Genomic DNA, 57,207 nt, shown 5'->3' with positions numbered 1-57,207 from the left:
TCAGCACCGGCCCGGAGCGGGCGGCGGCGTCCAGGGCGGCACGGTAGCTCGCGACCACGCCGCGCGCATCCGGGTCGACCGCGTGCAACGGCAGATCGAATGCGGCACAGGCGGTTTCGAAGGCGCGCCGGGCGAAGTGGGCGTCGGATCCGGTTCCGGGCAGAGCGACGGCGATCGCCGGACGGGGTAGATCGGGCACCCGGATGAGGCTACTCACGTCGGGCGCGCGTGGCGGGGGCAGGCCCACACCTCTACAGTGGCGGTGTACGGCCGAAGCCGGTCGTGTGGGAAACCCGACGACGTGAGACCCACGCCGTCTTGCTCTACAGGGAAGTGCGAGATGCCATCCTCGGGTGGGAAGGACACACCCTCCGGTTATTTCCGGCGGTTGAGCCGCCGGCTGACCGAGGACCTGGATCGATTGGACGCCGAGGAACTCGCCGAGACGTCGGAGGCGTCGGGGGCCTGTCGGGCGTCGGAGTGTCGACGGGGTGAAGAGGTCACCATGCTGGGTCGGCTGCGCAGTGTCGAAGCCTGTCCCAAGGCGGCCGGTGCGGAGGTCGAGGCGGAGTTCTTCGACGGCACCGACAGCATCGCCCTGGTGTGGATCGGGCGCCGCCGCATCCCCGGCATCGAACCGGGACGTAGGATTCTGGTCCGCGGCCGGATCGGTGAACGCGCCGGCGGCAAGGTGATCTACAACCCCTACTACGAACTCCACGAGAAATCCTGAGGCATGCCGATACCGAGCAGCGACGACAAGGGTACGAACTTCCGCACCGCCGGGCAGCCGGGCAGCGTCGACGACGCGGCGCTCGCCGCCGCCGAGCGGTCCATTTTCGATGGCGCGGACCAGGCCCTGCTCGCCGCTGCCGGCCGCGAGGCCGCCGCGGAGGAGGCCCGCGAGGAGCGGGTCGAACAGTCGCTGCTCGAGCAGATGGGCGGTTTCAGTGGCCTGATCTACTCGTCACTGCCCGTTGTGGTGTTCGTGCCGGTGAATACCTGGCGCGGCCTCACCACCGCCATCTGGGCGGCCCTGGGGGTCGCTACGGCCATTCTGATCTGGCGGATCGTGCGTCGCGATCCGGTCCAGCCCGCCATCTCCGGATTCCTCGGGGTGGGCGTGTGCGCCTTCATCGCCTACCGCATGGGTGAGGCCAAGGGCTTCTTCCTGTTCGGCATCTACGCCAGCCTGGTGTACGCGGGCGCGTTCGTGCTGTCGCTGCTGGTGCGCTGGCCGCTGGCCGGTGTCATCTGGGGTTTCCTGAACGGCCACGGCAGCGACTGGCGGTCCGACCGCCGGGCCATGCGCCTCTACGACCTGGCCACCGCGGTGTGGGCGGTGGTGTTCAGTGCCCGCTACGTGGTGCAGAACCACTTCTACGACGCCGACTCCACGGGGCTGCTGGCCGCGGCCCGCATCGCCATGGGCTGGCCGTTGACGGCGGTCGCCCTGCTGGTGACCGTCTGGGCGGTGCGCCGCGCCGGGCACCTGCCCGCGCGCAAGCCCTGATGCGCGAGCCCTGGTTTCCGGGGGCACTTATCGCGCGAAGCGCGCCGGACGCAACACCTTTGGGGGCATCGGTGGCATAAAGGTGGATCCCAACCCACCCCTGGGGTACCTATTTCGGCGCTTCGGTTCGCAGCAACATCGTTTGTGACAGGAAACGATGAAAGGACCGGAGTTGGTTACCGAGGGCAAGGCAGCGGCGACGTCGGACATCCGCGACGAGGGGCGCGGTTCGGCGGCGCAGGGCGCCTCGCGCCGGCATCTGGCGGGGCGGGGTTCCAAGAACAGTGCGGCGACGTCGGAGAGTCGCCGGGCGGCAGCCGAATTGGAGAAGCTGATCGGACCGGCCGCCAGCGGTGACAAGCACGCGGTATCGGACATGCTGCGGATCGTGTATCCGCTGGTGCGCCGCTACTGTGCGGCCCGCATGAGCGGCGCGGCCCATCTGCACGTCACCACCGACGATGTGGCGCAGGAGATCTGCCTGGCGACCGTGCAGGCGATTCCGCGCTACCGCGACCAGGGCAAGTCGTTCCTGGCCTTCGTCTACGGCATCTCGGCCAACAAGGTGGCCGACGCCTACCGCCGGGCGCAGGTGCACCCGGCCTATCCGGTGGCGGAGTTCCCGGACGAGCCGAATACCGAGGCGGGGCCGGAGGAGCGGGCGCTGGCGTCGGAGGCCAGAGCCGCCACCCGGGAACTCATGAAGGTGCTGGCACCCACCCATCGTGAGGTGCTGGTCATGCGCATCGTGCTGGGGTGGACGGCCGCGGAGACGGCGGAGGCGATCGGCACCAGTCCGGGCGTGGTGCGGGTCATGCAGCATCGCGCGCTGAACAAGCTGCGCGCCGAGTTGCGGGCCGCGTCCTGAGCGCCGGGCCGGACCGGACGCCCGCGGCGCATCCGGTCCGGGGCCTGTCAGGAGGCGAAATCGGCTCCGGTGGAGAACTCCGCCGGGGTCGCGGCCGTGCCGGGGCCGAAACCGTTGACGCCGAGGGCCTTCCGTAGCTCGTCCTCGGCTTCCACGGAGGTGACGAACAGCAGTTCGTCTTCCCCTTCGAGCGGGTCGTCGCCCTGCGGCACGATCACCCGTCCGCCGCGCAGAATGGTCACCAGCGCGACGTCGCGGGGGATGGCGAGGGTGCGAACGGCCTTGCCCGCCAGCGGTGTATCGGTCGGCAGTGTGATCTCCACCAGATTGGCCTGACCCTGGCGCAGGGTCATCAGCCGCACCAGATCGCCCACCGACACCGCCTCCTCCACCAGGGAGGCCAGCAGGCGCGGTGTCGAGACGGCCACGTCCACGCCCCAGGACGTGTCGAACAGCCACTCGTTGCGCGGGTCGTTGACGCGCGCCACCACCCGCCGCACCCCGAACTCGGTCTTGGCGAGCAGGCTGAACACCAGGTTCACCTTGTCGTCGCCGGTGGCGGCGATGACCACCTCGTAGGTCTCCAGATCCGCTTCCTCGAGCAGTTCCAGTTCGCACGCGTCGGCGTGCACCCAGACGGCGGTGGGGGCGACGGTGGGGTCGATATGGTCGAGGCGGCGTTCGAGCAGCATCACCTCGTGGCCGCCGCGCAGTAGTTCCTGGGCGATGCTGCGGCCGACGGCTCCGGCCCCGGCAATGGCTACCTTCATGATCAGTCCTCGTGGGCGGGTGCGGTGGTGGCCAGGGCGACGGCCTCGCCGACGGTGCCCGAGGTCGCGGCGATGTAGACGGCGTCGTCCGCCTGCAGCACGGTTTTTCCGGTGGGCAGGACGCCCTGTCCGAAGCGGATGATGAACGCGACGCGCGCGCCGATCGTGCCCTCCAGGTCGGTGACGGTGCGGCCGTACCAGTCCTCGTGCAGGGTGAGTTCGGTGACCGCGACGGTGCCGGTGGGGTCGCGCCACGAGGTGGTGGCCTGGTCGGAGACGAGGGTGCGCAGGAAGCGGTCGGTGGTCCAGGGCACGGTGGCGATGGTCGGGATGCCCAGCCGCTCGTAGACGGCGGCGCGCTTGGCGTCGTAGATGCGGGCGACCACGCGTTCCACGCCGAAGGTTTCGCGCGCGACCCGCGCCGAGATGATGTTGGAGTTGTCGCCGGAGGATACGGCGGCGAATGCGCCCGCCCGTTCGATTCCCGCGCGAGTCAGGACATCTCGGTCAAATCCGACACCGGTGACGCACATTCCGGGAAAATCGCGGCCCAGGCGCAGGAAGGCGCTCGAGTTCTGGTCGATCACCGCGACCTCGTGACCGATGCGGACCAGGGCCCGCGCGAGGGCGGAGCCCACTCGCCCACACCCCATGATCACTACGTACACCGTTCGAACCCCATTCCCGAAAACGTGGTGTGCGGTCTGGTTGCTTGTCCGGGGGGCAACCGTACCGCCCATGTTCCTCCGAGGCCACGTTCCCCCTCCTGAATGCTTTCAAACCGGAACGAGAATTTCTCACATCGAAGAGGTGCATATCGGCCGCCCGGCCGCGCCGCGAATAACGCATGCCCCGGGCTGCCTTATGCTGCCTCGAGTGTCGAAGTTGACGACGGCCGCCAAACGCATGGTGGTGGGCCGCCCCTTCCGTAGCGATTCGCTGGGGCACACGCTGCTACCCAAACGGATCGCCCTGCCGGTGTTCGCCTCCGATGCGCTGTCGTCGGTGGCGTACGCGCCGGAGGAGATCTTCCTGGTGCTGTCGGTGGCCGGGCTGTCGGCGTACGTGTACGCGCCCTGGATCGGCATCGCGGTGGCGGTGGTGATGGCCGTCGTGGTGGCCAGCTACCGGCAGAACGTGCACGCCTACCCCTCCGGCGGCGGCGACTACGAGGTGGCGACCAAGAATCTCGGTCCCACGGCGGGCCTCACCGTCGGCAGTGCGCTGCTGGTGGACTACGTGCTCACGGTGGCGGTGTCGATCTCCTCGGCGGCCTCCAACATCGGTTCGGCGGTGCCGTTCGTGGCCACGCACAAGGTGCTGTTCGCGGTGGTGGCCATCGCGCTGCTGACCGCCATGAACCTGCGTGGCGTGCGCGAATCCGGCACCATGTTCGCCATCCCCACCTACGCCTTCATGTTCGGCATGTTCGCCATGCTGATCTGGGGATTCTTCCGCACCGACGTGCTGGGTGAGACGGTGCACGCCGAGTCCTACGGCTTCGAACTGCAATCCGACGAGGACCATCTGCTCGGCATCGCGCTGGTCTTCCTCATCGCGCGCGCCTTCTCCTCCGGCTGTGCGGCGCTGACCGGTGTGGAGGCCATCAGCAACGGGGTGCCCGCCTTCCGGAAACCCAAGTCCCGCAATGCCGCCACCACCCTGCTGTTGCTCGGCGTCATCGCGATCACACTCTTCATGAGCATGATCGTGCTCGCCCAGCGGGTCGGCATCGTGTACGCGGAGAATGTGAAGGACCTGGTCGGCGCGCCCGCGGGTTATGAACAGAAGACCCTGATCGCGCAGCTGGCGCACGCGGTGTTCTCCGAATTCCCGATCGGGTTCTTCTTCATCACCATCGTCACCGCGCTGATCCTGGTGCTGGCGGCCAATACCGCCTTCAACGGATTCCCGGTGCTGGCGTCGGTGCTGGCGCAGGACCGGTTCCTGCCCCGGCAGCTGCACACCCGCGGCGACCGGCTGGCCTTCAGTAACGGCATCATCTTCCTGGCGGGCGGGGCCATCGCCTTCGTGGTGCTGTTCGGCGCGGAGGTGACGCACCTCATTCAGCTCTACATCGTCGGCGTGTTCGTCTCGTTCGTGCTGAGCCAGACGGGCATGCTGCGGCACTGGACGCGGCTGCTGCGCACCGAGACCGATCCGGAGCAGCGGGCGCGGATGAAGCGGTCGCGGGTGATCAACGCCATCGGCCTCACGATGACCGCCGCCGTGCTCATCATCGTGCTGGTCACCAAGTTCCTGGCGGGGGCGTGGATCGCCATCGTCACCATGGCGTCCATCTTCGGGCTCATGAAACTCATTCGCCGCCACTACGACACGGTCGCGCGCGAACTCGACGAGACCGAATGGGACGGTGTGCTGCCCAGCCGCACCCACTCCATCGTGCTGGTGTCCAAACTGCATCTGCCGACCAAGCGCGCCATCGCCTACGCTCGCGCCACTCGGCCCGACACGCTCGAGGCCATCACCGTGAACGTCGACGAACCCGACACCCGCGCGCTGGTGCGGGAATGGGAGCGCAGCGATATCGCGGTGCCGCTCAAGGTGATCGAATCGCCGTATCGGGAGATCACCAAGCCGGTGGTGGACTACGTGAAGCGGCTGCGCAAGGATTCCCCGCGCGACGTGGTCACCGTGTTCATCCCCGAATACGTGGTGGGCCGCTGGTGGGAACAGTTGCTGCACAACCAGAGCGCGCTGCGGCTCAAGGGGCGCCTGCTGTTCGAACCCGGCGTCATGGTGACCAGCGTGCCCTGGCAGCTCAGCTCCTCGACCAAGGCCCGCCGCGACGGCGAGGTCAGCGCACCGGGCGCGATCCGGCGTGGATTCGGTGACGGGCGTGGGTGACTGGCGCGGAGCCGAACTGGAGGTACGCCTCGGCCCACCCGGGCACGGCGGCTTCTGCGTGGCCCGGCACGAGGGTCGGGTCTTGTTCGTCCGGCACGGCCTGCCCGGCGAGCTGGTCCGCGCCCGCGTGACCGAGGACCGCGGCGGATCCTTCTGCCGCGCCGAAGCATTCGAGATCCTGGAGCCGTCTCCGGACCGAGTGCCCGCCCTGTGCCCGGTCTCGGGTGTCGGCGGCGCGGGCTGCTGTGATTTCTCCTACGCCACCCCCGAGGCGCAGCGCGGGCTGAAGGCGATGGTGGTCACCGAGCAGCTGCGACGGCTGGCCGGATGGGAGACCGAGATCGTCGTCGAACCGATCCCGGTGGACCTCGGCCTGCTGCGCCGGACGGCGACCTCGAACCCGCTGGGTCCGAACAGCGTGCCGACTCCGGATGATGATGCGCTCACCGGCGGTGGGCGATCCGGTGGGACGGCACCGGGGGAGTCGGTATCCGGCGACTCCGGGACAGCGGCCGGGCGGCGACCCGGCGGCCGTGCGCCCGGGAACACGGAACCGATCCGAGGCTGGCGCAGCCGGGTACGGCTGGCCGTGGACTCCGAGGGGCGGGCCGGGGTGCATCGCTATCGCGGGGCGGAGGTGATTCCCGACCTGCGGTGTCCGCAGCCGGTGGCCGGTGCGATGGCGGGTATCGCCGAGCGCATCTGGACGCCCGGGGCGGATCTCGTGGTCGCGGTGGACGGGGACGGGCAGCGTCATATCGTCGAACTGGGTCCTCCGGACAGCGGTGCGGCGGGGAGCCGTCGGGCCGAGCACGCCGATCGACGGACCGGCTATGGACCGCCGGGTGGTCGCGGGGGCGCGGATCGTGGCGTACGGGGTGGCAGCCGTGGCCGACACGGCGATGTGGGCGGCCGTCACGGTGGCGCGGTCGGTGACCGCCGCAACAGGCCGGACGGTCGCGGCAGGAGCGGCTCGGAGAACGGCCGAGGTGGCCCGTACAGCGACCGCCGGGGTCGGTCGAACGATGATCGCCGGGGCGCGACCGCGCGCCGGGCGGCGGCACATGCGCCACGTACCGAAACCGTGGTCGAGGGCACCGGCCGGGCGGTCCAGTATGTGGCGGGTCGGCGTTGGGAGCTGTCGGCCACCGGGTTCTGGCAGCCGCATATCGGTGCGGCGCAGTGCTATTCGGATGTGGTGGCCGAATGGGCGTACGCCTCGCCCGGCGCATTGGCCTGGGATCTGTACTGCGGGGTCGGCGTTTTCGCCGCGCGGGTGGCCGAACAGGTCGGCGCCACCGGTGCGGTATCGGGTGTCGAGCTCGCGCGGACGGCCGTCGCCGACGGCACCGCGGCACTGGGCGACCTGCCGTGGGTGCGGCTGCGCGCCGAGCGGGTCGAGCGCTGGATTGCCGAACAGCCCTCGGCCACACCGGAAGTCGTGGTGCTCGATCCGCCCCGGGCGGGCGCGGGCAAGGAAGTGGTGGCGGCGCTCGCCGCACGCTCGCCGCGCCGCATCGTGCACATCGGCTGCGATCCGGCCGCCTTCGCCCGCGACATCGGCCTCTACCGGGATGCGGGCTACCTGGTCACCGAGTTGCGTGCCTTCGACGCTTTTCCCGGTACCCACCACGTGGAATGCCTCGCGCTGCTGGAACTGTGAGACGTGACCGGTCACGGGCGGGGCGTGATTCGCGGACCGGGCCGGTTCGGGTCCGCGGGGCGCCGCATCCTCGGATCGTGGGCCGGATCGGGGTACATGGGGACACAACCACCGTGGATCGCCTCGGGGCGCAGTTCGTAATGCCACGGCTCGTTGGCGTAGATCTGGCACAGGCCGTAGCGGGTACCGTGCGCGGCAAGCCACCGCGCGGCCTCCGCGGCGAGGTCGACGGCGTCGCCCGTCACATGCGCCGACGTTTCCGGGGTCGCGACCCACCGGGTGGCGGCCTGTAGCGAACCGTACTTCGTGACCGCCTCACGCAGCAGACGATTCTGGTGATCCGGGGAGCGCCAGCCGCTGTTGACGACGAACGTGACCCCGTCGGCGGCGGCGTCGGACGCCGCCTGCCGCAGTGCTCGGAGTAATTCGGGGGTCAGGTTCGCGACGCCGGGGTACCGGTCGTCGAACACCGTCGCATCGCGGGGCAGTCCACCGTCGGCCTCCGCGAATTCTCCGCAGGCCACGGGGATCGAAGTGAGGGCGGCGAACAGTGCCAGGGCGAGCCTGCGGGTAATGGGTCTGGTTCTCATGCCGCCAGTCAAGGCAGCGGGGTGTTGCCGCCTCGTAAGCCGTTTTGCATACGTCGGCGAAATACGACGGCACCTAGCATCGAGACCATGCGCGTATTGGTGGTGGAGGACGAGCCCTACCTGGCAGAGGCCGTTCGCGACGGGCTGCGCCTGGCCGCGATCGCCGCCGACATCGCCGGTGACGGTGACACCGCGATGGAACTGTTGAGCATCAATACCTATGACATCGCCGTCCTCGACCGCGATATCCCCGGGCCCTCCGGCGACGAGATCGCCGAACGCATCGTCGCCTCCGGTAGCGGCATGCCCATTCTGATGTTGACCGCCGCCGACCGGCTCGACGACAAGGCGTCCGGATTCGAGCTCGGCGCCGACGACTATCTCACCAAACCTTTCGAACTCCGAGAACTCGTGCTCCGGCTGCGAGCGCTGGACCGTCGGCGCGCGCACAGTCGACCGCCGGTGCGGGAAATCGCCGGACTGCGGGTGGATCCGTTCCGCCGCGAGGTCTATCGCGACGGACGCTATATCGCGCTCACGCGCAAGCAATTCGCGGTGCTCGAGGTTCTGGTCGCCGCGGAAGGCGGAGTGATCAGCGCCGAGGAATTGCTGGAGCGAGCATGGGACGAGAACGCCGACCCGTTCACGAACGCGGTGCGGATCACCGTATCGGCCTTGCGGAAGCGACTCGGTGAACCCGGCCTCATCGCCACCGTGCCCGGCGTCGGCTACCGGATCGACGAATCCGCCCATGAATAGGGCGCCCGGGCTGAGCGTCCGCCTCAAGCTCACGCTCAGCTACACCGGGTTCCTCATGCTCGCGGGCGTGCTGCTGCTGGCCGCCGTATGGGTGTTCCTGCTGCGTGACCTGCCGGTCAGGAATGTCGTTCCCGACCCCGCCAATCTCCCGCTCATTGTCGACCCGTCCAATTTCGGTCCGGGTGTGTTCGGCACGGCCGCGGCCGCGGTGCTGGCGTTCCTGCTGGTATTCGGTCTGGTGGGTGGCTGGCTGCTGGCCGGCCGCATGCTCGCGCCGCTGGACAGTATCGCCGCGGCCACCCGGGCCGCCGCGAATGGCTCGCTCGCGCACCGAATTCGGCTTCCGGGCCGCCGCGACGAGTTCCGTGAACTCGCCGACGCGTTCGACGGCATGCTCGCGCGGCTGGAGTCGCATATCGCCGAACAGCGCAGGTTCGCCGCGAATGCCTCGCACGAACTGCGCACACCGTTGGCGATCACGCGGACGCTGCTGGAGGTCGCCCGCGACGATCCGGATCGCCGCACCGGCGAACTCGTCGAACGCCTGCACGCCGTCAATTCGCGGGCGATCGAGTTGACCGAAGCGCTGCTCCTGCTCAGCCGCGCCGATCAGCGTTCCTTCGCGCGGGAACCCGTGGACCTGTCGCTGCTGGCCGAGGAGGCCACCGAAACACTGCTCCCTGTCGCCGAAGCGCGCGGGATCACCATCGAAACCTCCGGCGACATCACCCCGACCGTCGGCTCACCCGCGCTCCTGCTGCAACTGACGACGAATCTCGTGCACAACGCGCTCGTGCACAATGTCGCCGACCGAGGCATCGTGTGGGTGACGACCACGATGCACCCCGGCGCGGTCACACTCACGGTCGAGAACACCGGCGAAATGCTGTCGGCCCAGGTGGTGTCGACCCTCGTCGAGCCGTTCCGCCGCGGCACCGAACGCATACGCGCCGATCACGCCGGCGTGGGGCTCGGGCTGGCCATCGTCGAGAGCATCACCCGAGCGCACGACGGAACGCTCACGCTCACACCGCGCGCCGCCGGTGGGCTGCGTGTCACGGTGCGGCTGCCGGGGGTCTGAAGGCGGTCCGGCGTCGAGGAGATCACCGAGGCGGTGCGGCGTGGTGGTCAGATGAACAGGCCGAGCACGGCACCGCTGACAACCAGCTTGAGGACCCAGTCGGTCATGTGCACGAGTGCGGTCGGGATCGGGACGTTCTCGTGCACGATCGCACCGGCGAGGATGGTCACCGGGAGAATCGCCACGATCGCGCCCAGCGCCGCTCCGGCGCCGACGCCGTGTCGATCACCGGCCAGCAGCAATGCCGCCAGGACCGCCGCCGCGAGCAGGCCGCGCAGTACGACGAACCCCATCTGCGCGGGCACGCCGATTCCGGGGCGCGGGGTGCTCGTCCGGGATATCAGCGCGGTGATCGGAGGTATCGCGTAGAGGGCCGCGCTGAGGGCGAACGAGACGACCGCCGCGAGGCAGACACCGGCAACAATCATGGCCATCTCCTTTAGTACTGATCAGTTCTAAAACTAGGCGGGCAATCCGCAATGTCGGTGATCTCGCCGCGACGTTGCAGACCCTGGACGCGCGTGGCCTACTGTGCGTCCCCGACCCCGCGACGGCCGCGCAACAGCTCACCTGGCTGGTCGTGGGTGCGCCGCTGAACGCCCGGATGCTCGATGCCACCGCACCGGTCCCCGACACGGTCGACGCGGCGATCGACGTGTTCCTGACCGCCTATCGGCCGCATCCGGGCTGAACCGGACACCGATGTGTCCCAAGGGTATTCGAGGTATCATCCGACGCATATCGCCGGTGTATCGAAAAACGCATACGTGCCGACCACACCGCGCCGTCTTGTCTTGATGCGTGCATCGCAGCCTTTCAGCATCGACCACGACCACGGCGGGTTGGCGGTGGGTCGTCTTTCGTTTCTGCTTCGTCTACTTCAGCTTGTACTGCCTGCTCCTCACCGTGATCCCGTTCACGCTCCTGGGTCTGCTCGGACGGTGGGTCCATCGCCTCGGCGGGAAGTGGACCGTCGCCCCGGCCGACCCGATCACCGGGTGGGTGGGCCGGACGTTCTTCGGCGTCGACGCCGTGCTGCACCGGGACTCGGGAGCCGGTGACCAGACGGCGAACTGGGTGCTGGCGTTCTCCATCCTGGTGGTCGCGATCGTGGTCGCCGCGGTGTGGACCGGCTTCGCTCGCCGGACCGCGCACCCCCGAATGGCGGCGTGGTTCACCGTCTTCCTGCGGCTGTGCCTGGGTGGGGTGATGGTGAGTTTCGGAGTCGCCAAGCTGATCCCGACCCAGATGCCCGGCCCGACGCTGGCACAGCTGTTGCAGCCGTACGGGGATCTGAGTCCGGCCTCGGTGCTGTGGCTACAGGTCGGCAGCTCGCATCCGTACGAGATGGCGCTCGGTGCGGCGGAATTCGTGGCCGGGCTGTTGCTGTTCGTGCCCCGGACAGCGGTATCGGGTGCACTGGCGAGTGTGCTCTGCATGGCTCAGGTGCTGCTGTTGAACCTGACCTTCGACATACCGGAGAAACTGCTGTCCGGGCACCTGCTGCTGATAGGTCTGATCCTGCTCGCGCCCTACTGTGCGCGACTGTTCGACCTGTTCGTGCGGCAGCGCCCGTGCCGACCGTTGACGCCGCCCACGCTGTTCGCCGACGCTCGGAAGAACCGCATCGCCGGGTGGGTTCAGGTCGCCGTCGGCCTCTGGGTCGTGCTGGGCGGCTACGACCGCTGGCAGGTCTGGCAGGAGCAGTACGGTCCCGACCGCCCGAAGTCCGAGCTGTACGGGATCTGGGAGGTGCGCGAGTTCACCCTCGACGGACAACCGGTACCACCGTTGACGACCGACGAGAATCGGTGGCAGCGACTGGTTTTCGACGACCCCGCGGAAGCGACCTATCAACGGATGAACGGGGAACTGGTGGCGGCGCGCGCCGAATTCCACCCGGACGGGCAGGTGATACTCAGCGACGAGACGAGGCAACCGTTCGCGATGCTGTCGGTCGAGCGACCGGTGCCGGATCGGCTGTCACTGCGCGGGACATTGCGTGGCCGCCCGATCACGGTCACGCTGGAACGCATCGACCCGAACAGCTTCACCCTGAACAGTCGCGGATTCCATTGGGTGCAGGACTATCCGTACTTCCGATAGGGACCTGTTCAGCTCAGCTGCCAGGTGACGCGCAGGCTCGCGGACAGTTCGCTCTCGCCGAGTTCGAGGGGAATCTCCGGGGCTCCGCCCATCCCGGCGGATTTGGCGGCGACGGCGTAGGCGCGGGGGACCGGGGTGGGCATCGAGGTGTTCTCGGTGATCTCCAGCACCGGTCCGAGGGTGCGTCCGGCGCGGGTGGCGTACCGGGTGGCCTTGGCGAGGGCGTTGTCCCAGGCAGCGTCGCGCGCGCGTTCCAGCAGCGCCTCCTCGTCGGAGACGGTGAGGTGCAGCCCACCGAGACGGACGTCGTCGCCGCCCGCGTCCACGGCGTGTGCGATGACGGTGGCCGGGGGAGTGCCGGATGCCGTTGCGGCACCGGTAGTTCCGACATCGCGGAGTGCCACGGTCAGTGCGGTGGTGGCGATGTAGCCGGTGATGCGTTCGCGATTCTCCGCCCACGCGGTGTCGGTGCGCACCGACAGCCCGCTGGTGGCGATATCGGTGGACCGCACTCCGTCCCCGCGCAGGCTGGCGACCACCGCGTCACTGCGCTCCCCGGCGCGGGCGTACGCGGCCGACACGGTCTCCGCTCGCGACTCGATGGAGATGGTGACCCGCATGAGATCCGGCGTGGCGCGGGCCGCCCCGCTGCCGAAGGTGGTGACGGTGCCGGTCTCGGTGCTGGTCACGGGCATTCCTCCTGGTGCGGCGGACGGGTCACGGCCGATGCTACCCACGCCGCGACAGCGCCCGCACCGCCGCGTCGTGGTATGCGGTACGGTGCGCCCGTCGGCGGCGACGAGTCGAATTCAGTACGCCCCGCCGTGGGCGGCCAGGGCGCGCACCGCCGCGTCGGCCTGGCCGTACGCGGCGGCGGCCAGGCGTTCGAGCAGGGCGACCTCGAGCGCCGGGGCCTGCTGGGTGAGGGTGTCGAAGCGGTCGGGTGTGAGCACCGCCAGGCTGACGGTGGTCTCGGCGAGGATGTCGTTGGGGAACGGTTGGTCGAGGATCAGGGAGATCTCGCCGAAGGACATCCCGGCCGTGAGGGTGACGAGGCGGTGGCGGCGGCCGTCGCGGCCGGTGAACCCGATCCGCACCCGGCCGTCGAGAACGAGGTACAGGCCCGAGCGCGGACTGCCCGCGGCCACGATGGTCTCACCGCGCGCCAGCGTGCGTACCGTGAATTCCGCTGCCAGGGAGTGCCGTTGGTCCTCGGACAGCCCGGCCAGCGCGGGGTGGCCCGCCACGGGGACGGCCGTGCGCTGTGCGGGCGGCCCGTGGCGGTCGAGCACGACCTGTTCACACCATTCCGCGGCGCTGTCCCGGTCGATGAACACCCGCTCGTGCGGATCGTCGGGATCGAGGCTCGATGCCAACTGCCCGAGTGTGGCGTCCCGGGTCCACCAGTGCGACCCGGCAGCCGGTGGCGGCCAGTGCGGTGCGCAGCTCCGCCAGCATGCGCACCGCGATGGCGCTCACATCGCCCACCTCGCGCACGTCGAGCACCAGCGCGTCCAGCTCCCCGGGGAACTCCTCCACCGCCCGCACCGCCGACTCCGCACCCGCGAACAGCAGGTCACCGTGCAGTTCGACAATGCGCGCCCGGTCACCGAAGCGTTCCAGCACCGCCAGTTCCGCTCCCTCGCGGCGCAGCCGCGACGGCGCTTCCGCCACCGAATAGGCCGCCCGGATGGCGGTGTGCGCGGCGCGGGTCACGTGCAGGAAGTGCAGGGCCCAGCCGATCCGACAGCTCCCGGCACGCCCGCACCCCGCGCACGCTGCTGCCGTGCGCGTCCAGCCGCGGCGAGGACACGGCGATGCCGAGCTGTCCGGGCAGCACCGCCAGAATCCCGCCGCCCACACCGCTTTTCGCGGGCAAACCCACCGTGGTCACCCAGTCTCCGGCGGCGTCGTACATACCGCAGGTGGTCATGACGCTGAGCACCTGCCGCACCAGCGGCGCGGTGAGCGCGCGTTCGCGGGTCCGCGGATGCACCCCGTTGTTGGCCAGCGTGGCCGCCATCAGCGCGAGGTCGCGGCAGGTGATGTCGATGGAGCACTGCCGGAAGTAGCGGTCCACCGCCTCGTCCGGATCGCCGTCGATGATGCCCGCGCCACGCAGCAGATAGCCGATGGCGCGGTTGCGGTAGCCCGTGCGCGCCTCGGAGGCGTACACGCCTCGTTGAGCCGCAGCTCACGTCCGGCGAACCGGCTGTAGCTGCGCCGGACGCGTTCGAACCGGTCGGCGGCGTCGCGGCCGGTGACCAGGGCCGCCGCGGCGATCGCGCCCGCGTTGATCATCGGATTGCGCGGCCGCTGGGTGCCGGGGTCGAGACTGAGCTCGAAGAACGGCTCCCCGCTCGGCTCCACGTCGATGCGCTCGGCCACCGCCGCCGGACCGCGGTCGGCCAGCGCCAGCGCGTAGGTGAACGGTTTGGAGATCGACTGGATGGTGAAGCGGGTGTCCAGGTCTCCGCTGCCGTACACCCGCCCGTCGGCGGTGGCCAGGCAGAGCCCGAACGAATCCGGTTGTACCGCGGCGAGTTCCGGTATGTAGTCGGCCAGCGCGCCGGAGCCGTCGGCGCGGCAGATGCGGTACACCTCGGCGACGATGCGGGCCACCACGCCGTCGCGAGACCGCGCGGTGTCGGCATGCGGTGCGGGCACCGATTCACTGTATCCAGGGCCCGGCCGGAATCCGGGAGGTCGAACAGGCGTGCCCCACCGCCGCCCGTTGTCCGCCCCGACCCCGCCGACGGCCCGCGCGAACCCGGGTATCGTGTGTAACCTCACATTCGAAGCCGATGTCGCAGGTGGGGTTTCATTCCCGGCATCGGGGGCCGGTAGGGGCTCCGTAGACTGTGGCAAACACAGGAGTTTTCCGGAGGGAGCAATAGCCGTGGGAGTGCTTTCCCGGGTCGATACGCCCGAGGACCTGCGTCGGCTGTCGGTACCGGAGCTGGGCGAGTTGGCCGAGGAGATTCGCGAGTTCCTGGTGCGGAAGGTCGCCGCGACGGGCGGTCACCTGGGGCCGAACCTCGGCGTCGTGGAGCTGACCATCGCGCTGCACCGCATCTTCGACTCGCCGGCCGACCCGATCATCTTCGACACCGGCCACCAGGCGTACGTGCACAAGATGCTGACCGGCCGCAAGGACGGTTTCGACACGCTGCGCAAGCAGGGCGGGCTGTCCGGTTACCCGTGCCGCGCCGAGAGCGAGCACGACTGGGTGGAGTCCTCGCACGCCTCGGCCGCGCTGTCCTACGCCGACGGGCTGGCCAAGGCGTTCGCGCTGACCCGGCAGAAGCGGCATGTGGTCGCGGTGGTCGGCGATGGCGCGCTCACCGGCGGCATGTGCTGGGAGGCGCTGAACAATATCGCCGCCGGGCAGGACCGCTCGGTCGTCATCGTGGTGAACGACAACGGCCGCTCCTACGCGCCCACCATCGGCGGCCTGGCCGACCGGCTCACCGCGCTGCGCATGCAGCCCGCCTACGAGCACGCCCTCGACGCCACCAAACGCATCGTGCAGTCCATTCCCCGGGTGGGCGAACCGGCCTACTCGATGCTGCACGCGCTCAAAACCGGCATCAAGGACGCGGTCGCGCCGCAGGAGCTGTTCGGCGACCTCGGGCTGAAATACGTGGGTCCGGTGGACGGGCACGACCCGGTGGCCCTGGAAGCGGCGCTGCGGCGGGCCAAGGACTTCGGCGGCCCGGTGGTGGTGCACGCGGTCACCCAGAAGGGGCGCGGTTTCAAACCGGCCGAGGACCACGTGGCCGATCAGATGCACGCCGTGGGCCGCATCGATCCCGAGACCGGCGAGCCGGTCGGCAAATCCGGGGCGCAGAGCTGGACCGCGGTGTTCTCCGAGGAACTCATCGCCCAGGCCGAGCAGCGCGACGACATCGTGGCCATCACCGCCGCCATGCCCGGACCGACCGGGCTGAGCGCGTTCGGGAACCGCTTCCCGGAGCGCATGTTCGACGTCGGCATCGCCGAACAGCACGGTATCGCCTCGGCGGCCGGGCTGGCGCTGGGCGGCATGCATCCGGTGGTCGCCATCTACTCCACCTTCCTCAACCGCGCCTTCGACCAGCTGCTCATGGATGTGGCGCTGCTGAAGCTGCCGGTGACGCTGGTGCTCGACCGTGCCGGCCTCACCGGCGACGACGGCGCCTCGCACAACGGCATGTGGGATATGTCGGTGCTGGGCATCGTGCCCGGAATGCGCGTAGCCGCCCCGCGCGACGCGGCCACCCTGCGTGAGGAACTGGGCGAGGCGCTGCTGATCAACGACGGCCCGACCGCCATCCGCTTCCCGAAAGGCACGGTGTGCGAGGAGATCTCGGCCATCGAGCGGCATGACGGCATCGACGTGCTGCACCTGCCCGACGGCCGGGAATCGGTGCGGTCGGTGCACGGCGATGTGCTGCTGGTCGGCGTCGGCTGTTTCGCGGAACTGGCCATGCGCACCGCGGAACTACTGGAGGCGGAAGGGATTTCGGTCACCGTCATCGATCCGCGCTGGGTGCTGCCGGTCAACGAGGGCATCGTGAAACTGGCCGAGCACCACCGCATGGTGGTGACGCTCGAGGACAGCGGACTGCACGGCGGTATCGGCTCCTCGGTCTCGGCGCGGATCCGCGCCGCCGGACTGGACGTGCCGACCCGGGAGATCGGTGTGCCGCAACGCTTCCTGGATCACGCCTCCATCGCGCAGTTGCGCCAGGAGCTCGGACTCACCCCGCCCGATGTGGCACAACGGGTGACCGCCTGGTTGCGCGGGGGTGCGTTGACCGTCGACACGGACGTGGTGGCGGAACAGGCCGTCTCGTAGGGCGCGGAGTCCGCGCGATTTCCGGATGCGGGGCGCGGCCGCTCGCGTAGATTCTAGAACCGGTTGCAGTTTATCGGGAACGGCCGGTTCAGGAGTCCGCATGTCCTTCGTAGTTGTCGAGAAGCCGCGTCCGCGGGTCGCGCTCATCACACTCAACCGCCCCGAGCGCATGAACGCCATGGCCTTCGACGTCATGGTGCCGCTGCGGGAGACCCTGCACGCGGTCGCCGCCGACAACGATGTGCGCGCGGTGGTGCTCACCGGAGCCGGGGAGGGCTTCTGTTCCGGGGCGGACCTCCAGCACTCGGGCAGCGTGCCCGGCGTCGCGGGGCTGACCCGGACCAGTATCGCCCGCCGCTCCATGGACCTGTTCAACGACGTCATGCTGGCGCTGCGCCGCATGCATCAGCCGGTGATCGCCGCCGTCAACGGCGCGGCCATCGGCGGCGGGTTCTGCCTCAGCGTGGGCGCGGACATCCGCATCGCCGCCGCGGACGCCTACTTCCGGGCGGCGGGCATCAACAACGGACTCACCTCCGCGGAGCTCGGCTTCAGCTATCTGCTGCCGCGCGCCATCGGCTCCTCCCGCGCCTTCGACATCATGCTCACCGGCCGCGACGTGGATGCCGCCGAAGCCGAACGCATCGGCCTGGTCTCCCGTGTCGTCCCCGCCGAGGAACTCCTGGACACCTGCTACGACCTGGCCGAGCAGATCCTGCGCTACAGCCGAGTCGGCACCGAGCTCACCAAGCGCATGCTGTGGAGCGGCATGGAGGCGGGCAGTTTCGAATCGCATATGCAGCAGGAGGGTATGGCGCAGCTGTACGTGCGGCTCACCACCGAGAACTTCGACGAGGCCATGCGCGCTCGCAAGGACCGCCGTCCGCCCGTCTACGAGGACTGACATCCGGCCGGTCATGGAGGACGACAGCCACCCGGTCGGGGTGCACGATGGGCTCGTCGCCGCGGCCGCACCTGTTGCCGTGGGCCGCACCTGTCGCGGGTAGCGTGCCCTGCCTACGGGTGCCGCGACCGTCCTCGCGCGGCGTGGGGCTATGTCTGCTGCGCGGGCGCGAAGAGCGCGGTGGCGAGGCGCGGCACCGTGAGTTCCCGCTGCCACGGGCGCGCGCCCCCGGCGCTGAGGTAGTCGTCGATCACGGCCGCGCCGTCGCCGTTGGCGGCGGTGCGCGGCAGACCGTCCCAGCACATGCGGCGCAGCAGGTCGGGCGTCAGCAGGTTTTCGACCGGAACCGACACCTCGCCGGACAGATCGGTCATGGCGGCGCGGGCGCGCTGCAGTCGCGCGGCGGCGGCCGGGTCGCGGCGCTCCCACCGGTTCACCGGCGGGGGACCGTCGAAGGGTTGCGCCAGCGGGGGCAGTTCGCTGTCGGGCAGCGCGCGGGCCCGCTCCACCGCGCCCAGCCATTCGCGCGAGTACCGCCGTTGCCGCGGGCCGCCGAAGATCGGCAAGGCGCGCAACTGGGCGATGGTCTTGGGCTCGTTGGTGGCGGCGGCGATGATGGCCGAATCCGGCAGGATGCGGGCGGGGGCGACATCGCGCAGCCGGGCGAGCTTGTCGCGGGTGGTCCACAGTTCCCGGACGATGGCGAGTTGACGGGTGCGGCGCAGGGTGTGGATGCCGGAGGTGCGCCGCCAGCGGTCGGCCTTGGGCGGCGCGGGTTCGGCGGTGCGCACATGTTCGAATTCCTGCGCGGCCCAACCGGTCTTGCCCTGGTCATCCAGTTCCACGGCGACCGCGTCGCGCAATTCCAGCAGCAGCTCCACATCGAGGGCCGCGTAGTTGAGCCATTCGTCGGGCAGCGGCCGCGTGGACCAGTCCGCAGCGCCGTGACCCTTGCGCAGTTCCCGTCCGAGCAGTCGCTCCACCATGGCGGCCAGGCCGACGCGCTCGAATCCGGCCAGCCGTCCGCCCAACTCGGTGTCGAACAGGCGGGCGGGGTACAGGCCGAGTTCGGCCAGTCCGGGCAGATCCTGGTCGGCGGAGTGCAGCACCCACTCCAGGTCGTTGACGGCGGCTGCCAGTGGCTCCAGGTCCTGATCCACCGGAATCGGGTCGATGAGGAAGGTGCCGGACCCGGCGCGGCGCAGCTGGATGAGATAGGCACGGCTGGAGTAGCGGAAGCCGGAGGCGCGTTCGGCGTCCACGGCGAGCGGTCCGGAACCGGCGGCGATGCTGCGGGCGGCGGCGGCTATCTCGGCGGCGGTGTCCAGTACCGGTGGTACGCCGTCCACTGGCGCGAGCAGGGGGACCGCGGCAGTGGCTTCGGAATCGTCTGGTACGGACATGGTCTTGAACTCTACGGGTTGGGCGCGGCCGGGTCCGCGTCCCATTCGGATTCGGGCGGCTGCGGAGACTGCGCCGGACTGATCGGTATCGTACGTGGCCGCCGCTGATTTCGTTGCGGTACAGAAAGTTTGATGTTCAGGCAGCTGGACACCCGCCGGTCGCGGCTGTGACGAGGGTGATAGCGGAGTGATTACTGTTGCGTATCGTCCGCGCCGCCCGGCCGCACCTCGAGGCGCGTCACTCCCGCGGGAGGCAGCCCGGCGGCGTAAGCGAGCACCTCGCCGAACGCCTCCACATGCGGCCGCATCAGGGTATCGCCGACCGTCCAGGAGGCCCGCAGCTCCAACTGCTGCGCGCGGGGCGGACCGGCGATATCACCGAAGCGCACCGAACTGGTCGCGGTCACGGTGCCGCCGAGCGCGGTGAACGGGACCCGCGATTCCAGGGCGTCCACCAGCCAGCTCCACGCCACCTCCGGCAGCAGCGGGTCGGCGGCCAGGGCGGCGTCGATATCGGCCTGGATGTAGGCGACGAGCCGGAACACCCCGTGCCAGGCTTCCTGGCCGTCGGGGTCGTGCAGCAGGATGAGTCGGCCGAAGGCGTCACCGTCGGAGTCCACGGGCACCACGGTGGTGTCGCCCTGCGTGACTTCCGCCCCGATGGCGTACGAGTAGGGGGCCAGGCGCTGCGGCGGGCGGATCGGTGCGAGCTCGATCCGAGGATGCACGGTTGCGGTGCCCATCGCCTCGACCGCGGCGCGGAACCGGGCGGGTTCATCGGGTTCCGGGGTCGGTGCGGCGCCGTCGCGGAAGTCGAGCGGTGTCACGCTCAAAAGGTAAACCTCCCGGGGCCGGTGTCGTCGGAGGCGCGCCGCCGGTCACCTCTACGATGAGCGGTGATGAGCACTCACACGCGCCGCCGCTTGACCGATGCCCCGTTCCTCGCCGCCGCCACCGGCGCGACGCCGCATCGGCGTCCGGTGTGGTTCATGCGCCAAGCCGGGCGGTCGCTGCCGGAGTATCGGGAGCTGCGCGCCGGGACCGGCATGCTGGAATCCTGCTTCAACCCGGAGCTGGTGTGCGAGATCACCATGCAGCCCATCCGCCGCCACCGGGTGGACGCGGCAATCCTGTTCTCCGACATCGTGGTTCCGCTCAAGGCCGCCGGTATCGACCTGGATATCGTGGCCGGTGTCGGCCCCGTGGTCGCGAATCCGGTACGCACCCTCGCCGATATCCGCGCGCTGCCGCGGCTGCGCGCCGAGGAGGTCGGGGCCGTCACCGCCGGTATCCGGCTGCTACTCGACGAACTCGGCGACACCCCGCTCATCGGGTTCGCCGGAGCCCCCTTCACCCTGGCCTCCTACCTGGTCGAGGGCGGCCCCAGCAAGCATCACGAGCGCACCAAGGCCATGATGCTCGCCGATCCGGATGCCTGGCATCAGCTCATGGGCGTGCTCACCGACATCACCATCGAATTCCTGCGCGCCCAGCTGGACACCGGCGTGGACGCCATGCAGCTGTTCGACTCCTGGGCGGGCGCGCTGCCGCTGGCGCAGTACCGCGAGTTCGTACTCCCGCACTCCGAGCGCGTCTTCGCCGAGCTGGCCGAATACGGCGTCCCCCGAATCCATTTCGGTGTCGGCACCGGCGAACTGCTGGGCGCGATGGCGGAGGCGGGCGCGGATGTGGTCGGCGTCGACTGGCGTGTCCCGCTGACCGACGCCGTCCGCCGCATCGGCCCCGGCAAGGCTCTCCAGGGCAACCTCGACCCGGCCGTCCTGTTCGCCGGACCCGCCGCCGTGGAATCCGAGATCCGCCGCATCGCCCACGACGCCGACCAGGCCATCGCCCTCGGCGCCACCGGCCACATCTTCAACCTCGGCCACGGCGTCCTCCCCGACACCGACCCGGGCGCCATCACCGCCGCCGTGGAACTCATCCACAGCCTCCCCACCCCACTCTGACCGCGTCAGCCGCTACCAGGACCCAATGGGCTTCGGGCTCCACGACACCCGGATCTTCGGCTTCGTGGTGAGCTCCAGCAGCTCGATGTCGTTGTCGCGGAACCACAGTCGAAGCCCCTCGCCGCCGGACCCGTCGCGCACCACCGTCAGGTGCGACAGCCTCCGCAAGCGGCCGATATGCACGATCTCCATGTCGTCGACGTAGAGGCTCACATATGCCTCGGCGGCGGACGGGTCTATGGAGAACAGCACGGTGGTCACACCGCGCGTGAGTCGGAATCCGTGCAGTCCGACGGGCCAGTGCAGGTCGTCGTATCGCGTATCGGGTTCGCCCTCGAACAGCCGGATCAGCTCGGCGAGCTCGGGTGTCTCCATGGCGTGACGGTAGCCGACCATGGGGCCTGAATCGCGGCCGCGGGCTGCCCGTGCGGAGCCTGCTTCGGCGGCGTCGCGTCGATCACCGTGTGGTGTCGCGGGTGACCAGGGGCGGCGTGGGTCACAGCCGGTGCAGGAGTAGGTTCCGAAGGGCAGCGGCTCGCCGGTGGGATGCGGTGTCGCTGTCGCCTCGCTCGTGCGGTCGGGTGCGGTGATTCCGAGTGGCTGAGGAGTGGTCGATGCGGGTCGCGGTGGTCGGTGGCGGGATCAGCGGGTTGGTGGCGGCGTATCGGTTGCGGGGGGCATTGGGGGAGCGGGTCGAGCTGGTGCTGGTGGAGGGGGGTGAGCGGGTCGGGGGGATTCTGCGGACCGTCGATATCGCGGGGGAGCCGGTGGATCTGGGGGCCGAGGCGTTCGTGGGGCGGCGGCCCGAGATCCCGGCGCTGATGCGGGAATTGGGGATCGCCGAGCAATTGGTGCACCCGGCGGGCAAGCGACCGCTGATCTGGTCGGGCGGGGCCGCGCATCCGTTGCCCGAACGCACCCTCATGGGGATTCCCGCAGCGGCGGAAGCGGTTGCGGGGCTGGTCGACGCGGAGACCATGGGGCGGATCGCGGGCGAGCCGGAATGGCCGCTGCGGTGGGAACGCGGCGGGGATGTCGCGGTGGGCGCGCTGGTGGCGGAGCGTTTCGGGGCGCAGGTGGTGCGGCGCAGCGTGGATCCGCTGCTGGGCGGGGTGTACGCCGGAACCGCCGACACCATCGGAGTGCGCGCGGCCCTGCCGACGCTGGCGGCGGCGCTGGACGCCGGAGCCGCCAGTCTCACCGAGGCCGTGCGCAAGGCCCTTCCGCCGCAATCGGATACACCGGTCTTCGGCGGCATTCGCGACGGCTATCGGGTCCTGTTGGACGCCTTGCGCGCCGCCGCCGACGTGCGGGTCGAAACCGACACCGCCGCAACCCGTCTCACCCGCACCGGTGCGCGCTGGCAACTGGACCCGATCGGCCCGGTGGACGCCGTGGTGCTGGCCACCCCGGCCCCCGTCACCGCCGCCCTGCTGCGCGAGATCGCCCCGGCCGCCGCCGACCTCGCCGGTGGCATCGAACTGGCCTCCTCCGCCGTAGTGGCGCTGGCCCTCCCGCGCGACACCCCGCTGCCGGACAATTCCGGGATTCTCGTCGCCACCGGGGAACCGTTGCGCGCCAAGGCGTTCACGCTCTCCAGCCGCAAATGGCCGCATCTGGCCGCCCGCGAGGTGGCCCTGGTCCGCGCCTCCTTCGGCCGCTTCGGCGACCCGGCCCCGCTGTCCTGGTCGGACGAGGACCTTACCGCCGCCGCCGTGGACGACCTCACCACCGTCATCGGCACCCCGGTCCGTCCCGTCACCACGGTGGTGCAGCGCTGGCCCGGCGGCCTCCCGCAGTACGCCCCCGGCCACACCGAACGCATTGCCGCCCTGCGCGATACCGTCGCCGACCTCCCCGGCCTGGCCTTGGCGGGGGCCTATCTGGACGGTGTCGGCGTCCCCGCGTGCGCCGCGTCCGGCACCACCGCCGCCACCCGTATCGCGAACCACCTGGCCAGCGTCCGGTGAACGCGGCACCGTGCATCGGGTGCGCGGCGAACGGCTCGGCCATGAACGTGGCGCGCACATTCTCGCCGGTCGGGATGTCGGCAGCGGCGTGAAACCGCCCACCCGTCGTCGGTTCCGTCTATCCGCTGGCTCGGCGCTCGTGCGCGAGCCCGGCCGTCGCGGGCGAGGACGCGCCCGACGGCGGAGCCCGTGGCGCAAGCAGCCCCGGATCCACCGCGCGGCACCGGCGGAACGACCGCGGGCAGTCGGACCCTTCGCCGTCGAGGCGGCACACGCGTGGCGGCGCGCACCACCGGTGAGCCCGGCGCGCGAGTGTGCGCCGAAACTCGCCGGTGGCGGGTGTGTTCGACATCTATCCCGAACACGTCGCCCGGCGTGCCGAGACGATCCGGGTGAATGGCACGATGGGGGTATGGCGCGACTCGACTACAAGGCCCTCAACGACACCATCCGCTACCTCATGTTCTCGGTGTTCCAGGTGGAGCCCGGGGCGCTGGGGGACGAGCGCGAGGCGATCGTCAAGGAGGCGAGGGCTTTCTTCGATTCGCTGGAGGAGCGCGGGGTGGTGGTGCGCGGCCTCTACGACGTGGCCGGGATGCGCGCCGACGCCGATTTCATGATCTGGTGGCACGCCGAGCAGATAGAGCAGCTGCAGGCCGCCTACGCCGATTTCCGCCGCACCACCGAACTGGGCCGCGTCAGCGCCCCGGTGTGGAGCAATGCCGCCCTGCACCGCCCGGCCGAGTTCAACAAGAGCCACATCCCGGCCTTCCTCGCCGGTGAGGAGCCGGGCAAGTACATCTGCGTGTACCCCTTCGTCCGCTCCTACGAGTGGTATCTACTCCCCGACGAGGAGCGCCGCAAGATGCTGGCCGACCACGGCAAGGCCGCCCGCGGCTACCCGGACGTGCGCGCCAACACCGTGGCCTCCTTCGCGCTCGGCGACTACGAGTGGCTGCTCGCCTTCGAGGCCCCCGAACTGCACCGCATCGTCGACCTCATGCGCGACCTGCGCGCCACCGAGGCCCGCCTGCACGTCCGCGAGGAAATCCCGTTCTTCACCGGCCCGCGCGTCGAGGTGGAGCAACTGGTCAACGCACTGCCCTGAGCTCGATAGCCAATCGTTAGCCAGTCGACTGCCCCAGGAATTCGGGGCATGCGCGGAATCCCTTGCTCTCCGTAGGGTTTCTGCGACTTGTTCGTCTGCGGAGTCCGAGGGGTGCGACCGCAGGAAGACTGGTTGTTCAGTCGATCGGACCACGACCACCGAGGTGTCGCATGGGCGGTGACACCGACGTGTCGTGGGCCCGTTCGTCATCCTCCGCCGCTGCCCGCGCTACCGCTCGGTGGGTGTCAACCGCAGTGAGATGGAGTTGATGCAGTAGCGCTTGTCGGTGGGCGTCGGATAGCCCTCACCCTCGAAGACATGCCCCAGATGGCTGTGGCAGGTGGCGCACAGCACCTCGACCCGGCGCATGCTCAGGGAATCGTCCGGGCGCAGGATGACCGCGTCGGAGTTCGCCGGATCGAAGAATGACGGCCAGCCGCAGTGCGAGTGGAATTTCTCGCCGCTGCGGAACAATTCGGCCCCGCAGGCGCGGCAGGAGTAGACACCCTCGGTCTCGGTGTCGGTGTACTCGCCGGTGAAGGCCCGTTCGGTGCCGGCCTCCCGCAGCACCCGGAACTCCTCGGGGGAGAGTTTGGCCCGCCACTCCTGCGGCGTCAGCTGAATGCGCGGTGCCGGAAGCGAGGTATCAGCATCGGAACTCATGCCCCCACGCTAATACGTCGCTTCGGCGCTCGCAGCGTCCTACGGCTTGGCGGTTTCGACGGCCTCGCGGGGCCGCCCGTTCAACCGCTCGCGTGTCACCGCGGTCTCCGGATGCATCCACGGCGGATCGAGGGTGAGGCCGACGCGCAGCCGACCCTCGCGCCTGGCGGCCAGATAGCGGTCACCCAGGACACAGAACACCACGATGAGCAGCAGACCCCACCCGAAGGTGGTGCGCAGGTACTCCAGGGTGCGACCGGCGCTCTGCCAGCGGTCCGACAGCCACTTGTCGTAGGTCATGAAACCGAAGATGGCCAGCCAGGCGGGCCAGTTCCGCAGCACCGAATTGCGCAGCACCACCGTCATGAGGAACGGGAACACCATCATCGAGTAGTACATCTGGCCCAGCGAGGGCAGCAGCCAGGACGCGATCAGCAGCACGCCCGACATGGTGCAGATGAAGAACACCTCGTCGTCGCGATAGTAGCGGTACAGCAGCCACAGCGAGATCGCGACCAGTACGCACATCGTGAGGCGGATGGTCCAGGTGAGCCAGTCGGCGACGCCGTAGTAGGCGGCATTGCCGACGATCGCGCTGTTGAAGTAGTCGCGGGTCTCCATGAGGTACGGCACGGTCCGGTTCACGAAGTCCATCGGATCCACGATGAGCGGCCAGGCGAGCGCGTTCAGCACCGCGGGCACGGCCACAGCGGTGATGAGTGTCTTCCACTGGCCGCGCATCAGCGCGATGAGCAGCAGCGGCGCAAGCGTGGGCTTCACCGCGATGGTCAGACCCATGACCGCTCCGGCCCACAGGTCTCGCCGTTGTAGCAGCAAGTGGATGAACACCACCTCGGCCAGCAGCAGGCAGCCGTTCACATTGGTGAAAACCAGTGTGTTGATCACGGTCTCGGACATGAACATGGCCAGCAGCAGCGCGGGCGCGGCCACCGAGGAGAGCGTGAACTTGAACAGGCGCAGCAGCAGATACCAGGCGAGCAGAATCGCGACCGCGTTGAGCAGGATGAAGCACCAGCGCGACTTCTCCGGATCGAGAATCGCCAGCGGCGCGATGAGCAGTGTCCCGCTGGGCGGGTACAGGTAGTGCGGGTCGGTCGAGCCGAAGTCCGCGGTGTAGATCGGCTGGTTGTTCAAGAACGCCAGCGACGCGTTGTAGACCGGTCGGAAGTCGTCGGTGATGAATCCGTTGACGGCCTTGATGAACACTCGGTTCAGTACGGTCAGGATCGCGAAGGGCCACAGTGCGAAGTTCAGGACCTCGGCGGTGGTACGAGCTGTTCGGGGCTCGAGCTGGCGAAGGAACACTGGGGCACGGTACACCGGAACGTACCGGCATGGGTGCGCGGACCCGCCGAAAGCGTGCGATAGCGCACAATCTCCCGGGGCATCGGCGTGGCCGCGCTGACCGGCGCGACTCCCGCCTACCGGTCATCCGACCGACCGATCGGGCTCAGGCCGGACAGGCGGTGCCGTTCTCGGGCAGGGTGCCCTGCCGCAGGTAGTCCACGACGGCCCGCTGCGCACAGCCGGAATGCGACACCACCGGATGCCCCCACCCCTGCCATTCCACGGTGGAGGTGCGCGCCCCTGCCGCGGCCAGCGCCCCCGTCACCGTGGGCCGTCCCTCGTCGCCGACCACCGGGTCGGCCTTCGCGCCCAGCACCAGCGTGTCGAGTTCGAACTTCTCCGGCATGGCCTGCGGTGCGGCGACCGGCCAGGCCGAACACACCATGAGGTCGATGGCCGCCACCCGCCCGAACACCGGGTATTCGCCGCCCCAGGTGCCCATCAGCTCCCGGGCCTGCACCGGAGTGGCGGGCAGCTGGCTGTCGCTGCACCGGTTCACGAACGCGCCGTCGTTGGCGATGGCCGCGGCGGCCCGCTGCACCCGCGGCGTGATGGGTCCGCGATCGCCGCGTCCGAGTGCGGCCAGGGCGTCGGCGAATTCGGTGACGACCGGATTCGGCAGTCCGCGCGGATCGCCGAGGAAGTCGCGCAGCGTGGTCACCAGCGCCGACGCCGACAGTTCCCCGAACTCCCCGCGCTCGGCCCGCGCCACCAGATCGGCGATGGCGGTGCGCGGATCGTCACCCAGGGCGCAGTTCAGTGCCCGGCAGCGCTGGGCGAAGGCGGTGAGCGCGGCCTCGGCGCCCTTGACCCGCTGCTCGGCCCGGCCGACGGCATCGGTGTCAACCGGTGCGGGGGAGTCGAGCACCAGGCGGGCGAGGTGGTCGCCGTACTTGCGGGCGTAGGCCAGCGCGATATTCGACCCGCTGCCGCTGCCGAGCAGCGCGATGTGCTCGACCTGCCACTGCCGCCGCAGCTGTTCGATGTCGTCGGCGGCGTGCGCGGTGTCGAAGGTGCCCTGTCCGGGTTGCAGGTAGTCCTGGCAGGAGATGGTGGCGTCCTGGCTCAGCCCGGCCACCGCCGCCACCGGATCGCTTGCCCCGGGACCGAATTGGGCCTGGTCGAGCAGTCGCTGCCGGATATCACCGCCCACGCAGTCGATGGGCTCGGAGCTGCCGATGCCGCGCCGGTCCACGGCCACCACGGGCCGCTCACTCAGCAGCGCTCCCGCTCCGCCCGCCGCGAAGGCCGCCAGCGTGGCGGTGGAGGCCCGGTCCGAACCCGACGTCAGCACCAGCGGGGCGGCGTCGGCGGGGGTGCGGTCGTAGCGGGCGCGCAGGGCCGCGGTCTGGAAGTTGCCGCCCACGCCGCCGGTGGCGTCCACCTGCGTGGTGTATTCGGCGCACTCCAGGACGAGTCCGGCGGGCGGCGGGCCCAGTGACAGCAGATTGAAGGTGGGGACGGTGCAATCCCGCCATGCCAGCTCGGTTTTCGGCACCTCGGGGGCGGGGGGCGGGGTGGGTTCGGTGGAGGTCTGCACCTCCCCGGCCTGGCGCGGCCGTTCGACGGCGACGTCGGGGCGGTCCGACGGTCCGGCCCCGCAGCCGGTGGTCACCAGGATCGAAAGTGTCGACGCCAGCAGAGCGGCCCGAGTCCAGCGCATGCGCTACAGCCTGCCAGGTCCGGCGGCTCGTTTCAGCAATGGGTGGGGCGGCCGGTGCGCCGCCGACCCGGCGAACGAGGTCGCGAGGGTGGCGTCAGCCATGCGGGTGGGCGCGTTCCCAGCGGGTGAGCATGGTGCCGTCGTCCGCGAGCAGCAGGTGCCGACAGCACATGGGGGTCGGCATGGCATTGGGGGACAACGCGATCCGCCGTCCGTTTCCGCCCACCAGCAGGGGTGTCACGGTGAGGCAGAGGTCGTCGACGGCCTCTGCCTCGATGAGGTCGCCGAAGAGCGCGGGGCCGCCCTCGCACAGCACCCGGCGGAAGCCGCGTTCGCCCAGGGCGGTGCGGATTCCGTCTGCGGTGCAGGCGGTCTCGCCCGCTTCGACGATCTCGGCTCCGGCGTCGGTGAGCGCCTTCTTGCGGTCGGCGGGCGCGTCGACGGTGGTGAGGATGAGCGGATGGGCGCCGGTATCGGTGAACAGGCGGCTGGTGGGATCGAGTGCCGCGCTGGCGGTGACCACCGCGATGCGGGGCGGTGCGCCGTCCGGGTGGCCGCCGAACCCGTGGTGGTGCAGCCGGATTCGCAGGCGCTCGTCGGTGTGGGCGGCCCCGTAGTTCTCGGCGCGGGCGGTGCCCGCACCGACGAGCACCACGTCGGCGAGGTCACGCAGCAGATGGAAGACCCTCTTGTCGGCGGGGGTGGCGAGTCCGCCGGAGCGTCCGTCCAGGGTGGCCGCCCCGTCGATGCTGGTGACGAAGTTGACGCGTATCCACGGCCGATCCGGTCGCGCCGGATAGGCGTACATCCCGACCAGGTGGTCGTCACCAACGGCTGCGAGCTGTGTCACATTGGGGATACGCTGCATGACTGTCCATCACACCACGTCAGTACGCTACGCGGGTGCAACAACGCCTCGTCGATCGCCACCCGGAGGTTCCGGCAGATCAGCTCGTCGCCCAGATGGTGCCGCCGCCCACCTTCGACGAGGTGAGCTTCGCCTCCTACATCCCCGATCCCAAGGAGCCGACCCAGGCCGCCGCCGTGCGCACGGCCGAGGAGTTCGCCGCCCAGGTCACCAAGGTGCGCAAGGCCGCCGACAAGAAGGGCCTGTTCGGCAAGAAGAAGCCGGTGCAGGGCGTGGGCCTGTACCTGGACGGCGGCTTCGGTGTCGGCAAGACCCACCTGCTGGCCTCGATCTTCCACAGCGTGCCCGCCCCGAAGTCCTTCGGCACCTTCGGTGAGGTCACCAATCTGGTCGGCGCGCTCGGCTTCAACAACGCCGTGGAGCGGCTCGCCGCCAACAGCGTGCTGTGCATCGACGAGTTCGAACTCGACGATCCGGGGGACACCATGCTCGTCTCGCGCCTGCTGACCGAGCTGACCGCACGCGGCGTCTCGGTGGCCGCCACCTCCAACACCCTGCCGGGGCAGTTGGGCGAGGGCCGCTTCGCCGCCCAGGACTTCCTGCGCGAGATCAAGAAACTGGGTTCGCTGTTCGAGGCCGTGCGCGTGGACGGACCCGACTACCGACACCGCGACCTGCCGCCCGCCCCCGAACCCACCGCGCCCGAGCTGCTGGCCGAGAAGGCCGCCGCCACACCGGATTCCACCCTCGACGAGTTCGACCAGCTGTGCAAGCACCTGAGCACCCTGCACCCGTCGCGGTACGGCGCGCTGATCCACGGCATCTCGGCGGTTTACATCTCCGGCGTGCACACGGTGACCGATCAGGCGGTGGCGCTGCGCATCGTGGTGCTGGCCGACCGGCTCTACGACGCCGGTATCCCGGTGACCGTCTCCGGCGCCAAACTGGACCGGATCTTCTCCCAGGAGATGTTGGACGGCGGCTACCGCAAGAAGTACCTGCGCGCCATTTCGCGCCTGCTGGCGCTGTCGCGTTTCGAGGCCCCGGCCGCGTCCTGAGGCGGGCGGCCCCGGCCGCGATACTTCCGTCCGGTAATTTGCCGGGGGATCGCCGGACCGTGGAGTCCGGCCGACGGAAAGAGGTACCCATGGTGCGCGACCGCGCTGTCCGGGCCGTCCTCGCGGCCGCCCTCTGCTTCGCACCCGTCGTCGGCGCGGCGGGCACCGCCGCGGCGGCCGATCCGTCCGCCGCGACCACCGCCGTGGTGGTGAGCACCGACGATCGGTCCCTTGGGTTGCGGGGCGTCGCCAACGCCCGTGACGCGGGCGGCTACCGCACCACCGACGGGCATACCGTGCGCACCGGCCTGGTGTTCCGCAGCGGAGATCTGAGCAACGCCACCGACGCCGATCAGGCCGCGCTCACCGCCCGCGGCCTGACCGTCGTCGACGACCTGCGCACCTCCTTCGAGCGCGCCGCCGCCCCCGATCGGGTGCCGGCCGGCGCGACGCTGAACCACGACGACGTCATCGGCCAGGCCCCGCCGCAGGTGCTGGTCTCCACGCTGTCGGCGGGCGCGGATCTCTACCGCGCCTTCATCACCGCCCCCGGCGCGAACGCGGGCTTCGCGAGTGTCTTGCGCGATATCGCCCACGCCGACGGTTCGGTGCTGTTCCACTGCACCGCGGGCAAGGACCGCACCGGGTGGACCGCCGCGGTGCTGCTCACCCTCCTCGGCGTGGACCGCGACACCGTCACCTACGACTACCTGCTGTCGAACCACTATCGCGGGGCGGCGGCGAACGATGCCCTCAACGGCGTGGTCCCGGCGGCGCTGGACGCGGCATTCGATCAGGTCGAGCGGAGCTACGGTAGCTTCGACGGCTACGTCCGCGACGGCCTGCGGCTGACCGATGCCGATATCGCGGCTCTGAAGGCGAAACTGCTCGCCTGAGACAAGCGAAACCGCTCGCCTGATACCCGGTGCCGTACCCGGACGCGGGAACCCGGGTCGGCGGCTGTCACTGCTGCCTAACCGGCGTCTGCCACCGCGCGCATCCGATCTCCGCGCGAGCTGTACAGCTCCCGGGCACGAGCCGGGGTGATGGTCTCCGCTGTGGTCGGCGGTTCGTACTTCACGTGCTGGGCCAGGATCTGTCCCGCCATCGGCGCGATGAGCGGGGCGGCCTTGATCAGGCCGAACGAGTTGAACAGCGCGAACAGCCAGACCAGGATCTTCGCGGCGGGGCGGACGGCCAGATCCACCAGCACCGGGTAGTCGTATCCGCCGAGGCGGCGCATCCACTGCGGGGTGATGGGCGCGGAGGCGAGCGACAGCAGCCTGCTGCCCAGCGCATAGGTGATGCCCGCGCCGTTCTTCCGGGATGTCCACAGCAGATGCCGCATGCCCTCGGCGGCGGCCTCGGAGACGCACAGCCGCGGGCGCACCCGCGCGTAGTACTCGCGCACCTCGGCGCGGTTGCGCGGGACGTCCTCCGGCTTGCAGGTCTGGAGTTCGGCGGCGATGGCGCATTCGGCCCAGTACCGTTCGTCCTCCTCGGGGGTGAGCGGGCCGGGGCCGTAGACCTCGTAGGCCTTGAGCACCGAATGCCAGCCGGTGATGTGGATCCACAGCTGGGTTTCGGGGCTGTTGGCGCTGTAGCGCTGCCCGCTGATCGGTTCGATGCCGGTCATGGGCGCGTGCACCCGCATGAGATGTTCGGATGCCTGGATGGCGGTGCGTCCGTCCCCGATGGCCGCGATGAGGAAGTACGAGAACGTATTGTCCAGCCGACTGCGCGGATCGGTGTAGATGCCCCGGGCGTCGGCTACGGCCGCGGTCAGGAACGGATCGAAGTGTTCCAGGACGACCGCTCGCTGGAAGCCGATGACCGCGGTGGGAGCGGTCCAGATCTTCCAGCTCAGCGAATCGGGGCCGAAGAACCCGTAGTCGTCCCTGCGGAGGGTGGTCGGATCGAAGGCCATGGGCTGCTCCCTCGGTGCGTGCTGCGCCGGACGGCGAATACAACGCCACCGTAGCAATTGTGAGGAGCGAATACAACGGTGCCGTAGTATTTGCGTCGTCGATCGTTTTCCCATTCCGGGCCGGGACTGACACGATGGTCGAATGGAGGTGAGCTGGCCGTGACGAAATCCCGCACCGGGACCGACCGCCCGCGCCGCCGCTACGCGCCGCGCCTTCCTCCCGAACAGCGTCGCGCCCAACTGCTCGACGCCGCCTACGCCGTCCTCGGCCGAGCCGAACTGCACGAACTCAGCATGGAGGCCGTCGCGCAGCAGGCCGGCGTGGCCAAACCGGTGCTATACACGGTCTTCAAGACCCGCGCCGAACTGGTGGAAGCACTGCTGGAGCGGGAACGTGAACGCGGCCTCGAACAGGTCGCCGACACCCTGCCCACCGATCTGGTCGGCGCCGATCCGGTGCTGGCGGCCTCCTCCACGGTGGCCGCCTTCATCGGCGTGGTGCTGGAGGATCCGACCCGCTGGCGGCTGATCCTCACCTCCCCGGGAAGCGCGCCCGAGGAATACCGTGCGGCCCTGCGCAGTTCGCGCACGGGCATCTTCGATCAGGCGGAGGCGCTGATCCGCATGGGTGCGGCGCTCGACTCCCGCTGGGCGACAATCGATTCCGGACTGCTCGCCAACTCCCTGCTCACCATCGCCGAAATGCTGGGCCGTCTCGCGGTGAGCGAACCGGCCGAGTATCCGAGGGAGCGACTCGACGAGTTCGTACGCTCCATCGTCGGTCTGCTCAGCGGCGGGGCGTGAGATTCGCTCGGAGCCGAATTACCGTGTGCCGCCCCCGTGTTCGGCATCCCAGCGATCCAGCAGGGCGGGCCACTCCTTGCTCATCCACACGAAGAAGTCGTGCATATCGCGCACCCGGGCCGCGTCCTTGCCGTCCGGATCGTCGAAGAGCGCGAGGCCGCGTGAGGTGGTGGCGGTCAGGCCCTCGTACATTCCGGCCTGCTGCCGCGTGAGTTCGGGCAGGATGCCCGGCCGCACGGAGTAGTAGTCGCGGCGGTCGCCCGGTTTGCCGGCCTTGTCCACCCAGCGCATGGTGGTGAGCGTCTTGAGTGAGCTGGAGATGGACCCCTTGGAGGCCCGCAGCGCCTCGGCGATCTGATTGAACGTCTGCTCGGGCGGGTCGCAGACCAACAGCCACCCGACGGTGCGGCCGACCATGCGGACCAGCCCCATCCGCTCGAGGACGAGCGCGAAATCCTCCACGAAGGCCAATTGGGCGTCGGTGGGAGCGGTATTCGATTCGGCTGCGCTGGTCATGGGACGAGTATTCCTTTCGTCGGAAACGGCGGTGCGGAGCGGGTTCGCCGAACCCGCCCCGCGTTCGGAGGCTCAGACCGCGAGGTCGCGGCGATCGAAGGCGGCCAGCGACAGTCCCACCGCGATGGCGACGAGCACCACCAGTACCGCGAGATATCCGATGTTCCAGCCGTTCACCAGCGGCGAATCACCGCCCGCGTAGTAGAAGGGCGACAGCCGGCGCAGCCACTGCGCGCCGTCGATCATCCCGCCCAGGTTGTTGGCGAGATATCCGAGCACCGCGACCAGCGCCGCGACCGCGAGCGCGGTCCCGCGGTGGCCGGTGGCGGCTCCGGCGAGCAGCGTGATGGCGCCCACCGTCAGGGTCAGCAGCCCGAGTCCGGCGACGGCGGCGAGGATGTTGCCCGCCGGAATCCCCATATCGGCGCTCGCCGCCCCGGCCAGGACCGCGAGGCCGAACACGGTGACCACCACGGAAGTCTGCGCCGCGAACGCCGCGCATCGCTGCAGCAGCAGGTTGGCGCGGTCGATGGGCTGGGCCAACAGCAGGTCCAGGGTGCCGCTGTCCTCCTGGGCGGCCGTGCGGGTCGCGAAGGTGATCGCGAAGATGAGCAGCAGCAGCGGCCCCATCAGCGCGAACATGGTCGACTCCAGATAGCCGGTGGCCGTGCCGAAGTCGCCCATGCCGAGGGCGTCGTAGAAGCCGCCGCCCTCGATGTCGAGCGCGCCCTGCTCCTTGAAGGTGGAGTAGGAGGGGACGTAGATCATCGGCACCGCGAACAGCGCGACCGACCAGCCGATCAGTCCGCGCCGCTGTTCCGTGATGGTCTGGGTGAACACCGAGCGAGTCATATCGAATTCCTTTGCGTGAGAACGTGTGCGGAGGGTTCAGCGGCCGTACAGGCTGAAGAACATCTGCTCCAGGTCGGGTTCGGTCGACAGCACGCTGACCAGTGGATACTTGGCGGCGGTCTTGAACAGCGCGTCCACCTCGCCCTCGGTGGTGCAGCGCAGGCTGCGGCCGGAGATCTCGAGGTCGCGCACCCCCGGCAGTCGCTCGAAGTCGTCGGCGAAAATATCGGCGGCGAAGACCATTTCGACGCTGCGCGGGGCGCGGCGGCGCAGCTCCTCCACATTCTCGGTGCCGAGCAGCTGCCCGGCGCGCATGATGACGGCGCGATCGGCGGTCTGCTGCACCTCGCTGAGGATGTGCGAGGACATGAACACCGTCTGCCCGTTGCGCTTGGCCTCGCCGACCAGTTCCAGAAACCGTTGCTGCAGCAGCGGATCCAGTCCCGAGGTGGGCTCGTCGAGGATCAGCAGATCGGGGGAGTGCATGAAGGCGGCGACAATGCCGACCTTCTGCTTGTTGCCCTTGCTCATCGAGCCCACCCGCTTGGACAGGTCCAGATCCAGCAGTCCGGCCAGCTCCTCGATCCGCCCCGCGGGCACGGTGCCGCGCTGATCGGCGAAGAACGCCAGCAGCTCGCGCGCGGTATTGCGCCCCTCCAGGGCGAGTTCGCCGGGCAGGTAGCCGATGCGCCGCCGCAGCTCCGCGCCGCCGGCGCGGGGGTCGGTGCCGAAGATCTCGACCTGTCCGGCGGTGGGTCGGATCAGGTCGAGCAGGATGCGGATGGTGGTGGATTTGCCCGCGCCGTTGGGGCCGAGGAACCCGAACACCTCGCCCGGCGCGACATCGAGCGTCAGATCGGTGAGGGCGACGTGCTTGCCGTAATGCTTGGTCAGCCCGGCGACGCGAATGGCGGGGACGGTCATCTTCACTCCTTGGTTGCCGCTCTACACTTGGTTCTGCATGTGCGGTGTGTTCAGTAAACACTGAACATCATGAACATGTCAATGCCCCGGGGCTCGCGAAAATACGTGTTGACGGCCGTTCGGCCCAGCTATATTTTGGTGAGCCTCATGGGTTTCCTCTTCCTGTAATCACACGGCCGCGTCGAGCTCCGCTCCGCGGCGATCCCACGCGAATCACTTCGAACCGGCCGTTCGTGCGGCCAGAACAGGGGATACCTGTGCGTACTGCCCAACTCACGCTCTCCGAGGTCACCAAGCGCTACGACGAGCGCGTCATCCTCGACCGGGTGAGCCTCACCATTCGGCCCGGTGAGAAGGTCGGCGTGGTCGGCGACAACGGCAGCGGCAAGTCGACGCTGCTGCGGCTGCTGGCCGGGTGCGAATCGCCGGACAATGGCGAGATCACCGTGCATTTTCCGGGCGGCGTCGGATATCTCGCCCAGGTCTTGGATCTGCCCGACAGCGCGACCGTGGCCGATGCGATCGATCTGGCCCTGGCCGAGCTGCGGGAGCTGGAGGCCGAGATGCGCGCGGCCGAACGAGCCATGGTCGCGCCCGGTCCGCTCGGCCGCCGTCTCGACGCGTACACCGACCTGGTGGCCCGGTTCGAGGCGCGCGGCGGTTATCAGGCCGACGCTCGGATGGCGGCCGCGCTGCACGGTCTCGGTCTACCGGAGCTGGACCGCGACCGTCCGCTGGGAACGCTCTCCGGTGGTGAGCGCCGCCGCCTCGCTCTAGCGGGAACCCTCGCCGCCGCACCGGAACTGCTGCTACTGGATGAGCCGACCAACGATCTGGACGATGCCGCCATCGCCTGGCTGGAGCAGCGGTTGCGCGACCATCGCGGCACCGTCGTCGCGGTCACCCACGACCGGGTGTTCCTGGAGCGCATTACCTCGGTCGTGCTCGAGGTGTACGCGGGCGCGGTGCGCCGCCATGGTGACGGCTACGACGGTTACCTGGCGGCCGTGGCGGCCGCCCGGCGCCGCCAGCGGCGCGAATTCGAACAGTGGCAGCGGGAGCTGGCTCGGAATCAGCGCCTGGCCGACTCGAATGTCGCACGGCTGGAGGCGATTCCGCGCAAGTTGCCGCTCGCGGTCTTCGCGGCCGGACCGTTCCGGTCGCGTGGGCGCGGGCACGGTGCCATGTCCCGCATTCGCAATGCCAAGGAGCGGGTGGCCCGGCTGACCGCCGATCCGCTCGCCCCGCCACCGGACCCGCTGCGCTTCGCCGCCGCGTTCGCGACGGCCGGTGCGGCGGACGGCGGTCCGCTCGCGACGCTGTCGGAGGTGGTCGTGGCCGACCGCCTCCGGGTGGACGAGCTGCGCATCGCGGCGGGCGAGCGGGTGCTGATCACCGGGCCCAATGGCGCGGGAAAGACCACACTGCTGAAACTGCTTGCCGCCGAACATCGTCCCGATGCGGGCACGGTCACGGTACCCGCCCGAGTCGGCCATCTGCGACAGCGGGAATCGCCCTGGCCGCCCCGGATGACGGTGCTCGACGCCTACGCCGCGAACCGGCCCGGCCACCCCGACGAGCACGCCGAATCATTGCTGTCCCTCGGGCTTTTCCGCCCATCGGAATTGCGACTGCGCATCGGCGAACTCTCCTACGGCCAGCGTCGCCGCATCGAAGTGGCCCGGCTGGCCACCGATCCCGCCGACCTGCTGCTGCTGGACGAACCCACCAACCACCTGTCGCCGGAGCTGGTGGAGGATCTGGAACAGGCGTTGACGGACTATCCGGGCGCGGTTGTCCTGGTCACCCACGACCGCCGCATGCGCCACCGCTTCACCGGCCGTCACCTCGAGCTGCGCTCCGGTGCCGTCCACACCCCGGCGGTCGCTGCCTGACCAGAAAAAGGCCGCGACGCGCCGCCGCTCGAAGCCGACCGTCTCGCAGCGACGACACTGCCGGACGGCCGGGTGCCGACCTGGTCGGAGTGGGGTCCGTCCCGCCGCCCTCTCGTGCCGGACGCGGGTGGCGCACTGCTGTGGACCCGCACGGGTCCGACTCCGGGGACGCTGCTGACGCGGCGGTGGGAACGGTCAGAATGCCCGCTGCAAGACGAAATCGCTGTGCAGCTGTGCGCCGACCAGGAAGGTTTTGGTGCCGACCACCTGGAAGCCGTGCTTGGCGTAGAAGCTCTGGGCGCGCTGGTTCTCCTGGTTGACTCCGAGCCACACACCCGCGCTGTCGGCGGTGCGCGCCCGGTCGAGGGAGGCGGCCATGAGGGCGGCGGCGACACCGTTGCCGTGGTGGCCGGGCAGCACGTACATCTTGCTCAGCTCGGTCACCGGCCGCAGGGTGACCGCGGCCGCCACATCCGGATCGGTCGGTTCGGCGGCGACGAGCAGGCTGTAGCCGATGATGCGGCCGTCCGCGACCGCCTTGAGGACGGTGCGTGCCGGATCGGCGAGATAGTCGGTGAACCGCCGCGGGGACAGCACGTCGGCGATGAAGGCCGCGATATCGGCGGCACCCGCATCCGGCGGGCAGGCCAGCGGGAAGGTGACGGCGGCGACCTCGCCGAGCGCGGCGGCATCCGCGGGGGCGGCGAGTTCGACGGTCACGGTGGGATTGCTGCTCACCCGACCAGTGAAGCACGGGTGCGGGCGGCGCGGCGGCGCGCGCCCCGGGGGTGTCACGAAAGGGATTTGTGCGCAGGCGATGTCGGGCATCGGCCCCGGGTGCTACTTTTCGGGCCTTCGATGATCACGTACTCCTAGCGGTTGGGTAACGAATGCGGTCACTGTCATGCATGGTCCCCTGCTGCCTGCGGCACTCTGGAAGTAGACGGCGTGGGCTGGTGGTTTTCCGTACCGATGGGAAGCGGCTCACGGCGCAGTGGTTTGGGGCGGTGATCGTGTGAGCACGAGGCGAGTAGAGGTTCCGCACGGGCGGTCGGTGGTCTTGGCCGACCCCGTGCTCCCCGAACCGGTCGCACCACGAAGAACGGAAGCCGACGCGCGGGGCCATCGTCCGGGGGAGGCGTGCTTCACCCCCGGCTGCGCCGACTGCCGCTGGGACGAACAGCGGCTCAAGTACTGGCTGCGCGGCCGCCTGCTGGCCGCCGGGGCCGAGACCGCCCATGTGGACGGCACGGTCGGCCCGCTGGACCCGGATGTGCTGTGGCGGCAGGGGGATCGGGTGTGCGCGATCCAGGTGTGCGGTGCCGTGCCGGACCTCACCCGGGCTCGCCACCGCACCGCCGCGTTGAAGGCGGCGGGCTGCACCGAGGTGCTGTGGCTGTGCCCGCCCGGCTGGCAGATCGCACATCTGCCCGCCCTGGCACTGTCGGACTTCGCGCCCGCGGACTGCGACTACCGCGCGGTCGGCGGACAGCTGACGCCCGGACCGGGCGGATTGGTGACTCCGGGTGACAAGCCCTGGGAGATACGGGATTTCATCGAGAACTGGGTCGCGGGTGAGGTGGCCTACGGCTACCGCGACGAACATACGGGAGGGTGGGCCACGGTGGCCGATTGGGAACGTCACACGCGCACACAGGCGGCGGTCATCGCGCGCCAGCGCCGCGAGCTGATGAATCAGCGCACCGCGCTGGCACTGTCCCGCAAGGCCGCCCGCGACAGGTCCAAGCTGCTGTCCAAACTCACCCACCGGCTGGAACGCGCCGAGTCGTCCGCCCAGCAGCACGCCGACGAGCTGGCCCTCGCGCAGCGCCGCATCGCCGACCACGACCGCGTGGACGCCACCCTGCGGCTGACCGTGCGCAGTCAGCGGCAGGCCCTGGTGCACTGGCAGCTGATCTCCTGGTTCGCGCTCATGGTGATCATGACGTTCCTGGTGGCGGCCTTCGTGGTGCTGGACTGACCGGACCGACCGGGCGGGCCGCTCAGCGCAGTGAGCGGCCCGTGTACGCCGCGCCGACGGTTCCGGCCACGGCGCATCCGGCGACGATGGTCCACGCCAGCGGCCCCAGCGGGGTGCAGCCGAAGAAGTAGTTCACCCCGGGCGTCATGATGATGGCGGCCAGCAGCGCGGTGCTGCCCGCGGCCGTGGCCCAGACCAGCGGGCTGTCCCGGCCGATCATGAGGGTCTGGCCGAGCTGGGTGGTGACCAGGGCGGCCAGTGCCATGGTGGCGGCGCGCTTCGGGCGACCCGTGGCGCGGCCCAGTATCCACGCCGCGCCCGCCCCCGCCGTGGTGTACGCGCCGCGCACCGCGACGGCGCGCAGGAAGTCGCCGCCCAGTTCGGGTTTCGGCAGCTGGCGCAGTTCGTGTCCGGCGTCGTCGGGTTCCAGGCGGTCGGTGGCGGTCCGGGTGCCCGAGAGTGCCACCGCCATGGCCGGGCCGAGATCGGTCAGCAGGTTGACCAGCAGGAACTGTCGGGTGCCGATGGGTGCACGCCCGGACAGCAGGGTGCCCAGCATGGTGAAGGTCACCTCACCGGCATTGCCGCCGACCAGCACGCCGATGGCGTCGCGGACCCGCTGCCACATGCCGCGTCCCTCCACCAGGGCGGTGAGCAGGACCGTGAGGTCGATTGATCGCTCGTCGTCGCGGACCTCATCGGAGCCGGTGATGATGAGGTCGGCGGCCTCGCGGGCCGCGACCGAGCCGCGGGCGGCGAGCCCGATGCCGATATCGGCGGTGCGGATGGCGGCGGCGTCATTGCTGCCGTCCCCGGTCATGGCCACCACATGGTCGCGCCGCTGCAGCGCGGTCACGATGCGCACCTTGTGTTCCGGGCTCACGCGGGCGAAGACGGTGGCGCGGTCGATGAGTTCGGCCTGGGCATCCTCGTCCAGCTGGTCGAGGTCGGCCCCGGTGGCCACGGTCTCGGCGGGAATGCCGAGCTGTGTGGCCACGGCGCGGGCGGTGACCGGGTGGTCGCCGGTGATCATGCGCACGCTGATGCCGGTGCGGTCCAATTGCCGCACCAGGTCACGGGTTTGCGGCCGCGGGGTGTCGGCAAGTCCGATGAAGCCGAGCAGGGTCAGCTGTTCGATCTCGTCGGCCACGTCGTCGGGGGTGCGTGGGAAGTCGCGTCGCGCCACCACCAGGACGCGCAGGCCTCGTTCGGCGAGCTGCTGGATGCGGGCCTCGGCGGCGGACCGTTCGTCGGCGGTGAACTCGACCCGACGCCGCCCGCCGCTGCTGCCGTTGGCGCGCAGCACCTGGGTGCAGCGCGGCAGCAGCACTTCGGGCGCGCCCTTGACCGAGAGCCGGATGTGGTGGGCGGTGTGTCCGACCGCCGCCGCGTAGCCGCGATTGCTCTCGAACGGGATCTCCTCGATGGGATCCCAGGTGTGCGCCGCGTCCGGCCCGAGGGTGGCGTCCGCGGCCGCCACCACCGCGCGGTCGGTGGCATGCACCAGCGGGCCGTCCTCGGTGTGCGGGCAGGCGCGGGCCGCCGCGCGCAGCAGCCGCCGGGCCTGCGGGGTGTCCCCGGCCTGGTCGGTCTCCCAGGACTCCTCGAGGTCGGCGAGCGCGGCCAGATGCAGCTTCCCGGCGGTGAGGGTGCCGGTCTTGTCGAAGCAGACGGTGTCCAGCCGACCCAGCGCCTCGATGGTGCGGCTGGAGCGCACCAGCACGCCGCGCCGCGAGAGCCGACGGGTGGCCGACAGCTGGGCGACGGTGGCGACCAGCGGCAGCCCCTCCGGCACCGCCGCCACCGCCACCGCGAGCCCGTCGGCGAGCGCGGGCCGCAGCGGCAGGCCGCGCAGGAAACTGGTCGCGGTGACCAGACTGCCGCCGCCCAGGGTGAGCGGCAGCACCCGCTCGGACAGGGAGCGCAGATGCGCCTGCACCCCGGCGGTGCGCGGCGGCCCCGCCACGGCGAGGGCGCGGCCGGATTCGGTGGCGGAGGCGACCGCCACCACCACCGCGCGGGCGCTGCCGTTCACCACGACGCCGCCCTCGAACACCATGCAGGACCGATCGCCCAGGGCCGCACCGGGAGTCGCGCCGACCTGCTTGTCCACCGTCACCGATTCGCCGGTGAGCCCGGACTCGTCCATCTCCAGCCCGTCGGTCTCCAGCAGCCGCGCGTCGGCGGGCACCACATCGCCCGAGCGCAGCGCGATCACGTCACCGGGCCGCAATTCGTCGGCGGGAGTGCTGGTTTCACCGTCCTCGGTGACGAGGCGGGCGAGCAGGCGTTCACCGACCAGCAGCCGGTGCAGGGACTGTCCGGCGCGGCGGCGCTGCAACGCCGACACCACGGCATTGAGGCCGAGCACCGACCCCACCAGCACCGCGTCGGTGGGCGAGCCCAGCAGGGCGGAGGCGACCGCGCCCACGGCGAGCAGCGGGGTGAGCGGATCCGCGAGTTCCCGGCGCACCTGCTGCGCCAGATCGGCGACGGTCTCCGTGGGACGCGCCAGCCAGCGCGCCGCCTTCAGCGCCTCGGTGGTGACGGCTCCGTGCCGCGGCTGTCGGGGCTCGGGTGCGGGCAGCCGGGCCAGCACCTCATCGGGTTCCAGCGCATGCCAGGGCACCAGCGGTACCGGCGTGATCTGGTCGGTGCGCCCGGCGCGGCGGCCCGAGAACAGTCCGGTGGCGAAGCCGAGCAGGGCCGCCGACGAAATCGGTGCGGTGGCGGCCACCGGGCGCGTCCGGGTGGGGCCGGAGGCGAGCAGCAGGCCGCTGAGGGTGGAGGCCGACAGGGTCAGCACACGCCCACGTTCGCTGGCGGCGCGCGCGGGTCCGGCCGCGGCGATGATCCGCCGCGCACACGCCAGATTCGGGCACACCACTCCGGCCTGCCAGGGCACCCGCGACCGGGTGCCGTTCCCGTGCGCCAGCCCGATCCCGAGATCCGCCGCGGCCAACGCCTTGTGCGCGTTGCCGCTCAGCATGGCGACCACGTGACCCTGCCGCTGCAACCGCCGCACCAGGGCGGTGGTCGAGCCGCCCGCGGTCACGAATTCGTCGGCGCTGCGCCGCAATTCGGCCGTCGACTCGTCGCCGATGAGCACCACCCGCAATCCGGCCTTGCGCGCGGCGGCCAGCAGTCCGATCGCCTCGGGATGCAGTTCCCAGCCGACCAGCACCCGGCCCGCGACGTTGTCCCCGTCGCGCAACTCGTACCAGACCGGTTCGCCCTCATCGGTGTCCGCGTGCTTCCCGATCGGCCCCGCGTCGGGATCTTCGCCCGGCGCCTCCTGCTCCGGCACGAGGGTGAGCTGTTCGCGATGGCGCGAGCGCGGCGGGGGAATGGGGAGGTCGGGGCCGTCGCGCCAGAGCAGCCGCTGCGCGGCGCTCCAGACATGCTCGGTGGACCAGTCGGGGTTGTCGGTGTCGGCCGACAGCACGACCGGTCGGTCACCGCGCACCGCATGGCGGTCCACCACCAGGGCGGAGGCTCGGTCGAGCCGCCGCCAGAGTAGCGGGTCGATGGTCAGCACGCCCTGCACCGCCATGACCGTGGCCAGGGTGCCCGCGAAGGTCTCGCGGCTGGCCCGCGCCGCCTTGGGCACGCCCGCGGCGAGCGCGTCCGCCGCGTCCGACATGCCCCGGCTTCCGGCGAGGGAGGTGAAGGACACCAGGGCCGACCCCGTCGACACCTGCTCGGTGCAGCGCTCGACGGGACCGGGTGGCAGCGGCACCGGCCGGAGTTCGGGCGGCCGGTAGTGGTGGACGCCGGGTTGGTCCGGCCCGGCGATCAGATCGTCCCAGCGCTGCCACTGCGCGTACCGCGCGGCGGCTTCGACCAGCCGTACGGTGCGTTGCAGGCTGTCGGCGACGAGGCTGGCGAGGTGCCCGTCCAGCGCCTGCCCGAGCGCGCTGCCGGTGGTGAGCAGGGTGTCGGTGCGGTCGCGGCCGAGGTGTCGTTCCAGCAGCGCGCGTGCCGACGGCTGGCCGTCGGCGAGCGAGACGCCCGCGCGCAGCAGTTGCGCCGGGGTGGAGCCGGGCAGCGCCGAGCGCGCCACCGCCACCCCGATGCCGACGAGATCACCGGCCAACTGGACGGCCGCGGCCAGTACGGGTTCGCGTTCGGAGGTGTCGTCGACGACCTGGCTCCAGGCCGCGGTATCGGTTCCGGCGGCGCGTTCGGCGTCGACGAGGATCTCCTCCAGCCGCGCCGTGGTGAGCTTTTCCCGGTCCGCGGCGACCGTCACCCGCCCGAGCGCCTCGTTCACCCGGTGCCAGTGCACCCCGTCGGTGCGGTCGAGACGTTCGGACACCGCCTTCGCGACCCGGTCGGCCTGCTCGGAGTGCAGGCCCCGGACCTCGGCGTGAATCCGGTTGTCCCGGATGGCCACATGTCGTTGCCGCTGCCGTGGGCGCGGGTCGAACAGGGCCTCGAACTCCCGGGTGACGTCGTCGGTGAACTCGTTCACCGCGTCGGGCAGTATCGGTTCCAGCAGGTGGCGGGTCCCCCGGGCCGCCGCGGCGGCGGGACGGCCCACCAGGGTGACCGCGGCGGCGGCTCCGAGCATGGGAATCCGTAGCGGTGCGGTGGCGATCGAGCGCAGTCCGGGCATCAGCGTGCGGTCTCCGTCGTGGACGTGCGGGTGGTGGACTTGTCGGCGGTGGACTTGCCGGTGGTGGACTTGGCTGCCGTGGACTTGCCGGTCGTGGACTTGCCGGTCGTGGAACGCTTGCGTGTCGTCGGCGTCGTAGGCGGCTTCCGGCGCGCACCTTCCGCGCTGCCAGAGCCTTTCGCCCCGCGCTGGGACTTGTTCGCCGCGCGCTCGGACTTGCCTGCCGCGCGCTCGGACTTGCTCGCCGCGGCCGCGCTGTCGTCCGGGTGGTCGGAGGTGTCGTCCGCGTGCTCACGGCGCTGTGACCGATCCGAATCGTCGTGCCGCCGTGCGCGGTTGACCAGGTACACCGCGCCCGCGACGGCGCCCGCGCCTAGGGCGAGCGGCCATTCCACCAGTCCCACCACACCCGCGGCGGTCGCTCCGAGCGCGACCGCGGTCGGCGTGCTGACGCCTGATCTCGCGCCGGAGTACGCTCCCTGGACCGCACCGCGCGCCGCGCCGGTGGTGGCTCCCACCACCGCGCCGCCGACCGTGCCGACCGTGGCGGTCACCGCGGAGGTGGCCGCGGAGGCCGTGTTGTTCACTACCTTCGCCGTACCCGATGCAATTCCCATGACTGATCCCGAGGATGGTTGGTGACGATGTCATGGACGTAGCCCGGGAACGGGAAGGCAAACGTGCCCGCGGAAGATCAGGATTCGCGGCTCAGCCGGAACGGCCCACGGTCCCAACGCCATCCGTGCTTCAGCACCAGGGCGGCGAAATCCAGGAGTTCCATGCCGGTTTCCTCCCGGATCCGGCGTAGTTCCGCCCAGTCGACCGGTCCGTCGGCGAGCCGGTTGCGGAGAATGTTCTCGGTGCGTGCGTCGACCTGCCGCCGCATGAGGTCGGCGACCCCGGATTGACTGCCCGTCCACACCAGCCAACCCCAGCCGCGCGCGTGCGCGTACCCGCGCCCGGCCGCCGCCTTGGCCCGATTGGCGCGCACTGCCGCGTGCCCGAGCGGAATCACGTCGATGAGCACCACCCGCCCGTCGGCGAAGCGCACCGCCACACTCGGGTGGTGCACCCGCTGGGCTCCGTCGAGTTCGTATTCGACCGCGCCGGGATACTCCTGGAACTCCTCGACGCGTTCGCTCCCGTCCAGCAGGCGCAGCAGCCGCGCCTGCAAGCCGGTATCGAAGGTCACCTCGCGCCCGAGCTTCTCGGCGAACATGGTCCCGCGTCCGTCGTCGTCGAAGTCCAGGCGCCGCGCCGGGCCGTCGGGTAGCTCCTCGGGCGTGCCGTCGGCCCATTCCACGCGCCGCAGCCACGGATTCCAGATCCCGGCCGGCACCTCCTCGGGTTTGGCGGCGGGCAGCAGATGCCAGCGCCCCTTCTGCTGCCAGCCCGCGATGCGCTGAAAGACGAATCCGGCCAGCCGTTTCGAATCCTGGAGATCGTGCCCGGCCAGCCGCAGCTTCAGATACGCCCAGTCCTGTGCGGCGATATCGCTGTCGGTGGCATAGGTTTCGGCCAGCAGGGTGCGCACCAGCCGCTCGTCACCCAGGCCCACCGGATACCGTTCGGCGAAGACGGCCGTATCCGGATGTCCAGTGCCCTGCACCCGCCGCACCATCTGCCCGACGGCGCGGGTGTACAACTGCCGCGCCCGGTCCCGCGACACCCCGAGCCGTGCGCCCAACAGGGTCAGCGTTTCCGGGCTCTCCCCGTCGAGTCCCAGCCGGCAGGTGACGAGTTCCCGGTCGCGCGGCCGTTCCTCGGCCTGTTCGTCCACCATGACGGCGACGACCTCGTTGACGTCCTCGAGCCCGAAGGTCACGCTGTCCCGGCTGTCGAGCAGTCCGCTCGCACTCCTCACACTTCTCGTCACCGCGGCCCCACTGTCCGTGCTGTCGACACCTGTTCGCCAGTCTGTTCGACGAGATTAGCGTCGCGCACCGACAATCCGTGCCGACCGGGGACCGTGTCCGGTCATCCGTCCCGGATCAGCCGATGGCGGCGTTCATGATGGTGCCCGCACTGGTGGCGATGATGCCGCCGATCATGGCTCCGGCCACCATCTTCGGCGACGCCAGTCCGCCACCGGTCCATTTCTCCCAGGCGAACCGACCGCCCGCGTAGGTGATGCCCAGTACACCGGACAGCAGCACGAACCAGGTGAAGTACCGCACCAGCTTCATGAGTTTGTCCGCCGCGGGCGGCGTCTCGGGAGTCGGATTCCCGATCTGGGCGAGCACGGTGTCGGCCAGGGCGCTGATGATCGTCACCCTCCGAAGGTACCGCGAATCCGCCGCGAAGTGGCTGTGAATGTGCCCGAGATCTACTGTGCGCGACCGGCTTTCAGGGGGTGTCGCGATGTCCGGAATGTCGGATACGGCGTCGGCGACGAAAGCCCCGGCACGAGTGATCGTGCCGGGGCTCTCAGGGAGCGGATGACGGGATTCGAACCCGCGACCCTCACCTTGGCAAGGTGATGCGCTACCAGCTGCGCTACATCCGCATCTCGCTCACCGGGGCTTTCACCCTGCGGCGTGCGAGAGAGAACATTAGCCCACGGCCGGTCGAAACGCCAAAACGCTCGGATCGGAGCGCCCCCGGCGCGTGTGCGCCGCCCTCAGCGTGGCGTGGCGTCGTCGGGGAGTGGGATGATGGCGTTGATGACCGTGCGGTCCGCATCCGTGGTGGTCATGACCAGTTGCGGACTCCAGATCCGCCGGGAGTCGTCCGGCCGGAACTCGGTGACGATCACGATGTACTGACCGGCGAACGCACCCGGTGTGATCTGCACGCAATGCGTGGTCAGCGGTGGGATGGTGTCGATCCCGGCCTGGATGTCGGCCGCCGACGGCACCGCCGCATCGGCCGCCACGAGTTCCCGGGCCAGCGCCCCCGACCGCGCCACGTAGTAGGCGTGCTGCAACGCCAGAATCGCGTCCGGACCCGTCCGGGTGCCGCCCGGACCGTTGCCGCGCACCTGCCCACCCTTGGCCTCCGCCGGACATTCGGGTGTGGCCGCGCCGACCGGTGCGGTCGCGTCGTTCGGGGCCGCCGCCGGAGATTCGGGAGCCGCCGCCACGTCCGAAGCCGCCGATGTCGCGGGCACCGCGGTCGGCGCCGCCGCGGCGGGCGTCGGCTCACCCGATTTGGTGACCTGCACCAGCACCGCCGCCACCACCGCGCACACCGCCAGCACCCCGAGCAACGGCGCCGCCCACCGCTCCCGCGACTCCCACATCCGCTCCCGCAGCGACCACGGCTCCCGATCGGCCCCCACCCGCCGCCGCGTCCCCCCGGACGTCCGGTGCAGCCGAGCCAACGCCGCAGCCGCCTCCGCCCGCGATCGCGCGGCGACCTCCGCCCGCGAACCCGGCCCGTACGCCGACCGTGTGCCCGCCCGGTACGCTGACCGTGTCCCCTCGTCACAACTCGGCGGCGTGCCCGCGTCGTACCCTTGCGCGTCGGTTCTGTCGCCGCGGCGCGTGTCCGCGTCGTAGTCCGGCGGATCGCCCGCCGCGTACCGGCTTCCAGCGCCTGCGTCACGCGGCGGTGGAATGCCCGCGTCATGGTCCGGCCGAATGTCTGTGCCGTACATCGATCCAGCGGCCGTGTCGTCCGATCGAGCGCCCCGGTCGCGGTCGGATCGCACGGTGCTGTCGCGGTTCGATGGAGCGGTCCTGTCACGGTCCGATCGCGCGTGCACATCGTGGCCCGACCGTCGTTCCCCACTGTGGTCCGGGCGCGCGGTGGAGCCGTGACCGGACCGCGGTGTCGCGCCGAAGGCGGACTGCGTGCCCGGCGTGTGGCGCACGGGTGACCCGGCGTCCTGGTCCGCCCGCGCGTCCTTCCGGAACGCCGCGGTCGAGTGCCCAACCGTCCGGGAGCCGGTGTCGGTACCCCGGTCGGCCGAATCCCGCTGTGCCCGTGCGGCACCGCCGGACCGCGCGTGCGCCACGGCGGGCGGTGCGGTCGGCGGCTCGGGCATCCAATGGGGATCCGACGATGGGAAGGGATGCGGCCGAGCGGCCCGATCCCGCCGCCACGCCGTGGATCCCGCCGCGCCGGACGAGTCCGAGCCGGACCGCCTGCCTCTCGACCGCGTGCCGGGGGTACCGCCGTCGTCGTAACCACCCTCGTCGTGCGTGCCCGCGTTCCCGTCGTGGCCACCGGGGTGCGCGTAGTCGTCGGTACCGCCGGTGTATCCGGTTGGCCTATCGGCCGTCTCGCCGGTGGTGTCGCCCTCGGCTTCGGCCTGCGGCAGGCGGTCTCGGGACGCGGTGTCGGGCAGGCGGCGGCTCGCGGTGGCGGTGGACCTCTGCGTTCCCGTGGCCGGGTCGGGCCCACCGGCAGGGCGGTCGTCGGCGCTGTCGGCGTAGGCCGGGGCCGGGTCGAGGTCGTCGTCCTCTTCCAGCAGGCGGGCGTGCAGTCTCGCCATGCCCGCCAGGCGGTCGTCCCAGCCGGGCAGGTCGTCGTAGTCGCCGCTTTCGTCGTCGAAGTCGTATTCGTCGTCCAGACGGATGTAGCGGCCGGGTACGGGTTCGCCGTCCGGTGCCGCGGCGTCGTCGAACCCGTCATCGTCGTATCCGCGTTGTGCGTGGTCGTATCCGCCCTGTGCGTCGGGGAATTCGGCGGCGCGGTCGTCACCTCGGCGGCTTCGCGCGGGCGCTCCGCGCTCGCGGCGGGCGCGGCGGTCGGGAGGCGGTGGCGCGCCGAGGCTTTCGCCGATCCAGTCGGCCCAGCTGCCGGAGTACCCGCCGTCGGTGGGGGAGGTATCGATGGTGCTCATGGGATGACCTGTGGTTGCGCGGGGGAGGCGAGGGGGAAGCCGCCGGAACCGGCGGGGTTCGTGGTCGGGGCGGTGGTGGGCGCGAAGAGCGGCGCGGGGCTGGTGCTCGGCGCCGTGGTCGTGTCGCTCGGACCGCCGAGCGGGAACTGGCCGTCGGGGGCGGTGGACGGCGCGCTCGTGGTGCTGGGCGCGAAGTCGAAACCGCCGTCGGGCCGGTCGCTGCCGCCCTTGGGGGCGCTGCCGTAGTCGTGCACTCCGGCGAGGTCGTGGGCGAGCGCCGCGAACCACTGGCCCACGAATTGCGCCGGGCTGTCGCCGAAGTCGCTGCCCTGCGGATTGGAGTAGTCGTGCTTCTGCGCGGTCTGCCAGTACCGCACCCAGGTGTTGGCGTCGAACAGGTCCTTGTTGTCCTGCAGGTTCTCCACCACCGCCTCGAACGCCTCGGTGACCAGGTTGTCGATGGTGGTCGGCGGCACCAGCTGGGTGACCGCGCCGACCACCTTGGTACCCAGCACCGCCAGCCCCGCCAGCGGATTGGCCAGTCCGGCGGTGGCGATCTCGGCGATATTGCCCGGCGTCAGCACGGTGCGCACCACGGTCACCACGGTGTTGATGGCGATGGTCCCGAGCTTCAGCAGCGCCTGGAACGCGTCCGGGATGTTCACCTGATTGCGTGGATCGGACGCCTCGGCCAGCCGCTGGGAAATGGACTTCTGCGGGGAGATCCGCAGATTGCTCAGCGAAGTGCCCGAAATATCGTTGTTGACCACATCGGTCACGGTCTTGATGGAGGTGAACGCCAGCGCCTGCCCGATGGACATGAGCGACCCGATCGGATCACCGCCCGAAAGCTTCACCTGGCCTGCGATATTGGCGACCACCTTCAGCAGCGCCGCGTCCTCGGGCACATCGCAGGCGAGATCACCGGCGGTGCAGAAGCTCGCCACTCGTCCGGTGAGTGCGCCGAAATTGGCCGCCACATCCCGTTCCGGCCCGATCCCGCCGCCGTAGGCCACCTGCGCGGGCTGCGCGGTGATCCGCGACAGCGCCTCCCCGCCGGTGCCGGGCACCGCGTCGGGCGTCACCTTGCCCGGCGATCCGGGGAACAGCGGCGCACCCGGATTGCGGGTGGGGTCGCCGAACAGCGCCACCGCCGCCACCTTGTCCGCCGGGATCGCGCCCCGCCCCGCGCCCACCTCCTGGGCGAACAGCGAGGCCACATGCGCCCCTTGGGAATACCCGGTGACGGCGATGCGGGTGTGCTCGCAGCGGTCGAGTACCGAGCGCGCCATGGACTTCAGGGTGCCGAGCCCGCCGCTCACCGATCGCGCGTACGGCGTCTCGTTGGCCGAGGTGGCGCCGCCGAACGACGAGTCGTAGGGCACGTACGCACGGGCGACGAGACCGTCGTCGGGCGCGGCGGCCAGCATGGGCCGGAAGACGGTGGACAGCATGCCGGTATCGGTGGTCACCGCGGCGTCGGGAGACGACTGCCCGGTGCCCTGGATGCCGAGCGCGAACAGCGCCGGGCAGGTCTCGATGGGTGGTTGTTGGTCCGTCGGGGCGGCGGACGCGCCGCCGATCCCCACCGCCGCGATGACGCTGACGGCGGTCGCGAGGACAGCCGAGTGTCGAATTCTTGCCCAGGACAGCAATGTTCGATCCTCCTCGTATTCGGCGGTGGGTGCCGCACCGGTGTTCAGCCGGTGTCGCGGTGTCCGGTCTGCTGCGCCTCGGGCGCGGTGAGAGCTATTCCCGCCGCGCGCGCGGCCAGGAAGAGCTGTTCGGCGAGATGCCGAACCGGTTGCGGGGGAGTGCGTGTCGCGTCGCCCTCGTCCACCGGATTGCGCACGGCGGCCGGATCCCAGACCGGCATGCGGTGCGGTTCGAGTTCGCGCCACGGCTCGATCCAGTTCAGCCGCCACGCCCGCGCGCCCATATCGACCGCGCGCGCCTCCACCACCTGCCGTCGGCGTGCCACCGACTCCGGCAGCGGGCGAGCGGAATCGGCCACCGTGACCACTCCGACGAGGCGGCTGCCCGCCGGTGTCGCCTCGTTCTGGTGCGAGAGCAGCGCGTATTCGAGAGCGTTGACACCGCTCATGTGGGTGCGCGCGACGAGCACCACCAGCGGCGAATCCATATCGTGCAGCAGCCCGATGCGGCCCGGCCAGCGCCGCCCCGCATCACCGGCCCAGCTCATACTGGCGGCCAGGCTGGTCACCCCGGCGCCGCCGTGCACGCCGACCAGCCACACCAGCGGGGGACGTCCCGGCGGGACCGGCACCGCGCGGTGCCACATGGGTACGGGCGGCCAGTCGTTCACCGCAGCACCCCCAGCAGTCGCAGATACGCGTCGCGCGTCGGGGCCGCCAGCCGGTGCCACGAGATCACGTCGCCCGCGGCCAGATGACCGTCGAACGGCACGGTCACCACTTCCCGCACCCACTTGCCGAGATAGGTGCGCACATGGTCGATGGACGCTCTTCCCGCGCCCTGCACCTGTTCGGTCAGCACGATCACCGCGTCGCCGATGAGGAATTCGCTGTACTGCTCGTCGAGCCAGCGCAGCGCCGGTCGCAGCCGGTTGACCGCGTCGGGCCGGGCGGCGACGGTGATCACCAGCCCCACCCGGGGGTCGGAGAGCAGCGGTGCGGCCAGGCGGCTGGTGACCGGCGCGCCCGCGTCCAGCACCGCGAGCAGCCCGGCCGTCTCGAGGTGGCGTGTCACCGACACCAGGGTTTCCCGGCGCGGCAGCGGGTCCGGGCCGCGCGGCAGCACCCGCACTCCGGTGGCGGTGTGGCCGGTGCAGGCGAGCACGGTGGAGGCGAGTTCGGGGTGCGGGGTGTTCAGCCAATCCTGCAGGGTGCTCACGGGGGTGGCGGCGTCACAGCCACGCAGTCCCACATCACCGCCGCCGAGGGTGGCGTCGACCACGATCGGCCACACCTGTCCGTCGCTCTCGGCCACCGCGGCGGCGGCCAGGCCGAGCGCGGTGGTGGACGCGCCGGAGGAGCCCGTCGTGCCGAGCACCAGCACCGAGGGCAGGGCGGCGCGCACCAGGCGACCCTGCCCGCCGCGCAGTGGAACCGGGTCGGTCGGCGCGCCGGGCGTCGCCGTGACCGACAGCTCCACCGCCTCGGAGGTCATGGGGCACTACCCTTCCGCGGCGACGATCGCGGTGATGAGCATTCGTCCGTCACGGTGCGCGGTGGTGACGATCTGCTGCCAGGACGCCTGCTCACCATCGGGATGCCGCTCGTCCACGCCGACCAGCCAGCGCCCGGCGGGCAGCGGGGAGACGGTGACGCAGTGCCGGGTGCCGGCCGGGACCGCGGCGATGGCCTCGCGGGTGGCGCTCTCCGGGGCCACCCGGGCGTCCGGGGCGAGCAGGGCGCGCACGGCGGCCGGGTCGCGCTGTACGTACCAGGCGTATTCGAGACGCAGGATGACACCGGGCGCGGTGGTGGCATCGCCCGCACCCGCGCCCACCACCCGCTCGGGGGTGACCGACGGCTGGCACCAGGTGTCGGTGGCGTCGGCGGCCGGTGCCGCCGCGGGCGGTTCCGGGGGTGTGGACGGCGGTGCGGCCGTAGGCGTTTCGTCGCCGGTGAACAGCCAGGCTCCGGCCGTGACCACGGCGACCAGGGCCAGCGCCGCGGCCGCCAGGGCCGAGCGCATGATCATCCGCTGTCGGCGGCGGGTGGCGAGGCTGCGCCGCCGCGCCTCCTCGACGAGCGGGGCCATCGGGTCCTCGGCCCGCAGATCCGACGACAGATCCTCGCCGTCGTAGTCGTCCGGGTCCGGTGCGCGGCGCACGCCGCCGCGGACACCGTCATCGGTCTCGAGCCACCGGGACCACGGGGCCGCTTCCGGACTCGCCGGGTGATCCGCTCCCGCGTTCTCCGGGGACAGGGCGGGCATCGTCGCCCGCGGCATCGAGGGGTCGCGCCGCTCGGACACCGACATCACTCCAATCGGTCGTCGTCACTCAGCGCGGCGCGTGGAAGGCCGACACCACACCATTGATGACATCGGCGGCGGGCCCGAGCTCCGGAGCCAGCGGTGGCATGGCCGCCACCGCATCCCGCAACCCACCGACCACCGCCGCGCCCACCGGCCCGGACTCCTCCACCGCCGCGGCCGTTTCCACCACCTGTGCGGTCACCTGCGCGACGGGCTCCGCGTACTGGGGAGCCGCGACCGGCGCGGGCTCCCACACGGGAGCTGGCTCCGCGATCGGAGCGGGGGCGGGCTCCGCGATCGGAGCGGGCGCCGGTGCGGGTAGGGCAGCGGGGGTGATGCCGGGGATGACCGGCGCGGTGATCGTCGCGACGCCGGGGATGTCGATGAGCGGGGCGGCGTCCGTGCCCGGCGCCGGTGCGGCGGCGGGGGTGACGCCGGGGATGACCGGTGCGGCGACGGTCAGCACGCCGGGGATGTGGATGAGGGGTGCCGGGGTGGGGGCCGCGACCTGGGTCGCCACCGGCTGGTCGATGGGCAGCGGGGGCTGTGGTTTGGTCGAGTCGCCGCCGCTCAGGGCACCACCCGCGAGTGCCGCCAGCGCACCGCCGCCGACCACCAGGGGGACGCTCACCATGCCGCCGAGCGATCCGCCGCCGACGCATCCCGCGATACCGCCGACGATCGCACCGGCCGGGGCGCCGACTCCGGCGGTAGGGATGCCGCCGATCGCGGCACCGGCCAGGGCGCCGACGGCCGCGCCGACACCGCAGCCGATCGGCACCAGCACGGCCGGGGCGAGTGCGCCCGCCGTACCGGCTCCGAGCAGTGCGCCCATCGAGCTGGTGGCGGCCATGCGGTCGGATTCCTCACGCGAGAAACCCATGCCGTCGTAGGCGGCGGCGATCTGCCATTCCGCCCAGTCCGCGTACGCCTGCGCCTTGTCGCGCGTCCGTACGTCCACCCATTCGGGCAGGTCGACGATGCCGGTGCCGAGCCGCAGCTGGTGCGGATTCTCCGGAATGTACGGCGTTTCCGGTGCGGGCCGCGCGGGCTCGGCCTCGGGTTCGGAGGGCTGTTCGCGCTGGCTCGGCGGCTGCACCAGGGTGTCGATATTCGGCTGCACCTGCTGCTGCGGCCGGGGCCGGGGCGGAGGTGGGGGTGGGTCCGGAATCCAGTCGGCCGGGCTGGGTGTGGGCGGTGTCGCGGGGGCCTGGGGCGGCTGGGTCAGTCCCGGTTGTCCCTCGCCGGGCACCGCGAGCCCGGGTTGTCCCGGTGCCGCCCCGGCCACGCCGTGTCCCGCGGCGAGGACCACGGGTAGGACGGAGAGAGCGGTCAACGTGCGTCTAGCGGTCATTCCGGATCCCCTTTTCGCGGCGGGTGTCGCGCCGACCGCACATCCCACACCAAACCCTCTGGACGCCCACTGCGGTCGGCCGTCACCACCCCGGGTGACATATCGGGTTCCCGCCGCAATTACCCCGCGATGAGTCCCCGTCACCTGCGATGATGTTTTGCCGGGATGATGGTACCCGAAACTGAGGTCCGGCAACTGAATACGGACGAGTCGGTATGAATTCCCTTGGATAGCCGACATCCTCCGAATCCGCCACAATAAGATCGGCGGGAGTGCGCGGCAGCCGTGCCCCGCAACACCTTTCATCAGCGCCCCGATCCGCGAAGGGGAGGCTCGTGCGCCTATCAGCAATCTGCCAGCGAACGGCGCTGCTCCTGCTGACACTGATCACCGCCGCCGCCTGCGGCCTCTCCGACACCCCATCGTCCGCACCCACCTCGGCGCCCCCCGACCCGAACCGGCCACCGGCCGACATTCACTGGGAGACCTGGCAGGGTGTGCGACTTCCCTTCGGCGGCAAGGACGGTCCCACCCGCGTCGCCGAGGCCGCCCTGGGCTACTCGCACACCCCGCAGGGTGCGGCATTGGCCGCCATCCACCACACCGTCCGCATCTCCCTGGCCCCCGACGCCACCTGGTCGAAGATCGCCGCGCAGACCCTCGTACCCGGCCCCGGCAAGGACGAATGGGTGCTGGCCCGCGCCCGGATCTCGGTCACCCAACCCGCCTCCGCGGAACTGGCTCCCCGCATCGCCGCCTACCGGTTCACCACGTACGCCGAGGATCGCGCCCAGTTGCTCGTGTACAGCATCTACTCGGACAACAGCATTGCGGCAAACACTCAGACAGTCGTCTGGTCGCACGACGACTGGCGTTTGCTCCTGCCCGATCCGGCCCTGAAATCCGTGGTGGTGGAAGCGGTCCCGGATATCCCCGCTGATGCCGTGCGATTGCCGCAACCCGACTAGTCGGCTGTCCCATTTGCGCCGCCGCGACTCGGCTGGCATACATGCGCACCGGCAATGTCGCGTGCCCGGAATGCCGACCACGGCGCGCCGACTCCACTCCCGCCGGTTCGCATCGGGTGGTCCGTCCCGCACACCACCCGCATCTCCAGCCGATGCGCGCCGCGCCGGACACGGGCACCGCGCCCGAACGGCGGCGGCACCGCCCGGGCGCGGTCCGACCCGCGTTCCTCCGTGCCGAGTCAGACGCGCGCGGCCACGGCTGCGCGGACCTCTTCGGCCACCAGGTCGGCGTTGATCTGCGCACCGGCCATGGCGCCCGCGGCGGCGGCGCTGCCGACCTGGGCGGACAGGTCGGTGACATTGCCCGCGGCCCAGACACCCGGCACCTCGGTGCGGCCGGTCGGGTCGGCGGGGATGTGCTCGCCCATACCGGAGGGGTGGGCGACCGCGGTCAGGCCCAGGCCCGCGAGGAATTCGGCGCGCGCCACCATGCGCGAGGCGACCGCCACCGTGGTGCGGGGGATGAGCGTGCCATCGGCCAGCCGCACACCGGTGAGCCGGTCCTGGGTGATCTCCAGTGCGGCCACCGCCCCCTCGACGACCTCGATTCCCCGCGCCGCCAGCTCCTCCCGCTGGTCCGCGCTCAACGGCAGATCGTTGGCGAGAAACGCCACATCGGCGCTCAACTGCCGGAACAGTAGTGCGCCGTGCACCGACATCGGCCCGGTGGCGATGACGCCGATGGGCTGATCGCGCACCTCCCAGCCGTGGCAGTAGGGGCAGTGCACCACCTCGCGCCCCCATCGTTCGCGCAGTCCCGCGATATCGGGCAGTTCGTCGACCAGCCCGGTGGTCACCAGCAGTCGCCGCGCTCGCACCGTCCCGCCGTCGCGCAGCGTCACCGCGAAACCGTCGTCCGTGTGCGCCACCGCCGTGACCTCACCGTCGACGATCTCGCCGCCGTAGCCGCGCACCTCCTCGCGGCCACGCCGCAGCAGTTCCCGCGGCGGCACGCCGTCGCGCGCGAACAGCCCGTGCACCGCGTGGGCGGGGGCATTGCGCGGCGCTCCCGAGTCGACCACCAGCACCGACCGCCGCGAGCGCGCCAGCATGAGCGCCCCGTTCAGCCCCGCGGCCCCGCCGCCGATCACCACCGCGTCATAGTTTCCGGTCCATTCGGTCATCCAGACCACCTCCTCGCCGACGACCATGCGCCCGAACCCGCGGTTTCGGCAAGCTCCTTTGCTGTTATGGCAAACTGGAGGCATGGACGACCTGGATCAGGCCCTGGAAGCGGTCGGCCCCCGCCTGCGCGCCCTGCGTAAACAGCGCGATGTCACCCTCACCGATCTCTCCGCCACCACCGGCATCTCGGTGAGCACCCTGTCCCGCCTGGAATCCGGTGCCCGCCGCCCCACACTCGAACTCCTGCTGCCCCTGGCCAAGGCCCACCGCGTCACCCTGGACGAACTGGTCGGCGCCCCACCCACCGGCGATCCGCGCGTCCACCTGCGCCCGGTCACCCAGCACGGCATGACCATGATCCCGCTGACCCGCCGCCCCGGCGGCGTGCAGGCGTACAAGCTCGTGCTCGCCCCCGATGCTCACCGTGGCGAACCGGATCCCAAGACCCACGAGGGCTACGAATGGCTCTACGTGCTCAACGGCCGCCTGCGCGTCATCCTCGCCGAACACGATTTCGTCATGCTCCCCGGTGAGGCGGCCGAATTCGACACCCGCGTCCCGCACTGGTTCGGTCCGGCCGACGATAATCCGGTCGAATTCCTCAGCCTCTTCGGCAAACAGGGCGAACGCGCGCACCTGCGCGTGCGCCCGAAAGCGGAGTCGACATGAGCCGTGCCCGGTGGCGCAACCCACAGTGCGGCTTCGGCGGTCGGCGCCGATCGCGCGGATAGACTCCCCCCGGGCCGGCCGTACCGGTCGGAGTCGGGTGCGACAGAGGAGGCCGAGTGACTGGGTGCGTCGGTTCGCCATCGGGCTCGGCGTACTGATCGGATGGGACGAACCGCGTTGCCGGTAATCCGGCGACTGGGTCCGCTGGGGCATCCCGCCCGGCTGACGGTGGCCGGCTTCGCCGCGGCCAATCTGCTCGGCACGCTGCTGCTCATGCTGCCGGTCTCCGCGGCCTCCGGTACCTGGACCGATCCGGTGACCGCCCTGTTCACCTCCACCTCGGCGGTCTGTGTGACCGGCCTGGTGGTGGTCGACACGGCCACCCACTGGTCCGCGTTCGGCGAGGCGGTGGTGCTCGCGCTCGTCCAGATCGGTGGCCTCGGCATCATGACGGCGGCCTCGCTGCTGGGGCTGCTCGTCGCCCGCCGCATGGGTTTGCGGATGCAGCTCATCGCCCAGGCGGAGACCAAGACCCTGCGGCTGGGCGAGACGAAGCGCGTCGTCCTCGGCGTCGTCGCCATGAGCCTGACGATCGAGGTGGTGGTGGCCGCGGCGCTGACCGCGCGTCGGTTGGCGACCACACCGGATTCCTTCGGCTCCGCCCTGTACTGGGGCGTGTTTCATGCGATCTCGGCCTACAACAACGCCGGATTCGGCCTCGCCTCCGAC

At 70.6% G+C, this 57,207-nt stretch carries 51 protein-coding genes, 1 tRNA gene and 1 pseudogene (2 of these 53 running past the window's edge); 22 read left to right on the top strand and 31 right to left on the bottom strand.

The features are described from left to right. On the bottom strand, positions 1-199 hold the beginning of the coding sequence (locus tag QJS31_RS12120) for an alpha/beta fold hydrolase (RefSeq protein ID WP_306356716.1). 527 nt of this gene lie to the left of the window's left edge; 199 of the gene's 726 nt are visible here — the first part of the coding sequence; the start codon lies at positions 197-199; its stop codon lies beyond the left edge, outside the window. A 141-nt stretch (positions 200-340) separates the two neighbouring features. Between QJS31_RS12120 and QJS31_RS12115 the strand changes: the two genes are divergently transcribed. The 3 genes from QJS31_RS12115 to QJS31_RS12105 all read left to right on the top strand — a co-directional run bounded on the left by QJS31_RS12115 (position 341) and on the right by QJS31_RS12105 (position 2,381). Then, complete coding sequence (locus QJS31_RS12115; protein ID WP_029924106.1) at positions 341-733, top strand: OB-fold nucleic acid binding domain-containing protein; 393 nt, start codon at positions 341-343, stop codon at positions 731-733. Between the two features lie 204 nt (positions 734-937). Then, complete coding sequence (locus QJS31_RS12110; protein WP_039815559.1) at positions 938-1,513, top strand: DUF3159 domain-containing protein; 576 nt, start codon at positions 938-940, stop codon at positions 1,511-1,513. Between the two features lie 157 nt (positions 1,514-1,670). Further along, entirely contained in the window at positions 1,671-2,381 is a 711-nt protein-coding gene (locus QJS31_RS12105) for a sigma-70 family RNA polymerase sigma factor (RefSeq protein WP_282781016.1), read from the top strand. A gap of 47 nt (positions 2,382-2,428) precedes the next feature. Here QJS31_RS12105 and QJS31_RS12100 read toward each other — a convergent pair whose 3' ends face one another. Together QJS31_RS12100 and QJS31_RS12095 are read right to left on the bottom strand one after the other, a co-directional pair. Further along, positions 2,429-3,151: a TrkA family potassium uptake protein gene (locus tag QJS31_RS12100; RefSeq protein WP_143981700.1), complete on the bottom strand. Its 723-nt coding sequence runs from the start codon at positions 3,149-3,151 to the stop codon at positions 2,429-2,431. 2 nt (positions 3,152-3,153) lie between these two features. After that, entirely contained in the window at positions 3,154-3,819 is a 666-nt protein-coding gene (locus QJS31_RS12095; protein WP_282781019.1) for a TrkA family potassium uptake protein, read from the bottom strand. A 208-nt stretch (positions 3,820-4,027) separates the two neighbouring features. On the opposite strand from QJS31_RS12095, the gene QJS31_RS12090 reads away from it, so the two are divergent. Together QJS31_RS12090 and QJS31_RS12085 are read left to right on the top strand one after the other, a co-directional pair. Beyond that, entirely contained in the window at positions 4,028-6,019 is a 1,992-nt protein-coding gene (locus QJS31_RS12090) for an APC family permease (RefSeq protein WP_306356715.1), read from the top strand. Next, positions 6,012-7,682 carry a class I SAM-dependent RNA methyltransferase gene (locus tag QJS31_RS12085; protein ID WP_306356714.1) on the top strand — a complete coding sequence of 557 codons (1,671 nt, stop codon included), beginning with the start codon at positions 6,012-6,014 and terminating at the stop codon, positions 7,680-7,682. The genes QJS31_RS12090 and QJS31_RS12085 overlap by 8 nt, the downstream gene beginning before the upstream one ends. Positions 7,683-7,693: 11 nt before the next feature. Here the strand turns inward: QJS31_RS12085 and QJS31_RS12080 are convergent, their stop codons facing one another. After that, positions 7,694-8,272 (bottom strand): M15 family metallopeptidase, encoded by a 579-nt coding sequence (locus QJS31_RS12080; protein WP_306356713.1) that lies wholly within the window; start codon positions 8,270-8,272, stop codon positions 7,694-7,696. A gap of 87 nt (positions 8,273-8,359) precedes the next feature. Here QJS31_RS12080 and QJS31_RS12075 point away from each other — a divergent pair, with 87 nt between their 5' ends. Next, a complete protein-coding gene (locus tag QJS31_RS12075; protein ID WP_282781026.1) occupies positions 8,360-9,031 on the top strand; it encodes a response regulator transcription factor in 672 nt (223 codons plus the stop codon). Further along, positions 9,024-10,112, top strand: coding sequence for a HAMP domain-containing sensor histidine kinase (locus QJS31_RS12070; RefSeq protein WP_306356712.1), 1,089 nt, complete (start codon positions 9,024-9,026; stop codon positions 10,110-10,112). Before QJS31_RS12075 ends, QJS31_RS12070 begins: the two co-directional genes overlap by 8 nt. 47 nt (positions 10,113-10,159) lie before the next feature. Here the strand turns inward: QJS31_RS12070 and QJS31_RS12065 are convergent, their stop codons facing one another. Further along, a complete protein-coding gene (locus QJS31_RS12065; protein ID WP_282781031.1) occupies positions 10,160-10,540 on the bottom strand; it encodes a DUF1761 family protein in 381 nt (126 codons plus the stop codon). 17 nt (positions 10,541-10,557) lie between these two features. Here QJS31_RS12065 and QJS31_RS12060 point away from each other — a divergent pair, with 17 nt between their 5' ends. Further along, positions 10,558-10,803, top strand: coding sequence for a TetR/AcrR family transcriptional regulator C-terminal domain-containing protein (locus tag QJS31_RS12060; protein ID WP_306356786.1), 246 nt, complete (start codon positions 10,558-10,560; stop codon positions 10,801-10,803). Positions 10,804-10,913: 110 nt separating this feature from the next. Further along, a complete protein-coding gene (locus tag QJS31_RS12055; protein WP_306356711.1) occupies positions 10,914-12,218 on the top strand; it encodes a DoxX family protein in 1,305 nt (434 codons plus the stop codon). Positions 12,219-12,226: 8 nt separating this feature from the next. Here the strand turns inward: QJS31_RS12055 and QJS31_RS12050 are convergent, their stop codons facing one another. Further along, entirely contained in the window at positions 12,227-12,907 is a 681-nt protein-coding gene (locus QJS31_RS12050; RefSeq protein WP_372341545.1) for an SIMPL domain-containing protein, read from the bottom strand. Between the two features lie 120 nt (positions 12,908-13,027). Beyond that, positions 13,028-14,843 (bottom strand): annotated as a pseudogene (gene glsA, locus QJS31_RS12045) (glutaminase A). Between the two features lie 274 nt (positions 14,844-15,117). On the opposite strand from glsA, the gene dxs reads away from it, so the two are divergent. Together dxs and QJS31_RS12035 are read left to right on the top strand one after the other, a co-directional pair. Further along, the gene (gene dxs / locus QJS31_RS12040) at positions 15,118-17,058 is read left to right on the top strand and encodes a 1-deoxy-D-xylulose-5-phosphate synthase (RefSeq protein ID WP_306356710.1); all 1,941 of its coding nucleotides are present in this window, start codon (positions 15,118-15,120) and stop codon (positions 17,056-17,058) included. 100 nt (positions 17,059-17,158) lie between these two features. Next, positions 17,159-17,962: an enoyl-CoA hydratase gene (locus QJS31_RS12035; RefSeq protein WP_306356709.1), complete on the top strand. Its 804-nt coding sequence runs from the start codon at positions 17,159-17,161 to the stop codon at positions 17,960-17,962. Positions 17,963-18,111: 149 nt separating this feature from the next. Here QJS31_RS12035 and QJS31_RS12030 read toward each other — a convergent pair whose 3' ends face one another. Next, positions 18,112-19,365, bottom strand: coding sequence for a ribonuclease D (locus tag QJS31_RS12030; RefSeq protein WP_282782530.1), 1,254 nt, complete (start codon positions 19,363-19,365; stop codon positions 18,112-18,114). 191 nt (positions 19,366-19,556) lie between these two features. Further along, positions 19,557-20,192 carry a DUF3000 domain-containing protein gene (locus QJS31_RS12025; RefSeq protein ID WP_143981691.1) on the bottom strand — a complete coding sequence of 212 codons (636 nt, stop codon included), beginning with the start codon at positions 20,190-20,192 and terminating at the stop codon, positions 19,557-19,559. 72 nt (positions 20,193-20,264) lie between these two features. Between QJS31_RS12025 and hemE the strand changes: the two genes are divergently transcribed. Beyond that, on the top strand, positions 20,265-21,332 hold the full coding sequence (hemE, locus tag QJS31_RS12020; protein ID WP_282782533.1) for a uroporphyrinogen decarboxylase: 1,068 nt from the start codon (positions 20,265-20,267) through the stop codon (positions 21,330-21,332). 12 nt (positions 21,333-21,344) lie between these two features. On the opposite strand, the gene QJS31_RS12015 is transcribed toward hemE, so the two are convergent. Then, positions 21,345-21,707 carry a hypothetical protein gene (locus tag QJS31_RS12015; RefSeq protein WP_282782535.1) on the bottom strand — a complete coding sequence of 121 codons (363 nt, stop codon included), beginning with the start codon at positions 21,705-21,707 and terminating at the stop codon, positions 21,345-21,347. Positions 21,708-21,946: 239 nt separating this feature from the next. Between QJS31_RS12015 and QJS31_RS12010 the strand changes: the two genes are divergently transcribed. Continuing rightward, the gene (locus tag QJS31_RS12010) at positions 21,947-23,302 is read left to right on the top strand and encodes a protoporphyrinogen oxidase (RefSeq protein WP_282782537.1); all 1,356 of its coding nucleotides are present in this window, start codon (positions 21,947-21,949) and stop codon (positions 23,300-23,302) included. Positions 23,303-23,714: 412 nt separating this feature from the next. Then, positions 23,715-24,410, top strand: a complete 696-nt coding sequence (gene hemQ / locus QJS31_RS12005; protein WP_306356708.1) for a hydrogen peroxide-dependent heme synthase — start codon at positions 23,715-23,717, stop codon at positions 24,408-24,410. 228 nt (positions 24,411-24,638) lie between these two features. On the opposite strand, the gene msrB is transcribed toward hemQ, so the two are convergent. The 4 genes from msrB to QJS31_RS11985 form a co-directional block, all read right to left on the bottom strand. Further along, positions 24,639-25,073 carry a peptide-methionine (R)-S-oxide reductase MsrB gene (msrB, locus tag QJS31_RS12000; RefSeq protein WP_306356707.1) on the bottom strand — a complete coding sequence of 145 codons (435 nt, stop codon included), beginning with the start codon at positions 25,071-25,073 and terminating at the stop codon, positions 24,639-24,641. Positions 25,074-25,112: 39 nt separating this feature from the next. Next, entirely contained in the window at positions 25,113-26,399 is a 1,287-nt protein-coding gene (locus tag QJS31_RS11995) for a glycosyltransferase family 87 protein (RefSeq protein ID WP_282782543.1), read from the bottom strand. 145 nt (positions 26,400-26,544) lie between these two features. Beyond that, positions 26,545-28,104, bottom strand: coding sequence for an alpha/beta hydrolase (locus QJS31_RS11990; protein ID WP_306356706.1), 1,560 nt, complete (start codon positions 28,102-28,104; stop codon positions 26,545-26,547). A gap of 94 nt (positions 28,105-28,198) precedes the next feature. Then, positions 28,199-28,954 carry a pyrimidine reductase family protein gene (locus QJS31_RS11985; protein WP_306356705.1) on the bottom strand — a complete coding sequence of 252 codons (756 nt, stop codon included), beginning with the start codon at positions 28,952-28,954 and terminating at the stop codon, positions 28,199-28,201. Between the two features lie 53 nt (positions 28,955-29,007). Here QJS31_RS11985 and zapE point away from each other — a divergent pair, with 53 nt between their 5' ends. Together zapE and QJS31_RS11975 are read left to right on the top strand one after the other, a co-directional pair. Continuing rightward, positions 29,008-30,030 carry a cell division protein ZapE gene (gene zapE / locus QJS31_RS11980; RefSeq protein ID WP_143981685.1) on the top strand — a complete coding sequence of 341 codons (1,023 nt, stop codon included), beginning with the start codon at positions 29,008-29,010 and terminating at the stop codon, positions 30,028-30,030. Positions 30,031-30,119: 89 nt separating this feature from the next. Next, positions 30,120-30,926, top strand: a complete 807-nt coding sequence (locus tag QJS31_RS11975) for a tyrosine-protein phosphatase (protein WP_306356704.1) — start codon at positions 30,120-30,122, stop codon at positions 30,924-30,926. A 77-nt stretch (positions 30,927-31,003) separates the two neighbouring features. On the opposite strand, the gene QJS31_RS11970 is transcribed toward QJS31_RS11975, so the two are convergent. Next, on the bottom strand, positions 31,004-31,957 hold the full coding sequence (locus tag QJS31_RS11970) for an oxygenase MpaB family protein (protein ID WP_282779989.1): 954 nt from the start codon (positions 31,955-31,957) through the stop codon (positions 31,004-31,006). Positions 31,958-32,116: 159 nt separating this feature from the next. Here QJS31_RS11970 and QJS31_RS11965 point away from each other — a divergent pair, with 159 nt between their 5' ends. Further along, on the top strand, positions 32,117-32,761 hold the full coding sequence (locus QJS31_RS11965; RefSeq protein WP_306356703.1) for a TetR/AcrR family transcriptional regulator: 645 nt from the start codon (positions 32,117-32,119) through the stop codon (positions 32,759-32,761). Positions 32,762-32,779: 18 nt separating this feature from the next. On the opposite strand, the gene QJS31_RS11960 is transcribed toward QJS31_RS11965, so the two are convergent. From QJS31_RS11960 to QJS31_RS11950, 3 genes are all read right to left on the bottom strand, one after another. Further along, positions 32,780-33,277 (bottom strand): GbsR/MarR family transcriptional regulator, encoded by a 498-nt coding sequence (locus QJS31_RS11960; protein ID WP_282779985.1) that lies wholly within the window; start codon positions 33,275-33,277, stop codon positions 32,780-32,782. Positions 33,278-33,349: 72 nt separating this feature from the next. Next, on the bottom strand, positions 33,350-34,129 hold the full coding sequence (locus QJS31_RS11955) for an ABC transporter permease subunit (protein WP_306356702.1): 780 nt from the start codon (positions 34,127-34,129) through the stop codon (positions 33,350-33,352). Positions 34,130-34,165: 36 nt separating this feature from the next. Continuing rightward, the gene (locus QJS31_RS11950) at positions 34,166-35,053 is read right to left on the bottom strand and encodes an ABC transporter ATP-binding protein (RefSeq protein ID WP_306356701.1); all 888 of its coding nucleotides are present in this window, start codon (positions 35,051-35,053) and stop codon (positions 34,166-34,168) included. A gap of 257 nt (positions 35,054-35,310) precedes the next feature. Here QJS31_RS11950 and QJS31_RS11945 point away from each other — a divergent pair, with 257 nt between their 5' ends. Continuing rightward, positions 35,311-36,948, top strand: coding sequence for a TlrC/CarA/OleB/SrmB family ABC-F type ribosomal protection protein (locus QJS31_RS11945; RefSeq protein WP_306356700.1), 1,638 nt, complete (start codon positions 35,311-35,313; stop codon positions 36,946-36,948). A 195-nt stretch (positions 36,949-37,143) separates the two neighbouring features. Here QJS31_RS11945 and QJS31_RS11940 read toward each other — a convergent pair whose 3' ends face one another. After that, a complete protein-coding gene (locus QJS31_RS11940; protein WP_306356699.1) occupies positions 37,144-37,686 on the bottom strand; it encodes a GNAT family N-acetyltransferase in 543 nt (180 codons plus the stop codon). 277 nt (positions 37,687-37,963) lie between these two features. On the opposite strand from QJS31_RS11940, the gene QJS31_RS11935 reads away from it, so the two are divergent. Beyond that, on the top strand, positions 37,964-38,929 hold the full coding sequence (locus QJS31_RS11935; protein WP_306356698.1) for a hypothetical protein: 966 nt from the start codon (positions 37,964-37,966) through the stop codon (positions 38,927-38,929). A gap of 22 nt (positions 38,930-38,951) precedes the next feature. Here QJS31_RS11935 and QJS31_RS11930 read toward each other — a convergent pair whose 3' ends face one another. The 11 genes from QJS31_RS11930 to QJS31_RS11880 all read right to left on the bottom strand — a co-directional run bounded on the left by QJS31_RS11930 (position 38,952) and on the right by QJS31_RS11880 (position 53,656). Next, positions 38,952-43,547 (bottom strand): cation-translocating P-type ATPase, encoded by a 4,596-nt coding sequence (locus QJS31_RS11930; RefSeq protein WP_306356697.1) that lies wholly within the window; start codon positions 43,545-43,547, stop codon positions 38,952-38,954. Then, positions 43,547-44,164 carry a hypothetical protein gene (locus QJS31_RS11925; protein WP_282783223.1) on the bottom strand — a complete coding sequence of 206 codons (618 nt, stop codon included), beginning with the start codon at positions 44,162-44,164 and terminating at the stop codon, positions 43,547-43,549. The genes QJS31_RS11930 and QJS31_RS11925 overlap by 1 nt, the downstream gene beginning before the upstream one ends. A 77-nt stretch (positions 44,165-44,241) precedes the next feature. Then, positions 44,242-45,411 carry a hypothetical protein gene (locus QJS31_RS11920; RefSeq protein WP_282783221.1) on the bottom strand — a complete coding sequence of 390 codons (1,170 nt, stop codon included), beginning with the start codon at positions 45,409-45,411 and terminating at the stop codon, positions 44,242-44,244. Between the two features lie 127 nt (positions 45,412-45,538). Next, on the bottom strand, positions 45,539-45,820 hold the full coding sequence (locus QJS31_RS11915) for a hypothetical protein (protein WP_029924149.1): 282 nt from the start codon (positions 45,818-45,820) through the stop codon (positions 45,539-45,541). Between the two features lie 160 nt (positions 45,821-45,980). Continuing rightward, positions 45,981-46,053: transfer RNA gene (locus QJS31_RS11910), tRNA-Gly, on the bottom strand. Positions 46,054-46,167: 114 nt separating this feature from the next. Next, the gene (locus QJS31_RS11905; protein WP_306356696.1) at positions 46,168-48,336 is read right to left on the bottom strand and encodes a hypothetical protein; all 2,169 of its coding nucleotides are present in this window, start codon (positions 48,334-48,336) and stop codon (positions 46,168-46,170) included. After that, positions 48,333-49,991: a cutinase family protein gene (locus tag QJS31_RS11900; RefSeq protein WP_306356695.1), complete on the bottom strand. Its 1,659-nt coding sequence runs from the start codon at positions 49,989-49,991 to the stop codon at positions 48,333-48,335. Before QJS31_RS11900 ends, QJS31_RS11905 begins: the two co-directional genes overlap by 4 nt. 44 nt (positions 49,992-50,035) lie before the next feature. Next, positions 50,036-50,662: a hypothetical protein gene (locus tag QJS31_RS11895; protein WP_282783214.1), complete on the bottom strand. Its 627-nt coding sequence runs from the start codon at positions 50,660-50,662 to the stop codon at positions 50,036-50,038. Then, positions 50,659-51,486, bottom strand: coding sequence for a hypothetical protein (locus QJS31_RS11890; protein WP_306356694.1), 828 nt, complete (start codon positions 51,484-51,486; stop codon positions 50,659-50,661). The genes QJS31_RS11895 and QJS31_RS11890 overlap by 4 nt, the downstream gene beginning before the upstream one ends. A gap of 6 nt (positions 51,487-51,492) precedes the next feature. Continuing rightward, a complete protein-coding gene (locus QJS31_RS11885; protein ID WP_282783211.1) occupies positions 51,493-52,299 on the bottom strand; it encodes a hypothetical protein in 807 nt (268 codons plus the stop codon). Positions 52,300-52,327: 28 nt separating this feature from the next. Then, complete coding sequence (locus tag QJS31_RS11880) at positions 52,328-53,656, bottom strand: hypothetical protein (protein WP_306356693.1); 1,329 nt, start codon at positions 53,654-53,656, stop codon at positions 52,328-52,330. 335 nt (positions 53,657-53,991) lie between these two features. Here QJS31_RS11880 and QJS31_RS11875 point away from each other — a divergent pair, with 335 nt between their 5' ends. After that, on the top strand, positions 53,992-54,624 hold the full coding sequence (locus tag QJS31_RS11875) for a hypothetical protein (protein ID WP_306356692.1): 633 nt from the start codon (positions 53,992-53,994) through the stop codon (positions 54,622-54,624). Positions 54,625-54,863: 239 nt separating this feature from the next. Here QJS31_RS11875 and QJS31_RS11870 read toward each other — a convergent pair whose 3' ends face one another. Continuing rightward, the gene (locus tag QJS31_RS11870; RefSeq protein ID WP_306356691.1) at positions 54,864-55,808 is read right to left on the bottom strand and encodes an NAD(P)/FAD-dependent oxidoreductase; all 945 of its coding nucleotides are present in this window, start codon (positions 55,806-55,808) and stop codon (positions 54,864-54,866) included. Between the two features lie 82 nt (positions 55,809-55,890). On the opposite strand from QJS31_RS11870, the gene QJS31_RS11865 reads away from it, so the two are divergent. Next, complete coding sequence (locus QJS31_RS11865; protein WP_282779935.1) at positions 55,891-56,478, top strand: helix-turn-helix domain-containing protein; 588 nt, start codon at positions 55,891-55,893, stop codon at positions 56,476-56,478. 162 nt (positions 56,479-56,640) lie between these two features. Then, on the top strand, positions 56,641-57,207 hold the beginning of the coding sequence (locus QJS31_RS11860) for a TrkH family potassium uptake protein (RefSeq protein ID WP_282779938.1). Its footprint extends 813 nt past the window's final position; the window shows 567 of its 1,380 coding nt (coding positions 1-567); the start codon lies at positions 56,641-56,643; its stop codon lies beyond the right edge, outside the window.

Source organism: Nocardia sp. CC213A (assembly GCF_030766805.1).
Taxonomy (GTDB): Bacteria; Actinomycetota; Actinomycetes; order Mycobacteriales; family Mycobacteriaceae; genus Nocardia; species Nocardia otitidiscaviarum.
The sequence above is the reverse complement of the archived record's forward strand: the minus strand, read 5'-3'. Positions and strand labels throughout refer to the sequence as shown.

What these genes read in the sequence shown, in the direction of transcription:
- QJS31_RS12115 (WP_029924106.1), top strand. Translation starts at nt 341, where the DNA reads ATGCCATCCTCGGGTGGGAAGGACACACCCTCCGGTTATTTCCGGCGG.
- QJS31_RS12110 (WP_039815559.1), top strand. Translation starts at nt 938, where the DNA reads ATGGGCGGTTTCAGTGGCCTGATCTACTCGTCACTGCCCGTTGTGGTG.
- QJS31_RS12105 (WP_282781016.1), top strand. Translation starts at nt 1,671, where the DNA reads ATGAAAGGACCGGAGTTGGTTACCGAGGGCAAGGCAGCGGCGACGTCG.
- QJS31_RS12100 (WP_143981700.1), bottom strand. Translation starts at nt 3,151, where the DNA reads ATGAAGGTAGCCATTGCCGGGGCCGGAGCCGTCGGCCGCAGCATCGCC.
- QJS31_RS12080 (WP_306356713.1), bottom strand. Translation starts at nt 8,272, where the DNA reads ATGAGAACCAGACCCATTACCCGCAGGCTCGCCCTGGCACTGTTCGCC.
- QJS31_RS12075 (WP_282781026.1), top strand. Translation starts at nt 8,360, where the DNA reads ATGCGCGTATTGGTGGTGGAGGACGAGCCCTACCTGGCAGAGGCCGTT.
- QJS31_RS12070 (WP_306356712.1), top strand. Translation starts at nt 9,024, where the DNA reads ATGAATAGGGCGCCCGGGCTGAGCGTCCGCCTCAAGCTCACGCTCAGC.
- QJS31_RS12065 (WP_282781031.1), bottom strand. Translation starts at nt 10,540, where the DNA reads ATGATTGTTGCCGGTGTCTGCCTCGCGGCGGTCGTCTCGTTCGCCCTC.
- QJS31_RS12035 (WP_306356709.1), top strand. Translation starts at nt 17,159, where the DNA reads ATGTCCTTCGTAGTTGTCGAGAAGCCGCGTCCGCGGGTCGCGCTCATC.
- QJS31_RS12030 (WP_282782530.1), bottom strand. Translation starts at nt 19,365, where the DNA reads ATGTCCGTACCAGACGATTCCGAAGCCACTGCCGCGGTCCCCCTGCTC.
- hemE (WP_282782533.1), top strand. Translation starts at nt 20,265, where the DNA reads ATGAGCACTCACACGCGCCGCCGCTTGACCGATGCCCCGTTCCTCGCC.
- QJS31_RS12015 (WP_282782535.1), bottom strand. Translation starts at nt 21,707, where the DNA reads ATGGAGACACCCGAGCTCGCCGAGCTGATCCGGCTGTTCGAGGGCGAA.
- QJS31_RS12010 (WP_282782537.1), top strand. Translation starts at nt 21,947, where the DNA reads ATGCGGGTCGCGGTGGTCGGTGGCGGGATCAGCGGGTTGGTGGCGGCG.
- hemQ (WP_306356708.1), top strand. Translation starts at nt 23,715, where the DNA reads ATGGCGCGACTCGACTACAAGGCCCTCAACGACACCATCCGCTACCTC.
- msrB (WP_306356707.1), bottom strand. Translation starts at nt 25,073, where the DNA reads ATGAGTTCCGATGCTGATACCTCGCTTCCGGCACCGCGCATTCAGCTG.
- QJS31_RS11990 (WP_306356706.1), bottom strand. Translation starts at nt 28,104, where the DNA reads ATGCGCTGGACTCGGGCCGCTCTGCTGGCGTCGACACTTTCGATCCTG.
- QJS31_RS11975 (WP_306356704.1), top strand. Translation starts at nt 30,120, where the DNA reads ATGGTGCGCGACCGCGCTGTCCGGGCCGTCCTCGCGGCCGCCCTCTGC.
- QJS31_RS11970 (WP_282779989.1), bottom strand. Translation starts at nt 31,957, where the DNA reads ATGGCCTTCGATCCGACCACCCTCCGCAGGGACGACTACGGGTTCTTC.
- QJS31_RS11960 (WP_282779985.1), bottom strand. Translation starts at nt 33,277, where the DNA reads ATGACCAGCGCAGCCGAATCGAATACCGCTCCCACCGACGCCCAATTG.
- QJS31_RS11955 (WP_306356702.1), bottom strand. Translation starts at nt 34,129, where the DNA reads ATGACTCGCTCGGTGTTCACCCAGACCATCACGGAACAGCGGCGCGGA.
- QJS31_RS11950 (WP_306356701.1), bottom strand. Translation starts at nt 35,053, where the DNA reads ATGACCGTCCCCGCCATTCGCGTCGCCGGGCTGACCAAGCATTACGGC.
- QJS31_RS11930 (WP_306356697.1), bottom strand. Translation starts at nt 43,547, where the DNA reads ATGCCCGGACTGCGCTCGATCGCCACCGCACCGCTACGGATTCCCATG.
- QJS31_RS11925 (WP_282783223.1), bottom strand. Translation starts at nt 44,164, where the DNA reads ATGGGAATTGCATCGGGTACGGCGAAGGTAGTGAACAACACGGCCTCC.
- QJS31_RS11905 (WP_306356696.1), bottom strand. Translation starts at nt 48,336, where the DNA reads ATGAGCACCATCGATACCTCCCCCACCGACGGCGGGTACTCCGGCAGC.
- QJS31_RS11890 (WP_306356694.1), bottom strand. Translation starts at nt 51,486, where the DNA reads ATGACCTCCGAGGCGGTGGAGCTGTCGGTCACGGCGACGCCCGGCGCG.
- QJS31_RS11880 (WP_306356693.1), bottom strand. Translation starts at nt 53,656, where the DNA reads ATGACCGCTAGACGCACGTTGACCGCTCTCTCCGTCCTACCCGTGGTC.
- QJS31_RS11870 (WP_306356691.1), bottom strand. Translation starts at nt 55,808, where the DNA reads ATGACCGAATGGACCGGAAACTATGACGCGGTGGTGATCGGCGGCGGG.
- QJS31_RS11865 (WP_282779935.1), top strand. Translation starts at nt 55,891, where the DNA reads ATGGACGACCTGGATCAGGCCCTGGAAGCGGTCGGCCCCCGCCTGCGC.